The sequence below is a fragment of the Alkalinema pantanalense CENA528 genome, from assembly GCF_050753345.1.
Lineage (GTDB): Bacteria > Cyanobacteriota > Cyanobacteriia > Leptolyngbyales > Leptolyngbyaceae > Alkalinema > Alkalinema pantanalense.
Genome location: NZ_JBLZFX010000038.1, coordinates 1 through 54,113, shown reverse-complemented (window position 1 = coordinate 54,113; position 54,113 = coordinate 1). Strand labels below are relative to the sequence as shown.

Here is a 54,113-nt window from a genome sequence, read left to right as displayed (position 1 = left end):
GACAAAAACCCCGCCCCCAACCCAATGCCCGCCACCTGCGGCAACCGAAATCGGCCATCCGGCCCCCGATCGGCCACCTCCCCAGTCCCCTCAGCCACCGCCTGTTCCCGTGCCTTTAATTTCTGCTTCAAATCCATCAAATAAACAATCACCCCCATCAGCCCCGCAAAACTAAACGAGATCGCCGCATTGGGCAAAACCCGACCCACCCACGCCCCCAGCGCCGCTGTCACCATCCCAAACAGCGCCAACACGATCGACGATCGGCCATCCCACTGACCCTTACGCCAATTCTGCACCGTCCCCGACACCGCACTCAGCCACACCCCCACCAAACTCGTCGCCGTCGCCTGAACCAACGGAATCGACCACAAACTCAGCACCGGAACAATCAACAACCCCCCACCAATCCCCAAAATTCCCGCCACCGCCCCCGTCACAATCCCCAGCCCAAACAACCCCAACAAACTTTCCGGCATCGCGATCGTCGCCGCATCCAACAACCCTAACAGCACCCCTAATACCCCCCTAACTTGCCACGACGCTTCGTTTCCCGCTCCGCCCAACCAAACAGCAACAGTCCGATCGTCAAATACACCCCACCATTCAGCAGCGCGATCGTCAACGCCGTCCCATCCAACCCTGTATCCCGCGCCATCAAATTCCGCAACAGCCCCGCCCCCGGACTCATCGGCAAAAAGTAACCCACAACGTGCCCAACCCCCGTCCATTCCTCCGTCGGAGCCGTCAACAAAAACAACAACGCAAATTGAAAAATTGCCAACACCTGTTGAATTCGTTTAAACAACAGCGAAATACCACCCATGACAAACCCCAATCCATAGGCCCCCATCAATACCGTTGCCAATGGCAAAATTAGCGTAATGGGAAACGATAAATACCGCCCCGTCAACACCATAATGATCGACAAAATAACACCTAGCAAAATCAACTGAATCGCCAAATCCGCGATCGCCCGCACCAAAAACAACGTCCTCGCCCCAAAGCTAGTCAGAAACAACTGTTCCAGCGTGCCCGTTTGCGCCTCACTTTGCAGCGTGCCCGCAATATCCGTAATTACAAAAATCGACAACGACCACAACAAATACCCCACAATCACACTATCCAACTTATCCCCAAACTGAATCGGCCCCGCAATATACTGCGCACTCAAAAACAACCCATAAAACACCGACGTAATAATAAACACGCCCCCGATCGACTCCGCCGGATAGCGCTTAAACTGAATCCAAGCCCGCTTAAACTCCGCCAAAAACAATCGCAAAATATCCAACATCTGCGTCGATCGCGGAACCTTTATGCCCCTAACCTTCATGCCCCTAACCTTCATGCCCCTAACCTTCATGCCCTTAACCTTCGTCACTCGCCTACTCCTGCACCAGTTGTAGAAAAATATCCGTCAAATTCGCCCGATCGCGCTCAATCCGAAGAATCGGTAAAGGTTGCAAAACTGCCAACACTGCGTACAATAAATCCGTATCCGCTAAATGTAACGCCTGCGATGTTGCATCAACCTCCAAACCCAACTGCGCTAATTTAGCTTGTCGATCGACTCCGATCGATTGCTCCAATACAATGCGATAGGCGCTGCTGGAAAATTCCTGAATTAGTTCCGCCGTCTGCTTCTCCGCCACAATCCGACCTTGCCGAATCACCGCCACCCGATCGCTCAACTCCTCCGCAATATCCAACTGGTGGGTCGTCAGCAAAATCCCCCGGCCCTCCGCCGCAATTTCCCGCACCAACCGCTTCACCGTTTGCGTCGCTTCCACATCCAACCCCAGGGTCGGCTCATCCAGCAGCACCAATTGCGGTTCATGAATCAGCGCCACCGCGATCGCCACCTTTTGCTGCATCCCACGGGACAATTGCTGCACCACCGTTTTGCGTTTATGCATTAACTCAAAGCGCTCCAGCAACCGGTGCCCCCGCTGCCGAGCCTCCCGCGCCGACAGCCCCCGCAACACCCCGAAATATTCTAAATTCTCCTCTGGTGTTAACCGCCAATAGAGATTGCGATTGCCCTCCAACACCGCACCCAACGATCGCAGCGCCGAGGGATCCCGATGGGGATTCTGACCCACCACCGCCACCTGCCCCCGATCGGGCATGATCAATCCCGTAATCATTTTGATCGTGGTCGTCTTACCCGCCCCATTCGGCCCCAGAAACGCCAGGACTTCCCCCGCCGCTAAATGCAGCGAAACGTTATCTACTGCGTGGATCCGTTTACCTTGATTCACATAATGCTTTTGTAAATGAGTTACTTGGAGAAGCGTCATAGCCGATCACATGCACCAGACAGGAATGGATCTATCCTACGCACCCCTACCCGAAAATGGCGGTCGATCGGGAAACGATTCCAGTAATTTGGAAGATGATCGGTAGACTTCAGAAAAACTGATCACTGTTTTGGCAAATTTGTCAATAATTTGTAGAAATTGCTACGCCACAGATCTGGATTTATATTAAGAATTATGACCAGCAAGTAATGGTTTCCTAACCGAAATCGTGTCTTCTACTCTCTCAAGGAAGGATGCCTGTGAATTCAACTCTGCAACGCCATGCGGTGAGTGATGATCTCATTGCTCAGTTCTTTAAAAGTTCCGCTGGGCAATGGCGATCGGAACGTCGCTACTTTACACTGCCCGATGGAGAAGTCCAGGAAGTCGAAAGCCTGATCACGGTTCAGTTCCTCGCCCAGGGTTGCGATGAGTTGCGGCACTTGGCCCAGTTACATGATTTGGCAGATATGGATTATATGACCTGTGGTGCCAGCGTCACCTGGGACAGCAAAAATTCCATTCTCGGCAAAAATATGTCTAAAGGATCCACCCTGTTTGGCATTGCCGATGGGTTAATGTACCGCGATCGAGGTTTCGCCACGCCCAAACCGATCGTCGCCAGCTTCTCCATGACCAACCCAGAAACCCTCTGCCTCCGCACCGAGTACCAAGGCTCCGTGTTTGAAGAGGAAGTCAAACTCATCGGGACCAAATACCGCACCCGCCAAACCATTATTTCCCGAGCTGGGGAAGAACAAATGATTGGCCAATACCTAGAAAAACGGGTTGCTTAGTCTCACTCCGGTGCATAACGGCCACCCATTAGATCGGGCCTTGATCCAACAGAAAACCCCTAGACGGATCCCGTCTAGGGGCTAATTTTAGAATCGAGCTAAACAGTCAGATTCCAAGGGAGTTGAACTTACACCATATCGGCAGGCAGAGACGGGAAGCGCTTGTAGGGCACCACATCTTCGCCAAAGAAGCGATTGTACTCAGCGGTATTTAGCAACGCTTCGACTACAGCTGCAAAGCCTTCCGTTTGCAGCAATTGGCTGTACTGGAGTTTTTCCACATCCGTCGCGATCGCCCGACCCAACAGATGGCGCAACAACAGTTCAGCCTGTTTTGCAACGGGGAACTTACCAAACCGCGCAGTGTAAGCGTCCGAAGTCACCACCGCCCGGACAAATTCCCGCACGCTTAGACCTTCCGCCAGTTGAGCTTCCCCAGCAGCTAGACGGAACTCAGCCGGAATTGCATCCACAGCCACATCCATCACTTGGGCGTAAACTGCGTTAGCGACCACTGCCGAACCATCCACCGACAATCGCACAATCTTGGTCGGTGCTTGGCTCACCACTGCCGATGCACTGCCACCGGAAACCCGTGCAGAACCAGCCAACACAGCTTCATTGTTAGCCGCGATCGCGCTGGCGGTGAGCGGTAGGCTTGCTCCATCCACCTTAGAGGTCACCGGATCAAAGCTGGGCACTTCCAAGCGCTTGTTTTGCTTGGTGAGCTTGTTGTACAGCCGTTGGGTATTGGGATAGTTAGCCGCAGGCAGGGTCAGATAGCGGTTGTAAGGTACCGTATCTTCGTTGAAGGCCGTCAGGTACTCAGGGCTGTTCACCATGGAGTGGATAAACGCCTTCAAGCCTTGGCTAGACAGGATGGCATTGTACTTGCGGATTTCAGCCTGATCCAACGGAGCCCGACCGAGGAAGTGCTTGGTACCCAGTTCGATCACCTTGGTGTTCGGGTAGGGCGCATAGAACTCCTTGATGTAGAGCTTGGACGAACCCAGTCCCTCAATGAATTCCTTGACGGTGATTTCGCCGTTGCGCAGGCGGCTTTCCAGGACAGTGAACTCGTTGTCGGTGATGTAGGGGGCAATGTCGCGCTCGAAGATTTGCCGATAGGCCGCGTTGATAACCACTTCCAGGTTGGGCTTGTCGGCCAAGCTGGTGAGCTTGAACACCTTCGTTTGCACCCGCTTCTTGGTAACCCCTTGGTTGGAGCGGAAGGTAATGTCGGGCTGAGTCCGCATCTCGGTGACTTCGCCCAGGGTGACAAAGCGAGGAGTAGGAACTTCCGAGGTAGTCTTAGCCAACAGGCGATCGCCCATGGAGCCGACACGGTTGTTCCGAGCGGAGTAGCCCGCAGCGGTGATGTAGCGCTCGTAGGGAACGGTATCTTCGCTGAAGGTCTGGTAGTACTCTTCGGTGTCCAGAATCGCATCCACGACCGCGTAGAAGCCTTTCTTGGAAGCAAGATCGAAGTATTTATTCGTCTCTTGGCGACCGTAGGTAGGACGACCCAACAGACGACGGTGCAAGAACTCGATCGCCTTCATGACATAGAGCGGCGTCCAGTACAGCTTGCGGTACAGCTCAGACTTAGCCAAGCGACGGACAAACTCCCGTACGCTAATGTCACCGTTTTCCAGTTGGATTTCATCCAAGGTGAGGCGTTGACCCGCGTAGACATCGCGCCCAATCACTTGCAAGTAGCAAGCCCGGATGACTGCCTGAGCAGAGCTTTCCGAGAACTTGGTGCTGATGCCCTTGGTGGAAGGAGATTTGTACGCACCAATGCCACTGCGGGAAATCCCGGTGAAGCTAGGCAGCTGATCCAACTTGAAGACCTTGGGCCCCAAGGTACCGGGGTTGACGCCACGGGCACCAGGGTTGCCCAGCTGGTTGTTGATGCCAGGGCCTCGGGTGATCAGGACGCGACGGGTATCCTTGCCAAAGGGCGCAGGATTGCTGTTGGGGTTGCGGGTTTCCTTCGGGAAGATCGCTCCAAACTGGTTTTCGATCGGGTCGTGACCGCGACCGTAAACGTGCTGTTCCGGCAGGGGTTGGTCGTAGGCCGCAAAGGTCGTGATGAACTGCGGTACCTTGCGGAAAGGTGCACTGTAATTGAACAAGTCTTGCTGGGGGCCCCAGTTGCGGCATTCCTGGGCTTCTTGACCCAAGCCCCGCAGGTAGGGAACGGTTTCTTCCCCGAAGTAGTCCGCGTACTCCGTGGAGTCCACCAACGCATCCACCAGGGCGGACAGGCCACCGGAGGAAACGATCGAGAAATATTTTTGAACTTCCTCACGGGAAGAAGGACCCCGACCTAGGATATGCCGGAAGGCCAACTCCAGTGCACGGCTGTTGATGTAGGGTTCAAAGAAGTTCTTGCGGTAGAGCGGAGACTTGCAGAGGCGACGAACAAACTCCTTCATGGAGATTTCGTTGTTCTTCACCTTGGATTCCAAGTCAGAGATGGCCAAGGAGTAAGCACGGGTGATATCGCGCTCAAAGACTTGGCGATAGGCAGCCCGAATTACTTCGTTTTTCTCCGAAGCAGATAAACCAGGCTTCATAACAAACTTCTGACGACGCTCCGCAGCATTGAAGTAGATCTGAGGCAACTTCAAGCCTTGCAGGTCAGAGGAGGGCCGTTGACGCAGCTTATCCGAGGGCGCAGCGGCTTGGAATTCGCTCACCAACACTGTGAAGTACTGGTCAACAATTTCAGCAGCGGCGTCATCGCCTTTAAAGTAAGCTACAGCCGCTGCCCGCATTTCTTGCAGTGCAACAATGGTTGCTGCTGCGGAGCAGACGCCTTCGATGATTTCCCGTAGACCGCGAGTGTTGACTTCGACGATGCTGGGGTCTCCGGCCACGATCGCATAGGTCGTATAGCGCAGGAACCAGCTCAGGTCGCGCAGGGACTTGGCCATATTGGACGGGCCATAGCGGGCCACGTTAATCGGACGGAATCCGGCAGGAATGGGGCCAGTGCTGGAACCGGACACAACCGATCGCAAGCCACCAAAGAAGCCACCGCCACTGCTAGCAGCTTCCGCATAGGTGACGGTTCCCAACTTCATGCTTTCCTGCATGTCCAGAACCGTCCCCGCGATCGTCATCGTCGGGGCATCCGCCGGGGGCTTCTCCAAGAATGCCATCGGCGAACCGCCCGTAAAGATACGGTTAGCAGCGCGGGATACGATCAGTTCAGAGTTCCGAGTCAAAATCTCTGCAATCTCAATCCGCTTCGCACCGGATGCAAAGAACTGGGTCAGTTGTTCCAGTTCGCTGCGCCCCAAGTAGCGATCTTGCTGCTCAGCTTGGGAAATCGCGGATAGGGCGGCGGTTTGATAAAGTTGCGGGCGTGCTAAAGAGCTTCCACCACTTGCCTTAACACTCATCGGATTCTAAAGCTCCCTACGGATCTACGGTGTTAAATCTGACTTTCACCGGAGGCCCCTTGCAATGGAGGCCCTCGGCGTTAGCTCATATCTATTTCAGATTAGAACGATTCATGTCCCCTAACGAGCTTTGTAAACAACTGTGTAGAGCAATGAAAGGTTCATTAGTAGACCATCATAGGGAATTACGGAACCGCTTCTGAGAAGGCGTATACGTTTCGTTACAAAATCTGAGTGGGGACAGAAGGAATCCTTCAATCCCCACGGATCCTTAAATTTACTTGAAGGATTCCTGAACCACCGTGATAAACCAACCAATGAGGACAATGACGGCTAGCGGCGTCAGCAGCGCTTTTATGAGTCCCACCCAAGCCTCGATCGCGGGATTAGCGGCACCAAACCCAGCGGAGAATAACAGGACTAATGATAGTCCTGTTACAAAGAAAAACATCCACTTCAGGCTCAGGAAAGACAACTGCACCGGCGCAGAGTACGGGAGTGAGGCTTTGGCGTGGGAAGAACGGTAGCTGCGAGAGGGAGCGGATTTTTGGCCCGATTGTGTGGTCATGGCGATAGACTGGAGTTGAGTTTCAAGTTGAGTTTCTAAGCGAGTCAGGCGTAGATCGATGTCATCTTGACGAACGTGAAATTGGTCGAGCCGCTTGAACCAATCCGTCACTGCTTGAGAACGCTCTAACGCGGCTTCAGACCGTGGGCCGATCGAGGGTACGCTCTCAGATAAGGTTTCATTTCTGGCAGCTATTGCAGGGGGTTGAGGTACATCGCGAGTCATAGTGTTTCCTCCGTGGTAATCCGTAATCGTCTGATGTCTGATCGTCTTGACTCCTCACTGAAAAAGCCAAACTGAAAAATCAAACTGAAAAATCCAGGTTAAAAGTCCAAGTTATCTGTTAGGAAAACTCAAGTTAAGCGATTGATTCACTAGCTAACGCTTGCCTAACACCTGTCATTGTCGTCAGGTACTACAGATAAGACAATCCGATCCTGTCGGATCTTTCGGATACCCTAGAATCCTTAAATGTTGGGACTTGTCAGATTTTGTCGGATCTTGTTCCCTTTCCTGACAACTGAGGCGATCGTTGTCTGGAAAAAAGAAAATCAAATCGTTAGATTAAGGAGAAGCAATATCTAGCGGGCGATATGGAGTGTGATGAAGCGCTAAGGCTGATGAATGAATTATTTCATCAAGCCACGGGCGAACCCTTGGGTAATTTACACCAAGATATTTTTCGCTGTGCCTGGGAAAATCGAACCTACGAAGAGATGGATTTAGGGTATAGTCCCAGTCACGTTCGTGAAGCAGGCTCCAGATTATTTCGCATTTTGGGACAGGTACTGGGCAAGCCCGTCAATAAGCGGAACTTTCGAGCGGTGTTGAACCACTATGCCCATCACTACTGTGTGGGAAACGGTCATCCTTGTAAAACAGATACGCTCTGGATTCCCCGTGATCCTGAATTTTCCCAACTGGATGCCCTGATCGATCGCGGCACCAAAATTATTCTGATTCACGGAGAGGGGGGATTGGGCAAGACGCGCTTAGTCCGGAAATATTTGGAACGGCGATCGTTTACCAAAACCTTAATCTTCCAAATGGGTAGCGATCCCGAGCATTTAACCAGCGCCAAAAGCTTAGTCAGCGATTGGCTTAGTAAGATTTTCGGGGATAAAGCAGGCCGAGACTTTATGCTGAACTTGATGCAACTGCGAGTTAGGCTAAGCGATCCCCAACAGTTTGTCGGTATTCTGATTGACGATCTAGATACGGCCTTGGATGGCGATTCTCGATTTGTGCCCGACTGTCGAGATTACGTGCAACTCTTGGAAACATTGTCTGATCCAGATATCAAAGCCGTAACATTTTTAGTCAGCCGCACTCGGTTGCATGAAGAACGCTTAGAGTTAGACGCTTTGGCCTTAGAGGGGTTGCCGTTATCCGCTTGGCAGGATTATTTCCAACGATCGCAACTATCGGCCCACACTCCAGCATTGGCAGAAATGTGGCAGACGTGGGCAGGGAACGCCCTGGCAATGAGGATTTTAGCCACCAAGATCCAACAGGACTTGGGGGGAGACGTAGCGGCGGCTTGGCAGGATGGCAATCGCGACTTGCTCCACAGTGGCGAACTTCAGCGTCTAGTAACACGTCATTTTGATGACTTACATCGCATTGCCCCGGAAGCCTATCGCCTACTGTGCCGTTTGGGAGCCTATCGCTATCAGGAAATTTCCCATGTGCCGCGTCAAGGCGTGGAATGTTTACTGTGGGATGTGGCTAACCTCCAGCGCCATCCTGCCATTTTGCAATGTCTACGCGATCGCTCCCTTTTGGAATGTCGAGATAATGGCAAATTTTGGCTGCATCCAATGATGCGGATGGAAGCTCGCAATCGGCTCCGGGACGATCGCCCAAGTTGGGAAATGACCCATCGTAAACTGGCCGAATTTTGGCTCAATTCCATTACCCATGTCGATCGCGTGGAAGAGGCGCTAGAGATTCTCGAAGCCTATTACCACTATTTAGAAATTAGTGATTACGATAAAGCCTGTGATGTATTAATTACCCTGCGTCATAGCCGTTGGGGTGGACAATTACAACTTGGTTGGCTGTTCTATCGCTTCGGTGAAGTTCAAAAGATTAGCGAAGCCATTCATCGCATTGCACCATACCTGTTGAATGATACGCGGTTGGGTCTCTTGCTTAATCTGTGCGGTTACATTCACCGGGTTGCCGGGGATTTAACTAATGCGATCGAAGTTCATCAACGGGCACATTACATTGCCAAACATAACCGTAGTGAAGATTTAAAGCTATCTTCGCTATTGAACTTAGGACTCTGTTTGATGGAGTTATGGCATATTGAAACAGCATTGATGTTATTTCGGCAGACCTACCATTTAGCGGAACAGTTGCAATCAGAGGGATATCGGCTGTATTCAGCCTGTTGCTTAGCCTATCTCTACGCTTGCCAAGATCAACCCGAGGCTGCCCGATTACAACTTGAAGGCATTGATTTCACTGCCCCCGATCGCTCAACCTCAATGATGGGACGGGGTTACAGTCGTCTGTTTTTAGCCCATACCTATCGCCATTTACACGAGTACAATCAAGCATTGCAAGCCTATCAGCAAACCATCTGCTATGCCGAGAATCAAGAATTTCCCCAAATTCGAGCCAAGGGATTCCATGGCCTTGCCCAAATTTATCGCATGCAAGGCAACCTAACGTTAGCTCGGGAATACCATTTAAAAGCGATTAGTTTACTAACAGCGATCGGTGCGAAATGTGACCTTGCCAAAGCCTATGCCCAATTGGCCCTCACCTGCCAGCAAATGCAGGATTGGGAAGAGGCGGAGCGCTATTATCAACAGGCCCGACAAATGTTTAGTGATATTCCAGCCCCTCGGCGGGTCAGTTGGGTCGATCAATTACTGGATCGATCTCCAAGCTCTTCCATTGCATGGGAAGGAGGTCATAGGGTGAATTCTGCAAATTCTGAGGAAACAGTAGACTGTGGGCCTGACTTTAAGGACTTTGGATCAATTTGAGCCTGGGCTGGGGACTTGAGGGCGGGGTGGGTAGACGCAGATTGAAAAAGCTGACTCACCGAGAGGGTTGGATTCTGGTGCAGCACGTTTAACACACCAATCACATCTCGCACGAGTTCCCCCGGTGTCAGCAACGCCTCTGCCCCCAGACGATCGGTCAAGGTTTGCAAAATTTGCTGTAAATCTTTGGTTGCAACGGGTTTGGCATAGTCGTAGTGCGATCGATGGATCTCCGCTAAGCGTTGCAACAGCTGTAACAATTGCTCAGGGGTCAACGGTTCCAGCCGCACCACTGGCGCGATCGCATCCGTCAAGCCTGACTGGCTGAGCAAGCGATTCTGACTAGTGCGCCGCTGCCAAGCCGGATCGCTATACAGCCCCCGCCGTGGATCTTCAAGAAACTGCGGCGTGCCCCCAACAATAATCCCCAGATAGCTAACCCGCCCCTGCATCGTGTCATTAAACATGGCCAGCAACTTATCGTAGTTATTCTGGCGCGTCACTGTAGTTGTAATTTTCGTTAAATGGATGGCCTCATCGATCAGGACAATTAAGCCCTTATAGCCAATGTCAGCCACAAACTTGGCTAACAGTTTAACGTAGTCATACCACGTCTCATCATCCACAATCACCCGCACTCCCAAGGCCGATTTTGCCTCAGTTTTCGTAGCAAATTCCCCCCGTAACCAGCGCAACGCCGATTCTTTCAGCACTTCATTATCGCTGCGATAACCCGTCCAATAGGCAATAATGACGTTGGCAAACTCAAACCCATTCACCAAATCCACCACATCCTGGGTGACCTCTCGGATTTTGGCCTCCACTTCGCCGTCAAAGCCGTCATCATTGGGCCGCTTGCCCGTATCCTGCGCCACTTGAGTTTGAATCGCCGCAATCCACCGTTCCAGGATAGTTTGCAGCGCACCGCCATCCGGACGACTTTTGGTAGATAGGTGATGCAACAATTCACGATAGGTAGCCACGCTTGCCCCCCCAGCCCCGGCCAACCGCCGCTCAGGGGTGATATCTGCATCCGCAACCACAAAACCTTGCTCTAGGGCCTGAGATCGCAGCAATTGCAACAAAAAGCTTTTACCCGCACCGTAGCGTCCAATCACAAAGCGAAAGCTGGCACCACCTGCGGCAATGTTGCTTAAGTCATGGCTGAGGGTGGCCAGTTCCCGATCGCGACCTACTGCAATGTGCTCGACCCCCAGACGGGGCACTACACCGGATCCCAAAGCATTGACCAAGGCTGTCGAAATGCGTTTTGGGAGTTTGGTTTGCGTCATTGCACACCTCAATCTAGGGGGAGTTAGGCATCAGAGAGGTTCAGTCTACACAAATTTTTTCCTTTCAGCATGACTTCTCATCCAGATTTTCTAGAAAAATCTAGAAGGAATGTGACCAAATCGCACCGGAACCGTCACAAGATCCTCTGTATTCACTAGAGAACAGGTTATCTTGAGTCCCTAAATGGTGAAGAAAAACAACAGTTCTGCAGTCAAGCAGAGGAGTATTTCAAATTTCTACCTGATCGGAGGATAAATGATGCACGGGTCAAACTTCTAGGAAGTTGTGGACAAGACGATCGCCTTAACTTGCTTAACTAAGTTAGGAGAATTGGGGCTAAGTTGGGCAGGACAGGAATACCGATGCCCGCTGTAACGATTAAAATAAGTGAATATCTGTAATACGACGTATACAGATTACGATGGTGAATCAGGCCAGTGAGCCAGCGAAGGGCATGGAGCGTTTGACTAACGGTTGAACTGAACGTTTGACTGACAAAGTTGGACTGAACCATTGCCTTTGTTAGAGTTCAGTTTTCAGATTGCATCCCCCTGTTGATTATTCGTTCTGTCTACCCTGTCATGACAGGGTGCTAGTCAGAATCATCTACTTTCAATCCTTTCAACTATTGCAGAAGGGATTGTTCATTCACGCATCTACACCCTCAAAATTATTTAAGCGCTGTAGTACAACATTATTGCGCTGAACATTATTGCGCTGATTCGGACTGAGTCGATCGATGACAGCGTTGAGCATCTTCCAGACAGCATAGTTTCAGACAGCATAGGGAGCTAGGGATAAACTCTTGCTGCTTGCTTACACGATGCCTTTGCTAGTTTTTCACCCAGAGCCACTAGGGCCTAGGCACAAGCCACTTCCCACCTGAGGGATAGGCAAAGATTAGTGCCCTTACTAGGAGTACCGCTATTACGAATGTCTAGGTCAACCCGTCAGGGAATCCTTTTGAAATTTCCCAGGGATCAGGTCTGGGAGCCAGTGCTTAGACCCAACTGAGCTTCAAAAGCAATTAATTGAAGATTTTTTGAAACAGTAGGGCACCTATAAGACTAGAGCATTGGGAAGCAGTTGCAAATCTATCCAATGTCAGATGTTGACCTGGCATAAAAGTTGACCTCGAAAGATTGAAGAAAACAGGAACAAGGTTTTGCAGTGGTTTGAGGAAAGAGAGATGGCAAAGTGGTTCAACTTATCTTCACTGGTATTTCAACAACTCGCCGCGATCGTGATGCTAGGCAGTGCAATGGCATCCAGCAGTCAAGCGGCGGTCACTTATAAGCTCGATGATATTGGCGGAGATACGGTACCAGAGGATCTCTATCCCCTCGGTCTTGTACCAATAGATGCATATAAGGGCAATATTGTCGGGGATTTGATGTGGATGAACTCCTACCAGGTGGAGGAAGGCGGCGATCTTCTCAAATCGATTTCCCTGACTTGGGGTGCGCCAGGACTTTGGGCGGGTTACACCGGCTTGTCTGACTGGCAAACGCGGCCCTATCCCATTAGCCTGTTCCTCTACAGTGATCCGAATAATGATGGGCGACCCGATGATGCCCAGATTTTAGCCCAGGCAGAAACGACGATTACCAATCCCGACAGCCTGACCTTCACCACCGTCGATATCAAACCCACTCAGCTAGAGGTTGGTCGTCATTTCTTTGTCGGAGCCTTGTTCCGCAATCACCTGCGGGGGCAGCTTCCCGCTACGGTTGATTCATTCAACTCAGTGGATAATCGTTCCTGGTACGTGATTGCTAACCATGGGGATGACCAACCCAGTAATTTTGATGCCGTAAACCTCAACAACAACTTTCGCAAACCCACTCCGCTGGAGCCTGGAGCTGGTAACTGGGTTTTGCGAGTCAATGGGGTCGCGACCCAACCCCCTAGGAAAGTTCCTGAATCGGGAGCAGGACTGGCATTGCTAGGTGTGGGAGCTTGGCTGCTTGGGCGTACCGTGTCCCATCGTGCTCGCTAATCTAGCAACAATCTATCGATCATTTCAGGGTGCAGAACGACTAGGATAGCTAAGCCGTTTTCTGGCTTGCTTCGTAGGCTTGCACTACTTTCGCGATCGTGCTGCGATACTCCTGGGCAATAATCGGCGTGTTTGTCTCTGAGGTGGTTTCCAGAATCAGATCACCGATCGCTTCAAGGGCCTGTTCATTAATTGCATCAATCAGCAGTTCTGGCATCGTCAAGTTGGATTCGGCAATTTGCTTGAGGGTGCTAGCAGGGTTAGTGGCCTGAGCGATCGCACATAGGGCTTGTAATTCGTAGTGGGGCAACTGGTGCACGAATGTAATCCAGTCGGGACTCAGGGCGGCTTGGCTCAGATCGAGGTCGATCGGGGCTGCTGGATCAGTGGAGGTAGCGTGACTCCCTGGATGGCCATTTTGGGCGACCGCCCCCTGCCAGGCGGTGGCAAAGGACGAATGAGTTGAGGTGGAATTGACGGGTTGGGGGGGCGTAGCGGAGATAGATAACTGCTGTTGCTGTTGGCGCAGGCTGGTTAATTCCCGATCGAGATCTTCCTTTTGCGTCCGGCGCTCTAAAATTTGGTCTTCTAACTGGCCAAGTTCACCATGGAGGGAGCGGATTTGCTGCTGAAGTTGGTCGATCGCCCCCTGGAGGGACTGTGCCCCCGCTTCCACCTGTTGGCGCGTGGGTTCCGCCGCAGAAACGAGGCGATCGAGTTCCGTCCGGTACTGTTCTAGCGTAGTGACTTGTTCTTGTAACTGGCTTAACTCATGCTCCAATTTCTGTTTAGTCGCTTGTAATTGTTGAATATCCTGTTGCAGCCGTGTTTGGTGTTTTTGTTGTTCTGCAACCTTTTGTTGGACTTGTTTTAATTCGGCTTGCGTTGTAGTCAGGCTCAGTTCAGCTCGTTGTTTAGCGGCGAGGGTAATCGTCAAGGATTCATTCACCGCCGCCTCTTCCTGCTCTAGTTCTTTGATCTTGCTATCCAAATCTTGAATTTCTGCGGTGGTACGACGCTGGGTCGGCACCGAGAGATCCCAACTAGGGAACGGTTGGGTCGATCGATGACTGACCGCATTTTGCGCCTTCATCTGCTTGGTTTGGGATTGCAGGGAATTAATGTTCGCAATAATGCGATCGTGTTCTTCAATCACATCCAGTAGATCGATGTAAGCCTCCGATCGCTTCCGCTGAAGTGCGCGAATATGGCCTTTGAGTTCATCAATCCGCCAGGTCAGTGCATCTTCCGCTTGACGAGAGGCAACGATCGCCCCAACTTGGCTACCCACAAAAGCCAAACACCCGGTGCCGAAAGCTTTACCCCAATCTCCCTTGCTAAAAACCAAGCTGACACCAAAACTGATGCCAAAGGCCACGGAAGATAGCAGAAAGCGGTTTCCAGACATAAGTCGTCAAGGTTACGTAGATACAGTGAGTAGTGAAATACAAGCGTTAATCTAGGCGTTAATAATTGCGGCAAACGATTCAGAACAGGCGTTTTTATTTTATCCAGGATTGATAGGTTGAACTGCCATTAATGACCATATCGTCCACAGGAGCCAACCTACATAGGCTCAAAGTTGACGGATAGCACCTCCCTGCTGACACCCAACCATCCTGGCCAGCACCAACAAAGACCAACCAACAAAGACCGTAGACTGATGGCGACCTGAACGGGCTGCCAGTTCCCAGACAGCCCTGAGTTTGGCAGACCTTGGACTAGCGGTGACTGTAATGTAGCCTAAACCCCCGAATCCCGATCGATCCCCAAGGGCAATTCCGTATTTCTACGAATAGGTTAAATGTACTACATTAACAACGACGAGTAACTTTATCCAAGGATTCTAAAATAATCGTCGGGAACGACCCAGAATTGGGGTATCCTCTCTTAGATTCAAACCGCTTAAGGTGCCGAAATTATATTCAATTTGAGTAATTCAATGAAATCAGCAACCTCCGCCCTCTCAGCCCCCTTTATTCTCAAAGTTGCCGGGTCAGTGATTCTGTTATCTGCACTGGTAGATTATCTTTCACTCTTGATTCCCTTTCAGGCTTCTAGTAAGGAATGGGTCATCACCACCGTTAGCCAGTCGATCGATCGGGGATTTGTCCCCTTGGTTGGCTTGGTTCTCCTGTATGTGGCTTACTTTCTAGAAAGCGGAACCTTGGCGGCCCCAGGCAAATCGCCCTTTGTCACCGGACGGTTTTGGGCGATCGTCCTGTCCTGCCTGTTTGGGCTTGGCTTTCTCTTTTCCAGCCCCGCTTACTTCCTCAACAGTGGGGATTTAGTGACCAATCGCCTCAAGGACATTTCTGAAAACCGCGATCGAGTGGTCGCCCAAACAACCCAGGAAGAACAGACATTAGAGTTGCAAGTTCAGCAACGCCTAGGTCAGTTGCAAGATCAGGTTAAGGACAAAGCCAAGTTGGATCAGGAACTTAAAGCGTTGACCGAAGCAGTCAATAGTGGACAACTCAAAGGTGACCAACTGGAACAGGCCAAAAAAGCTCAACAGGATCTCGAAAAACTGAAATCGGATCCAAATCATCTTAATAATATGGCCAAAGAATTTAAAGAAAAAGAATTGATGCGGATTCGAGAAAATCGCAAAAAGGTGGAAGATCAGGCCAAAAAGCTGACGGATCAAACCAACACAGATGTGACTAAAACCCGCATTCGGATGGCTTTAAATAGCCTGCTGTTTGCGATCGCCTACACCATCATTGGCTGGGTTGGCTTGGCTGAAATGGGCATTTTCAGTAAGCCTCAGCGGTAATTTGGGCGAATACAATCGGTCTTGATGACACTGCTTTGAGCCAGTTAGTACTGTCTGGAATTCGGGCAATCTGAAATGAGAATTGAGCATCCCAGAGGCAGACAATAGCCGCGATCGCTCAGTTCTCATTTTTTATCTTTTTAACTGCGGATCCATATAACAACGAGTAGTGACACTAGGGCAGCTATGTTTTCCATCTACATCCTCACCTACAACGAAGAACTGGACATTGCCGCTTGCCTAGACTCTGCGCTGCTCTCCGACGATGTGATTGTCGTGGACTCCTTTAGCAGCGATCGCACGGTTGAAATTGCCCAACGCTACGCGCAGAATCATCCGGTTCGCGTTGTACAGCACGCCTTTGAAAGCCACGGCAAACAGCGCACCTGGATGCTGCGATCGATCCCCACTAAATACGAGTGGGTCTACATCCTGGAAGCCGACGAACTCATGACGCCGGAACTGTTCCAAGAATGCCTGCGTACCATTCAGCAGCCGGAACACATCGGCTACTACGTGGCAGAACGGGTCATGTTTATGGGCCAGTGGATCAAGCACAGTACCCAATACCCGCGCTACCAAATGCGACTGTTCCGCAAAGATAAAGTCTGGTTTTCGGACTATGGCCATACGGAGCGGGAAGTCTGCGAGGGTTCCACCGGATTTCTCAAGGAGACCTATCCCCACTACACCCAAGGCAAAGGTTTTGAACGCTGGTTTGACAAACACAATACCTATTCCAGCAACGAAGCCAAGGAAACCGTCCGCCAACTGGAACAGGGGCAAGTGAACTGGCGGAACTTATTTTTTGGCAAAACAGAAGTTGACCGACGCCACGCCCTGAAGGATCTCTCGCAACGGATTCCTTGTCGGCCCTTAGTTCGCTGGATCTATATGTATTTCTTCCTAGGGGGAATTCTGGATGGTCGAGCGGGGTTTGCCTGGTGCACCCTCCAAGCTTTTTACGAATACATGATTTTGCTGAAGGTCTGGGAGTTGCGCCACATGCCCGTGCCGTCTTTACCTGACCTGCCTGTGCCGGAAACTGCCGCCCCCCAGGGCTTGAAGCGAGGTAATTCCGCCATGAGTGATCCCGCTACGATCGTAGAAAATGTTAATTAAGCTACAATAGGTTTACAAAATTAATCAGTTTACGATCGAAATATTCAAGATCTCTAAATAGATCCCCATAAGCCTCAAAATTAGGATTTAGGCTAACTCAGACTTGCAACATTTCTTTACTAGTTTTACAACTAAATGTAGAGATCGAGTTTTAGTCAATTCTTAAGTCCATTCAGGTAAGTCCATTCAGCTTATTAGCCCATTTACCGACTGTGCTTTTACCTATGTGCTTTGTCGCGATCGGGATCGCTGTTGCAAACTTGCGCTGACAATTTGCGGGGAGAGGCCACTACCGAAATGCTAAACCGCCTAAAACAAGATCTGAAAAATGACCTGATTGCAGGTCTGTTAGTGGTGATTCCCCTGGCAACCACGATCTGGTTGACCTATACCATTTCCACATGGGTCATTGAATTTCTGACCCGCATCCCCAAGCAACTCAATCCCTTTGATGGCTTGAATCCCCTCTTGGTCAATCTGCTGGATTTTTTAGTAGGGTTGACCGTTCCTCTAGTGTCCATCTTGGCGATCGGGCTCATGGCCCGCAACATTGCTGGGCGGTGGCTTCTGGAAGTCGGAGAAAGTGTCCTGCAAGCCATTCCCCTGGCTGGCCAGGTCTACAAAACCCTGAAGCAATTATTGCAAACCGTCCTCAAGGATTCAGCGGGCAAGTTTCGTCGAGTGGTACTGGTGGAATACCCCCGCGAAGGGGTCTGGTCCCTGGGATTTGTCACAGGAACCATCAGCGCCGAAATTCAATCCCACTTCAGCGGTACCATGCTAAGTGTTTTTGTGCCAACGACGCCGAACCCCACCACAGGCTGGTATGCAGTGGTTCCGGAAACGGCGGTGATTAACCTCGCAATGCCGATCGAAGATGCCTTCAAAGTCATTGTCTCCGGCGGTATCGTTAGTCCCGATGCCTTAACTACGGTGCCCCCAGGCAGTGCGATCGTGGGCTCAGACACCCTGCCCCTCAACCAACTTTTGGAGCGGGATTTTCAACCCGTGACGATCGAAGACCCTTCTAATGTAAGATAAGCAAGCCAATCCGAACCTCGTCAATTTTTATCACGCCATGCAAGCTCGTCGTATTGCCCGTGAACTCGCCCTTTTGAGTCTGAGCCAAATGCCCAGCAAGCCAGAACGGCTAAATGCTCAGTCTCTACAAGACATTGTGGTCGCTGCAGTACGGACTTTGGCCTCGGAAGCAAGGGACACCTTGGAAACGGCATCTGCGGAATTGCAACGCAGTAATAGTCAACTATTGGATAGCGAAACCCGCGCCAGCACTCCTGACGCTGCAAAAGAAATGCTGAAGGAGTCCATTCGATTGACCCAGGAAGCAATTAATCGCCTCGGCCATACGTTAGAGATTCCTGAATTTTTGCAATTGTCTAATCAAAAGGATGTACGGAATTACGCCCTTGAGATTTTGGGACGGTTCCAAACCGATCGCGCCACGGTGGATGCTCTCTTGAATCAATCCTTGGTGGATTGGCAGTTGAACCGTCTGGCAGGGATCGATCGCGACCTGCTGCGGATTGCGGTTATAGAAATGATGTTTTTAGGCACCGCACCGGAAGTCGCCATTAACGAAGCAGTCGAATTGGCAAAACGCTACAGCGAAGAAGATGGCCATCGCTTCATCAATGGAGTCCTCCGCCGTGCCTATGAGCAAATCAAAGGCGGTCTCCAGGCAGGAGCTTCCCAGTCTTCGTGAGCCAGGATGGCTTCGGAAAACCTCACTTAGGCCAGTAGAACGCGACAGCAGTTCATCTTGTAGGATTTAGAGTGGTTCCTTCGCAGTTGTTTGGGTAAGGTCAATGACGTTTAACTGGTTCAATCGAAAGCTCAACGAGCAGCCGGAAGCTGACAAAGCCGCTGAGCCCAATGAGCCCACCTCAAACGCCAGTGAGACGGCATCTCAACCTTCCCAGGAAGAGTATCTCAACTTTGCGAAGCTAGCCTACGAGAATCTCAAGAAAAAGCAAGCCGCTCAAGCGGAAGAGTCTTCGGTCACAGACTCCGTTGAAGACTCTGCTGGAGTTGCAGCAGCAGAGCCAGAGGTTGCGCCAGAAGCCACTGAGCCAGAAGCCACTGAGCCAGAAGCCACTGAGCCAGAAGCTGATGCATCGGCCACAGATATAGCAGTAGCCACTTCCGAAGCCACTTCCGAAGCAGTCCCTTCTGAGCCAGAAACAACCCCGACGATCGCAGCCCCCCTCACCACTGAGACTGAGACCACTCCTGTCCTGGCTGCGGAAGTCACCAGTGGCTCCCGTGAAGACGAAAGCTCATCTCCTCAACCCATCTGGCTGCGAGCCGAAGCCGATCGGGAAGCACGCTTAGAACGGTTGCGGGAAACAGCGATCGAAGAGCCAGAACCGATCGTGGCTCAAACCCCAGCGGCCCAAGGGTCTATGCCCCAACCCATCTATGAACCGATCGATCTCGATGACGGTTTTATCTGGTCTGCGGAAGTTCTTGCAGCGCAGGGTCGGCGACTTGAAGACATCACCATTGAAGAAATCACTTGGTTGAAACGGCTACGGCAGGGCCTAGATAAAACCCGACGTGGCTTGATTAATCAACTGAAGGCGATCGTGGGTCAGGGGCCGCTGAATGAAGACGCGGTGATGGAAATTGAATCCCTGCTGCTCCAAGCCGATGTGGGGGTTGCCGCCACAGATGCAATTATTGAAGGCTTGCAGAGTAAGTTACGGGAAGAAGCCCTGCCCCCGGATCAAGCGATCGCCTACCTCAAACAACTCCTGCGGGACATGTTGGAACAGCCCGTGCGGGAAGGCGGCTTCAAACGCGGCTTTGGGCCAGAAAAAGATAAGTTGAATATTTGGCTAATGACCGGGGTTAATGGTGCAGGCAAAACCACAACGATCGGTAAAATTGCCCATGTGGCTAGCAAGTCGGGATATCAGTGTTTAATTGCAGCGGCGGATACCTTCCGGGCAGCAGCTGTAGAGCAGGTTAAAGTCTGGGGACAACGCAGCGATGTGGAAGTCATTGCCAACCCTGGCCAAAATACCGACCCAGCGGCAGTGGTGTTTGATGCCATTACCTCAGCCCAGTCGCGGGGTACGGAATTACTGTTAGTGGATACCGCAGGCCGCTTACAGAATAAGAAAAACTTGATGGATGAATTGGCCAAAGTCCGCCGCATCATTGACAAAAAAGCGGAAGGTGCTAACGTCGAAGCCTTGCTAGTCCTGGATTCCACCCTAGGACAGAACGGCCTCCAGCAAGCCAAGGTCTTTGCGGAAGCCGCCCAGTTAAGCGGCGTTGTCCTCACCAAACTCGATGGAACCGCCAAAGGTGGCGTGGCCTTAGCAGTGGTACAACAGCTTGGCTTACCGATTCGCTTTATTGGTGCTGGAGAAGGGATTGAAGACCTCCGACCATTCTCCAGTTACGAGTTTGTCGAAGCATTAATCAGCGGTTAATCCTGATCGGGCTGCCCCCTCGATGCAGCGAACATTCGACTTGCCTTCGGGGGGGTGCGACTTCAATGTTCAGCATTCACTGGTTACATCTGTGGTTGAAAGTAGCCAGTCCGCTCGCTAGGCTGCGAGGTGAGGACTGTGGGATAGAACCACCGTGATCGGGCATTCCGCCAGTAGGGCCGCACTTTCGGGGGTTAACGTTTCTCGGAGGTTGCGCACCTGTTGCAGGATAGCCAGTTCCTTAGCGTAGTCTGGGTTCGCCGCGATCGCTGCCCAATCATAGTTCTCTTGCTGCAATAGGTGAATGACAACATTCAAATTTGACAAAGGATTGCGGAGTTCTTGATAAAAGTAATTCAACAACCCGTCATTACGATTGTTGCGGTCTTCTCCCCCATTAGCACCAGCATTGAACTGTTGAGTTAATGCAGCATATTTATTCAATCGAGCTGAAATTGCTGCGAATAACTCCTCCGGTGTGAAGGGTTTAAACAGATAATCATCTGCCCCCAGCTCCATCCCTCGGCGCAAGTCCGCTTTTGTGGTGCGAGCGGTCAGAAAAATAAACGGAAGCGCCGAGGTTTCAGGATTCTGGCGCATTTGATGCAGGACGGTAAAGCCATCAATCTCCGGCATGTGCACATCACACAGCACCATATCCGGTTGCTGCTGCTGAGCAAGCTGTAGTCCCGTTGGCCCATCACAGGCGGAGATCGTTTGAAATCCTTCGACTTCAAGCAAATCAATCAAGCATTCCCGGACGTTTTTATCGTCCTCAATCACCAAAATTGTCTTCATAGTTCTAGATGCACCTAAAGGGGACCGACTGCCAGTAGTACCTGTATTAAGCAACCACTGAAGACGGCTGGTTTAGTAAGGTCTGCGCCAACGGTAGAGTTACCGTAAACGTCGTTCCTCGACCTACCTCACTTTGAAATTCCACACGACCTCCATGGCGGTCAACACATTGTTTGACGATCGCCAGTCCCAAGCCCGTACCGGGAATGGTACGAACATTGCTGGCACGGTGGAATTCATGGAAGAGCTTACCCTGATCCGCGATCGGGATACCAATACCCTGATCTTGGATCCGAAAGACTACGTCCTCTGTTCTACACACTAAGTCAAAGGCAATACTTTGGCCTTGGGGAGAATACTTAATTGCATTGGATAGCAAATTCCCTAAAATGTGACGTATAAGACGCTCATCTAAGCAATATTGGGCATTTCGGCCATGGAGCGAGTCAGGCGAGTACGTAAAAACCACAGGATGGGTAGATCCCTCAGGTGGTTGAAGATCGTGGAGCACCTCGTGGCAGACCTGGAGCAAATTGAGCGGTTGAGGTTGGTATGATAATTTGCCAGCTTCGGCTTCCCCAATCGTCAGGACGTCATCTAGCAATTGATGCATTCGTCGAATCGATCCGTGGATTCGCTGAAAGTAGGCATCTCGCTTACCGTCATCCAGTTGTGCCCCATAGCGATTTAATAACTCCGTAGAAAATAAAATCGAATTAAGGGGGTTCCGAAACTCATGGGCCACCATCGAGACGAAACGAGCTTGCACCTCACAGAGTTCTTGCTGTTGCTGGAGGGATGCCCGCAGCGCAGTTTCGGATTGGTGCCGTGCGATCGCAACTTCGATCGTCGCAATTAATTCGCAGTCGGCACAGGAGGAGAGGAGATAACCATAGGGTTGCGTTGTTTTGGCCCGTTCAAAGGTTTGGGGAGAAAAATCTTGGGTGAAGTAAACCACTGGGCAATGGAGAGTGTGCTGAATTTGCTCAGCCGTAGCAATGCCGTCAAGCTCCCCCTGAAGTTGAATCCCCATCAGCACAAGATCAGGTAATTGTTGCTGCACGTGGACGATCGCAGCCACACCTTCAGCCACCTGGCCCACCACCTCATACCCTGCCTGACATAACCGGGTTTTCATCGATCGGGCAAGAATATCATTTGCTTCAACAATTAGGATTTGGAGCTTGGGCATAGGCTAACCCATGGGTACAGGGTGATTGGCAGTGGAAGAGGACAAACTGGTGAATGGGGCAGGTAGATGTGCTGTTCCAACTGTATGGAAAATTTTAGGAATAGGAGAAGATAGAACTTGTAAGCACCCTATTTACCCTATTTACTCGTAAGCACCCTGTTTAAACAGGTGAACGCCAGTATTAACTTACTTGAACTGCCAGTATTCACTGCCAGTATTCATGCGCGGTATTAATGAACCGGGGTAAATTAACGGGGACTTGCTAGACGGGGACTTGCTAGACAGGGACTTACTAACCAGTGCGAAGATGAATGTCCGCAGAAAAATTACGGTGAGATAGTTTTAGCTTGCCCACGGAAACAGGTGGATGTACCAGGAAAACGGTAAATTAATGGATGGCGATCTTAGACATAGATCAAGTGATCTAAAGATTGGAGCGGTGCAAAACGCGATCGTGGAAAAGTTAACAGCAACGTGGGACGCGGAGCAAATGCAGCTTTGGGAAGATCTGTCCCCAGAGCATCAAGCAACCTTGCATCAAGCCATGGCTCCCCAGCGAACGATAGTCGGTGTCATGACACCGCATACCCTGGAAGAACTGAGTGCCATGGTGGTGCAGGCTCAGGACTTGGGTTGTGCAGTGGTTCCGATGGGGCAGGGTAGCAAGTTGGGCTGGGGCGGATTGGTTCATCCTGCTGGCCCGATCGTTTATCTCAGCACCGCCCGCTTAAATCGCATCATTGACCACGCCATCGGGGACTTAACCATCACGGTGGAAGCGGGATTGACCTTTGCAGAATTGCAACGATCGTTGGCTGCCGTGGGCCAATTTTTAGCGATCGACCCTAGTTATCCCGATCGGGCGACGATCGGGGGCATTATCGCCACTGGGGATTCGGGAGCCCTGCGCCATCGCTACAACAGCGTGCGGGATATGGTGCTGGGGGTGACCTTTGTGAGATCGGACGGGCAACTTGTCAAAGCGGGCGGGCGCGTGGTGAAAAACGTAGCGGGCTATGACCTGATGAAATTATTAACCGGTTCCTATGGCACCTTGGGCGTGATCACTCAAGTGACGCTGCGGGTTTATCCCCTGCCGGAAACGGTGCAAACAGTGGTGCTCTCCGGTGCCCCCGATTTGATCAAGCAAGCTGCGCAAACGGTATTGAATTCCGCCCTGACTCCGATCGCCTTGGATGTTATTTCGGCCCCCATCAGTTCCCACCTCCAGCTAGGCAAGGCCATGGCGCTCTTGGTGCGGTTCCAGAGCATTCGCGAAAGTGTGGAGGAACAGAGCCAGCGTTGCGTTGATCTAGCCACCACCTTAGGATTAACCGCTACGATCGTTCCCTCGGAAACAGAAGGCGATCTATGGCGACACTTAGGAGAATGTATGGCTCCAACGGATCAGGCCGATCTGATAACCTGCAAAATAGGAATGAAGTCCTCCCAGGCGATCGCGCAATTGGTTGAATGGGAAACGCAGTTACCGGGAATAGGCGCAAGACTCCATCTGGGCAGTGGTTTGGGGCAGATTGTTTTGCCCGCTACGGTGCGATCAACCCAATTGCTGGCCGCCCGATCGACCTGTCAAGCGGCAGGAGGATTTTTGACGGTGCAACAAGCGCCGATCGCCCTGAAACAGCAAATGGAGGTTTGGGGCGAGGGTGGAGCGGCCTTAGCCATGATGCAAGCCATCAAACAACAATTTGATCCAAAACGACTCTTCAGTCCCGGTCGGTTTATCGGTGGAATTTAAGGAAACGGAGCCGCATAATGCAATTACCAGATACTTCGACCGATCATTCCCCAGCCAATTCCCCGGTTCAGACTAATCAACTAACCCCGGTGGATCGATCGAACAACCCAGCAGCAGCTACCCCCATCAGTGATGCGTTGGCCACCTTACGAGGCTTCGATCAGCAGGGTTTCGATCCACAAAATCCCCCCGATCCAAAACTGATTGATGCCTGTGTCCATTGCGGTTTCTGCCTGTCCACCTGTCCCAGTTACCGGGTTCTAGGTAAGGAGATGGATTCGCCGCGCGGGCGCATTTACCTGATGGATGGGGTAAACGAAGGTCAAATTCCGCTTTCTCCCGCAACGGTACAGCATTTTGATTCCTGCTTGGGCTGTTTGGCCTGCGTGACTACCTGTCCTTCCGGTGTGCAATACAACAAGCTGATTGAAGCCACCCGATCGCAGGTAGCCCGTAACCATCCGAGATCGCTAGCCGAAAAATTGCTACGCACCCTGATTTTTCAAACCTTTCCCTATCCCGATCGTCTGCGCAATCTGCTGCGCCCCCTAGTGCTGTACCAAAAATCCGGATTACAAAAGTGGGTGCGATCGCTCAAGCTTTTACCGCAACTGTCTCCTCAGTTAGCCGCAATGGAAGGCATGATGCCGGACATTCCCCCCCAGGCGTTCCAAGACAGCTTACCAGAGCGGATTCCAGCAGCGGGGAAACAACGATATCGCGTCGGGCTGATTTTGGGCTGTGTGCAGCGTTTGTTTAATCCCGAGGTGAACGACGCAACGGTGCGCGTGTTAACCACCAATGGTTGCGAAGTCGTGATTCCTAAAAGCCAAGGCTGCTGCGGTGCCCTGTCCCACCACCAAGGTGAAGACACCCAGGCTCAAACGTTGGCCAAGCAAATGATTGACACCTTTGAGCAGTCCGGAGTGGACTATGTGTTGATTAATGCTTCCGGCTGTGGCCATACGCTGAAGGAATACCACCACATTCTGAAAGATGATCCGCAATACGCCGATCGAGCCAAAGCCTTTGTCGATCTGGTTAAGGATGTGCAGGAATTTCTAGCAGATGTGGGCTTAACGGTTCCGCTGCAACCGCTGCAAACCGCCCCGTTAACGCTGGTGTATCAAGATGCTTGCCACATGATTCACGGCCAAAAGATCAGCGTTCAGCCCCGACAATTGTTGCGCCAAATTCCCGGCGTGCAACTGCGGGAACCGATCGATGCAGCCCTATGCTGCGGCAGCGCGGGAATTTACAACATTCTGCAGCCGGAGGTCGCTGAAGAACTAGGACAACAAAAGGCAACCAATCTGACCAATACGGGAGCTCAAGTCATTGCTTCGGCCAACATTGGCTGCTTTGTGCAAATTTCCAAGCATTTAGCCCTCCAAGGGAAAGCGGTGCCGGTCCTCCATCCCATGCAATTGCTGGACTATTCGATTCGGGGCATTGCCTTAGACCTTGACCCTTAAACCTCCCAACACGGACCGATCGACGCATCACCTGTAATTTCAAGCTGGTATCTTAGAAAATAACTGAAACATTAGGCGAAAAACGCTGGTGGAAATTCTCAGAACGTTGCGGAATGTGTTGTTGCGCTGGTGGTCGGACTTTACCCTCCAGACGAAGTTGATGGCGGTAGCGACGCTGGTCGTTTCCTTAATCATGAGCGGCTTGACGTTCTGGGCAGTCAACACCATTCAATACGACGCACGACTCAACGATACTCGCTTTGGTAGCGACCTAGGGTTGCTGCTAGCCGTCAATGCAGCCCCTTTGTTGGCGGAAGACAATAAATCCGAACTGGCTCGCTTTTCCCATCGTTTCTATAGCAGTACCGCCAGTATTCGCTATATGCTCTACGCGGATCCGGATGGCAATATCTTTTTTGGCATTCCCTTTTCCGATTCCGAGGTGCAAAATTCCTTAACTATCAAACGGCGAATTCAGTTGCCGGACGATTTTTCGGAACGATCGGATTTGCCCATGGTGCGCCAGCACCTCACCCCCGACGGCGAAGTAACCGATGTGTTTGTACCGCTCGTCTACGAAGGACAATATTTGGGGGTTTTGGCGATCGGAACAAATCCCAATCCCACCGCCGTTGCCTCGTCTCACTTGACACGGGATGTTACCACAGCCGTCTTTGTGTCGATTTGGGTCATGGTGATCCTGGGTGCGGTGTTTAATGCGCTGACTATTACCAAGCCGATTAGGGAATTACTGGTTGGGGTGCAGAATATCGCCAAGGGTAACTTTAAGCAGCGGGTGGATTTGCCTCTGGGAGGTGAATTTTTAGCTCTGATGTCCAGCTTTAATGAAATGGCAGAAAAGCTGGAGCGCTACGAAGAGCAAAATATTGAAGAACTCACCGCTGAAAAGGCCAAACTGGATACGCTAGTCTCGACGATCGCCGATGGAGCAATTTTGTTAGACACGGATTTTCAAGTCGTCTTGGCCAATCGCACAGCTCGCCGCATTTTTGGCTGGGAAAATCAAGCTGTGGAAGGCGAAAATGTGCTCTATGCCTTTCCAGCAGCGGTACAGGCAGAACTGACACGCCCGCTCTATCAACTGGTACGAGGAGAACTGAGGGAAGAAGCCGAATTTACAATTACACTCAAAGAACCAGCGCAGCGGACTGTTCGTATCCTGCTAAATAACGTATTGGATAGTACCCGGGAGAATGTCAAGGGAATTGCCTTGACGGTACAAGATATCACCCGTGAAGCAGAACTGAATGAAGCCAAGAGTCAATTCATCAGTAATGTGTCCCACGAATTACGCACACCATTGTTTAACATCAAGTCATTTATTGAAACGCTGTATGAATATGGCGATGCCTTAGAACCGGAACAACAGCGCGACTTTTTGGAGACAGCCAACCGAGAAACCGATCGCCTAACACGACTGGTCAATGACGTGTTGGACTTGTCACGTTTGGAGTCTTCGCGAACTTATACCTTGGATGCGGTAGATTTGACTCAAACGATCGAGCAAACCCTCCGCACCTATCAGTTGAACGCCAAAGATAAGGGCATCGCCCTGATTCAAGATGTTCCAGGCAATTTACCGCCCGTCTTAGGCCATTACGATTTGCTGGTGCAGGTGTTTGCCAACCTGGTCGGGAATGCAATGAAATTTACAAGTTCCGGTGGGCAGGTGGCAATTCGGGCCTCTTTGCTGGATGAATGCGATGTGGATCAGCAGTCCCAGCGAGTCCGCGTTGAAGTTAGTGATACTGGAATCGGCATTGATCCAGAAGATCAAGAAGCGGTGTTTGAGCGCTTTTTCCGGGTGGAAAATCGTGTGCATACCCTGGAAGGGACGGGGCTGGGGCTGTCGATCGTTCGCAACATCATCCACGATAAACATCACAGCCAAGTTCACGTCATCAGTGAAGTGGGGGTAGGAACAACCTTCTGGTTCGATTTAGTCGTATTTCAGGATAAGACCGACTTGCTGATTGAGTCTGAGAACATGGTCCCCATGGACACAGCGATCGTAAGTTAGATCCTTCAGTTCTTCAACTGGCAACGGATCAAGTCAGCCATCCTCGTCCTGTTCAGCCCTGACCCATTCGATCCTGTCAAATTAAGGACGCACGAAGTTGTAAATGACCTGAGATTGCAGATGATTTAACGTTTCTTCGAGATCACTCATCAAATGGATTTTGCGCTCCAATTGCACCTGTAAACCCGTCAAGGGGTCAGAGCCGCTGGACGCAAGGAGAGAAACTTGACCAATATTCATCCAATGGGGCAATTGTCGCAATAGGCCAATGACAGCCTCACTGTCAGGATGGTTAGGATCTTCATACCAGTTAGGATTGCTGCCTTCGGCATCTTCAGTCCCTAGATTGACGATCAACGAAGCCTGGGGCATCAGTGCCGCAGCCACGGGGCGAACCTCTTCTTGCAGCATCAGGCCATAGCCCCGAGCAAGGAATCTTAATTTTTCTAGCCGTTCATAGCGCTCTGCCAACGATCGCGGCTCATCGACCCAAGCAATCGAAAGGGTCGCCAAGTAATTCCGCAGAAACATATGGCCCAATTTTTCGGCCTTCGTTGCTAGATAATTCGCGTTATGGTTGGTGGCTTCGATCAACAGAGGAAGGCGATCGACCAGCTCCAAGCCATACCCTTTTAAGCCAGCAATTTTGCGCGGATTATTGGTAATCAGGCGAATTTGCTTCACCCCTAAATCATTCAAAATTTGCGCACCTACTCCATAATCCCGCAGATCCGCTGGAAATCCGAGGCGCTCATTGGCTTCCACAGTATCCAGCCCAATATCTTGCAAAGAGTAGGCTTTAAGCTTATTGACTAAGCCAATGCCCCGACCTTCCTGACGCAGATAGACAACAATGCCTCGGCCCGCCTGCTCAATCATTTTCATGGCCGCCTGCAACTGCATTCGACAGTCACACCGCAACGATCCTAAAGCATCGCCTGTGAGGCATTCTGAGTGAACCCGTACCATCACAGGCTGCTCTGCAAAGGATTTCGGATTGCCTTTGACGATCGCAATATGTTCCGATCCATCCAAAATGTTGCGGTAAGCATAAACTTGAAACTCACCAAATTGCGTCGGCAAGTTAGCCACGGTTTCCCGTTGAACAAAGCGTTCATGCTTGAGCCGATAGCTAATCAAATCCGCAATGCTAATGATTTTGAGCCCATGCATCTTGGCGTACTGGATCAATTCCGGAAGCCGCGCCATCGAACCATCGGGATTCTGAATTTCACAGATCACACCCGCCGGATACAGTCCCGCCAATTCCGCCAAATCGACAGCAGCTTCCGTATGACCTGCACGCTTTAGAACACCGCCATCTCGAGATCGTAGGGGAAAAATATGTCCGGGGCGGCGCAGGTCACTCGGCTTGGTTTTAGGGTCGAGGGTGGCTTGAATGGTACGGGCACGATCCTCTGCTGAAATTCCCGTAGAGACCCCAAGGGTCGGAGAAGCATCAATACTAACGGTGAAAGCGGTTTGGTTAGTGTCTGTATTTTCCCTGACCATGAGGGGCAAATCGAGTTCATCGAGTCGATCGCCCGTCATGGCTAAACAAATCAGGCCGCGTGCCTCAACTGCCATGAAATTAATCATGTCTGGTGTGGCAAACTGGGCTGCACAAATGACATCCCCTTCGTTTTCTCGATTTTCATCGTCCACAACCACGACTGCCTTTCCGATCCTGAGGTCAGCAAGGGCGGACTCGATCGAATCAAAGGCAAAAGTCTGCATCAAACCAGTTTGGAGTTGGCGGATTGAGAAGTTCAAGGTGAAACACCATTAAATTTTATGAAGCTTACTATACCGATTGTAATTTGTTTCAATCAGTGAGGTTGACTATAAGGATGAACTGATTTCCCCCTCTAGGTCAAGTGACAAGAACAACCTTATCTGCATTTTCACGGAATACCCAGGATTTCCGGAAGATTTTGCGCATTAACAAGTTACTTTTCGAGATAGGCTTCTGCACAGGTCTAACCTGCCTGATTGGCAGAATTTCTAACCACTGCATGGCCTAGAAATCTCCGTGGGTAGGATGTGGTGACATCATGGATGTCGTTCAACAACACGCTTGAGGGGTGAAACCCCCTGTATCTATCCTGAGATAAGAGGGAAAAAAAGTCTATCTTTTGGGGACTAGACACCCGATCGTTGATGCATATCTTCTGCCACTCGTTTTAAGCGGCGCAATTGTGTTTTCATATCCTCTGCAGTCCAGCGCGAGGCGAACCAATGGAACCCAAGACGCACCAAAGGATTGGGAATCTCAAACTCAAAGCGGTTCAGCAACAGGGTTCCTTGCTGGGTAGGCTGACATTCCCAACGATCTCGGCCCCGAAAAAATCCCTCAAATTCCCACACGACCAGCCCAGGCTGTCGTTCAACCACTCGATTGCGCAGGGTGGGATTCAGTAAAGGAACTTTGACAATAAATAGACTTTCGCTGCCCAACGCAGTGCTCCAGGAGCCAAGGGGCTGGCATCTTAGTGCAGGATTGAGCCAACGATGCATTAACTCAAGGTTGGTAAAGCATTGTTCAACAACAGCAGCACTGGCGTTGATTTGGATGGATTGCTCAAAAATTTGCCGATCGGGCATTGGGAAATCGCACTGGAAACACCAGTGAAGACACAACTTTAGACAGTGAAATAGCCCCTAGAGCACCATTAAAGTGAGGCCAAAAAAACTTAAGATGTCTCCAGGAAACTTAACTGGAAAAACAGTTAAGTCTACAAATGAACAATACAAATTTTTCGATAGTTTAGCGCTCAGTAAATCGTTTTAAATCAACTGAATCACTGATTTTAATCACATCTCTCATGATGCATAACGTGCATATAAGCCTTTCCAATCTAGCAACAAGACGAAAGAGCACATCATCATAGGCAAATTATCTCCGACGAAAAATTATAAATCTGTTTTTCTTAACACACTTTGCTTTGTGGACTCCTCAATAAAAACCCCTTGAAGGTTTATTAAAACTTCCTATCCAGGATCAGGACATGACTAGGGATATAGCTGCGTAGGAGTGAATCACCAACCCAATCCCACAACACACCTGATCTGGCAAGGCAAGTTGAAGAAAAAAGAACCAAAATGTTGATCATTTTTTCTTAAGCACATCAACAAATCACTGAGATTATATTGCTTAGTATTAATAATATCTTTCACAGACTAGGCTAAGCCAGTAACCTATTAGCAACGACCCTTCTATCATTCTCAAGCACTCTATTATTCTCAAGCACTGACTTTCTGACTTGAGTTTCCCGCTGATGACTGCAACACCCGTCCTTCGTCCCCACAACACAGCGCAAGCTTGTGCAGTCCGTCATAGTTAGAAGTTTTAATTATGGATATTGTTTTGCAATGGGCAACTCCCAGCAGTGTCACCTTTCTGGGGGCGCTCGAATTCTTGAATTTTGATGGCAACTACTGGCTCAACATCTTGAGCAACATTTTCATTGCCGTCGCAATTCTCTTTCTGGGCTGGTTGGTCGCCCTTTGGGTGTCCAGCATCGTTAAAGGAGTCCTCAAACAGACGAATCTCGATAATCGTTTGGCAGATTGGGTCGCGGGATCACCTCAGTCCAGTCTCAACATTGAGGCGATCGCTGGCGGAATCACCTTCTGGATCATTATGATTCTGGCCTTGGTGGCGGTCCTTAACTTTTTTGGCCTCAACACCGTTTCCCAGCCACTCAACAATTTTCTGTCGATCATTTTTGAATACCTACCCAAGCTAGGTGGAGCAGCGCTACTCATGACGCTGGCTTGGGTGATTGCCACTGTGGTTAAAGGCTTAACCATCCAAGCGGCTCGATCCTTTGAGTTAGATAGTCGTCTTAATAGTGCTTCTAGCGAAAACCCGATCGTCCTGAGTGAGACCCTGGGCAATGCCCTGTATTGGTTCGTGTTCCTCTTCTTTCTACCGATCGTGCTGGATGTCTTGGGACTGCAAGGCCCCTTGGCTCCGGTTCAGAATTTACTGAATGAAGTCTTAGCTGCGCTACCCAAAATTCTGAAGGCGAGCATCATCGCTGGCGTGGGCTGGTTTGTTGCACAAATTGTTCGAGGCATTGTGTCAAACCTGGCAGCAGCCACTGGGATCGATCAATTGGGCACACGGGTGGGTCTCAGCCGATCGACTACGGGTCAATCGCTTTCTTCGCTCTTGGGCCTACTAGTTTACGTTCTCATCCTGATTCCCACGGCAACCGCAGCCTTGGCAGCACTGGAAATTCCGGCGATCGCCGATCCTGCTACCAACATGCTGAATCAGGTGCTAAACGCGATCCCGCAAATTTTCATGGCGGGGTTAATCATCGCCGTAGCCTATGGGATTGGGAAGTTCATCGCAGATTTGGTCACAAGTCTGCTGCAAGGGTTTGGCTTCGACAATATCCTGACGATTTTAGGTATTCAAACGGAACCCCGTCCCATCACTCCCACCTATCCTGAATCTGAAGGTGAAGTGATCCATACCACCCAAACGCCATCGGAGATCGCGGGGATAGTTGTGCTGGTGGGTATCATCCTATTTGCCACGATCGCCGCTGTAGATGTCCTGCAATTGCCTGCGCTGAAGACAGTATTGCTCTCTGTGCTAGCTGTTGCGGGTCAAGTACTAGTTGGCATTTTAATCTTTGCGGTGGGGATGTACTTTGCCAACTTATCCGCACGACTGATTCGCAGTTCCGGGGTGCCGCAGTCGGGAACATTGGCAAATACAGCGCGGATTATCATTTTGGCGTTTACGGGCGCGATGGCATTGGAGCGAGCCGGAGTTTCCACCAATATTGTCAACCTCGCCTTCGGGTTACTTCTGGGCGCGGTGGCAGTGGCGATCGCCATTGCCTTCGGTCTAGGTGGCCGGGAAGTTGCTGCGGAACAGTTACGCGACTGGGTCAAGCCTTTTAAAAAGTAAGGTCAACCCGTCAGGTCAATTCATAGGTTGCTCCGAACCGATCCCTCGGTTTGACTAGCAATTTTGACGATTAATTTTGATCCTGCCCAAATGAATGCCCTGATTGAACCTGATTCAAGTCGTTCAATCGGGGCAATTTCGATCGGAGCAATAATTATGGCCGTAGCTTAGGGATTTGCAAAGAAATAATATCCCCTCTTCATTCCCCTACCCTCCTACCCTTTTACTCTCCTACCCCTACCCAATTGGGATTTTATTTAGGCGCTGTTCCCTTAGGGCTTAGCGGGTTCTCGGTAAAAGGCTATGGAAGAATTGAGGGCTTGAATTTGGGTACCTGGGAAATAGAAGCCAAGAATGCGATCGTAACCGTAGCCCTGTTTACCCAAATGATACGACCCGTATTGGCTGAGTCCAACCGCATGGCCGAGACCACCTCCCACAAAGGTATAGCCCTTTAACTTGCGCGGTTTTTCGAAAATAGGATCGAAATAAAACAACATGCTATTGGGGGATTCAAAGGCCAAAAGCACATCATCTTTTTCTAGAACCACAAAGCCTAGATCCGTCTGCACCGCCATTTTCATAACGCGACCCACCCGCGATCGCTCCACCACTTGCATATCTTTAATCGTCTTGAAGCCAGCGAGGGGATGGCGAATACTTTTGAGGTACTTCTGTAAATCTTGGGTCACTTTTTCCAGGGACGCTTCCACCTTCCAACGGAAGTAGCCAGACTCCTCCGACTCGTTAAAGCCTTTGGTCAGTTTGAGGAACTCCCGCAAATTATTTTCATCGGCCAACGGGCGTTCCATTAAGTTCCATACCCCATTGACCGAATCCACTTTGCCAACTAGATAAGGCCGCTCAGTCCCCCGCCACACTTCATGGAACGGAGCCGTCACCCCACCCGAAGTGGAGGAATACAGCGCATCCACCAACTCATTTTTATAGGTCAAGACCAAGCCTCGAGTTGCCGCGATTGCTTGATCTGTGGCTGTCGTGACTCCATTCAGCCCAAAGTAGACTTGGCACTGGGTCGTGGCACAGAGTTGATAATTATCGATTCCAAAGCGTCGCAGATTCCGCAACACATAGGTACGGGCGAGAATTGCTTGAGCCTCCATCGCGGCCTTGGGCGCACCCGTACCAATTTCGTAGGGCACTACGCCGCGCAGGTAGGTTTCTAGATTAACCAAATTGACCAAGCTGTAGGTGCCATAGGCATTGGGTTGCAGCTTAAGACTGCCCGCAAAGGTACGGTTGGGAGCATCGTCTTTGTCCCGATCGACCTGAATCATGCCCTTACCCGAAGAAATTTCGATGCGATCGCGGGTATATTTGAGTCCTCCTAGCACAAAGGTGGCACGAGGAACTTCTTGAAGCGTTTGGGTTTCAATCTGCGCAGTTTGAATGCCCTGGGCTTGCAGGTTTTGTAGCAGCATCCGCCGCACCGTAGGGGTTTTGTATACGCTACGTTTGGCCCAGACTTGCCAGCGATCGGGCTGGGCAATCTCCACATCAATGCCCCGCCTACGCCATTCCAATGCCTGTTCTTCTGCCGTTTCAAAACTCCGATGGGTGCTAAAAATTACCTTTTCTTCCACCCGAGGCTTGGGCAACGGCTGGAGGGCAATTTCTAGGGTTAACGTATTAGCCGTTAGGGTTTGCACCTTCCCCTCGTTGGCAGGCACTTTGATGGTGAGTTGATCGCCGGGTAAGGCTTGTAACGTCAGCTTGTCCTTAGATCCTTTATCACCAAATCGTTGAATAATACCAATTTGCAACTCAAGATCTTGGGGTGCTTGGGCTAGGGTGATCGGAACTGTGCCCCCGATCGTCAAGGAACCCAATAGTACAAAACAGGAAGCCGGACGCAGCACACGGATCACCATTCGAGCCACACACCAAAAATTACGCCTTTGATTGTAGTGCCAACGTCGGAACATGGTCTAACTCTTAAGCAGACGGTTTTTGCCGACCTCTGACAATTAAGCTAGGTGACGCAGCAAAACCGATCGAGGTGCCCGCCGAATCCGACAAAGAATCGTTTCATGCCCCAATCTTGTGCAAGCTTCATAGCGGTGGCATCCAGAAAATCCGTAATATTCTCCCTCCACTTCCAAGACATCGATCGGTTCCTGCAAGCCAATTTCCGCGATCGAGGCCATGAGCCTTTGCACCTTATCAGGATCATTGCTCCGGGGCAAAGGACGGCGAATTTGGGCTAGGGGCAACGCTTCAACCCGTACCATGGGGAAGAACTCCTGTATTTAGATAAACTCATAATGACTTCACCTTAACAAAGATTCCCCCAAACCGCTAATCTAGAAAGATAAAAATTGCAATCACAGGATTCACAGCGCGCAACTATGACTGCTCTTCAGGCCCAGCCCGACCTTCTCACCTTGGCGCAACAAACCCGTGCCGCTGCCCGATCGCTAGCCGTGCAATCAACCGAGGCGAAAAATCAAGCCCTCCACGCGATCGCCGATGCCCTAGCCGCCCTAGCCCCCGCGATTTTGGCTGCCAACCAGGCGGATTGCGAAGCGGCTCAACAGGATGGGATCTCCTCGGCGCTGTATGCACGGCTCAAGTTGGATGAGGCAAAGTTGCAAAGCGCGATCGTGGGGGTGCGGGATGTGGCTAAACTGCCGGATCCCATAGGACAATTACAAATCCATCGGGAGTTAGACGCAGGACTAGTGATGAAACGGGTGTCCTGTCCCCTCGGCGTTTTAGGGGTGATCTTTGAAGCGCGTCCGGATGCAGTGATGCAAATTTCCAGTCTTGCGGTCAAGTCGGGGAACGGTGTCATTCTCAAGGGTGGTAAAGAAGCCGTCCATTCCTGCGAAGCACTGGTTCAGGCTATCCACCAAGGGTTACAGGCAGCGGGCTTGGATCCTAACAGTGTGCAATTGCTGACGACCCGTGAGGAAACCCTTGCGTTGTTAAAGCTAGATCAATATGTCGATCTGATTATTCCCCGAGGTTCCAATTCCTTTGTGCGGTTTGTGCAAGAAAACACCCGCATTCCGGTACTAGGCCATGCCGATGGCATTTGCCATCTCTATGTGGATGCAGCAGCGGATTTGGCCCAGGCAGTGACGATCGCCGTGGACGCCAAAACCCAATATCCCGCCGCCTGCAACGCGATCGAGACCTTGCTCATCCATCGATCGATCGCAGAAACGTTCCTTCCCCAAGTCGCCCAGGCATTACAGGCCAAACAGGTAGAACTGCGGGGCGATCGCACGACGCAAGCCATTTTGCCAGGAATTGCGCCCGCAACGGAAACGGACTGGGCCACGGAATACAGTGATTTAATTTTGGCCATTCGGATCGTGGATTCCCTGGCCGATGCGATCGACCACATCAATACCTATGGTTCGCGCCACACTGAGGCGATCGTGACGGAAGATGCCACCGCTGCCACAACCTTTATGAACCAAGTCGATGCAGCGGGGGTGTATCAAAACTGTTCCACCCGGTTTGCCGATGGCTTCCGCTATGGGTTTGGGGCGGAAGTGGGCATTAGCACCCAAAAAATGCCACCCCGTGGCCCGGTGGGTTTGGAAGGTCTGGTGACCTACCAATACCAAATGGTTGGCGCAGGGCATATTGCCGCCACCTACGCAGGTCAAGCAGCTAAACCCTTTACCCATCGAGATTTGTTAAGCTAGGGCTGAAGCTGTTCTGAATCGCATTTTTGTTTTGAAGGGACGCTCAGGTAGGAATTTTCAAGATTGACCTGCACCAAACCTTACTTGGCCGCTGGTGCAGGTTTCCGCCGTTCACCCACTGCAACGGGCCGATCGATACTTTGGGCAATGTATTGATCGGCTTTGTATTGATCTAAATGTTGAAAAAGCGCGATCGAAGGTGTCAAGCGACAGGTAAAAAACTCCACCACTGCTCGCCCATCGGGCAGAACCTTGACCTTAGGAGATAAATCTTTAATTGGCTCATTGCGCCATTGCCACTGCAATTGCTGGGGTACTGCACTAATCAACTGATGCTTGCTCCAGAGGGCAGCTTTGCCAACGGTTCCCAGTTCATTAAACTCCCGTCGCAACAGCGAGGCAATTAAGAACGATACGGGACTGCGATCGCCTTGAACTGCCATCATCCAGTGCTCTAATGCTCCTTGGGGATGGGGGGGGGCATCCGCCTTGTGGGTTGGGAGAAGGGCTTGTTCTAATTGGGCCGTCGAACTGAGGTGCTCTGGAACCGCCCAGAGTTTACCGCAGCCCTCTTCTCCTAACCGATAGAGATAGGTCACTAAGCGAAATCCCGGCTGCAGCGATAGCCCCGGCAGCTTCATAAACACAACACCTGGATCAATAATGCTAATGAACCAGCGGCCTTGGGCATTGGGCATGGGCACTCCCTCTTCAAGCGTGGCACCCACTCGAAACAAATCGCCCAATCCTGCTAGGGAGTCAGGCTCGGGAGTAACAAAGCTGGAATTTGCTGTGTCCACCTTCGGAAGCCTGCAAGGATAATTTTCAGATTCCGGCAGAATAACAACAGATTTAATGTACTGCCGAATTTTCTGCAAGGCGTCAAGGGGAAGTTTCTGAGTAGACATGCAGATACATGGAAGCCCTGGGAAATGTTCCTCTATAGTGCCCGTATTTAAATTTGGCTATACATTTTGCAATCTGGAACTACCATGCTATTTGTCAGCCATGCTGCTGTTAGCGATCTGTTAGATTTACTGCTCAATTGGGCGGCTTAATTTAGCTGTTTGATTTAAATTTAAGCCGCAGTTTGGTTTGCATACAAATCTTGTAAGCGATCGAACTCGATATCTGATAGGTAGTCCACTGCCCAGTTAGCATGCCGTTGCATCATGTGGAAGGGATAGGTATTTGCCACTCCTACCACGGGCATTTGGGCATTTTTAGCAGCTTGAATCCCAGCGAAGGTGTCTTCAATAACTAAGCAGTCTGAAGCCCGTAAATGGAGATCCGGAAATTCCTGATTCAAGCGATCGACGGCCAAAAGATATCCAGTGGGGTCAGGTTTACTGGTGGTAATGTCATCCCCCGCAACAATCACCGAGAAACCAGTTTGAAGATTGCTGCGTTGAAGAATCCAGTCAATTTCCGATCGTAACGCCCCACTGACGATCGCTAATTTGAAATTGGCAGCTCGCACTTTGAAAATAAAATCTTCTAAGCCTGGGTAGATCGGCAATTTTTCCAGTTCAGCTAACTGTTTGAAATAGGCATCTGCTTTACGTTGAATCAGAGAGGCTAGCAACGACTCACTTAGAATTCGACCCCGTAGATTAAACAAATCGGTAAAGCAGGCGCGATCGCTACGCCCCAATCCATACTGCTTAAACTCACCGGGCTTCAAAATCAGGTTTTCCTCCAGCAGAATTTGTTCAACCAGTTTGGCATGGAGTGGTTCATCGTTGATGATGACGCCATTAAAGTCAAATAAAACTGCTTTTAAAGTCATACCAATATCTTTCAATGCCCTCTTAGCTTTCAACACACTTGCCCAATTGTCTCACCCCACAGCCCATTCCAAATCTTCTAGTGCTTCTAGATCTGCAAACAGCGGTTCCTCTGGATTGGGATGGTGAACCCCTTTCACCCCTCGGCTAATTTGATGCACTAACCAGTGATCTTGAGTGCGCACAAGACCAAACTGGGCAGATCCTAGCCAGGCATCCAAACTTTCAGCCGCATAGTCCCGCAGCAAGGGTTCTTCAAAAATATTGGCGAGAAAAGGCGTCTGCCGCAGGGCTTTTTGATTGCAATCTAGAATGATGACTTCGCCACCCGATCGCAATAATCGATGGGCTTCTTGCAATACCGCTTGCGCGATCGCGGGAGGTAACTCATGGAGTAACAACGACGCCGTCACCACATCAAAGGAATTGTCTGGAAAGTCAGTTTGTTCAGCCTTGCCCTGCCGCCAGTGGATGTTCAAGTCAGCTTCCAAGGCTTTCTGTTCGGCCATCACTAGCATGTAGGGCGACAAGTCCAATCCAACTACTTCAGTATTCGGAAAGGCTTCTTTAAGCCGACAGGTTGTAGACCCGGTGCCACAGCCCAAATCGAGAATGCGGGTGGGGTAGCCTTGAATGGCATCAATCACCCCCTGCCTAACCCAGTCTTCGTTGGGGGGTAAGGCATACTGTGTAATGGCATCATAGGCGACCGCAGCCTCAGGGCAAAGATATCCCTCCACAAACCCATGGCAGGAAAATTCGCGGTAGTAACGGGGATAGCTCACTTGGGGATTGGTTAAGTGACGCAATGCGCTCTCCCAATCAATGCTGTCCTGATGAGCTTGAAGGGCATCCCGATCGAGTAAGAAATGCTGTAATACGGGGGCGACCCATCGCTCAAAAAGGGTTCCGTTGTCGTCCCTCATACCTGATGCCTCACTGCGTCACTCGTCTTTGAGTGTAGCGCGGCCTTCTCCAATTGCGGGCAAGCAAGCCAGAACGAACAACCTCCACAGATAACAGACCTAGAAATTCCAGACCCAGAAATTCCAGATAAACAAAAGCGAGAAAAGCTTGGGGACACTTTCCTCGCTGTATTGTCCGTTTCTCAATTGAAAGATGGGATTGATCCACAGATAAATTGGTGTAGGGATTACCCTAGTCAACTATCTGAACTTTCTCCCTATCAATTTAGCTAGCGCAGCCTTTAACTAGCTAGCGCAGCCCTCAACGGGGTAAACACTGACTTTTTTCTTGCTCTTACCCAAACGTTCAAAGGTGACAACGCCAGGAACGAGAGCAAACAAGGTGTCATCGCTACCGCGACCAACATTGTTACCGGGGTGAATTTTTGTACCGCGTTGACGGACGATGATATTGCCCGCTTTGACTACTTCACCACCATAGCGCTTCACACCGAGGCGTTTAGCGTTAGAGTCGCGACCGTTTCTTGTACTACCTGTACCTTTCTTATGAGCCATGGTTTCCTCTCAAATCTGCTGAAAAACTTCAAAGCCTTCCGTCTGGACTAGGTTTCAAACAAGTCTTGGTTTTGACAGGTCTTTGTTGTGAACAAATCTGTTTTGAACAAATCTTCGCTTAAAACACATGTTCTAACGGTCTAGGTTTGGAGCGACCTCTGCGCAGAATGTTACGCAGAAATAGTTTGACCGCCGACGGTGATCGACTCGATCAGCAGACGGGTTTGCTCTTGGCGGTGACCCCGCTTTTTGCGGGTCTTTTTCTTTGGCTGCATTTTGTAGACCAGAACCTTTTTGGCTCGGAACTGTTTCAAAATTTTGCCTTGAACCGTTGCACCAGAAACGGTGGGCTGACCGACTGTAATTTCACCGTCGTTGCTGACAAACAGAACTTTGTCGATCGTGATTGCGGTCTCTGCGTCGCCAACCAAGCGCTCTACATCGTAGAAGCGACCGGGTTCAACCCGCATCTGCTTACCGCCAGTCTCAATGATTGCGTATGCCATTTTCTTTGTCCTTAACTGCCGTACAGGTAGCCCCTCGAATGCGGATGAGGCATTTCGGTCAAGACCTGATCCGAGCAAATAAACGCCAGTTAACCAGTATGCCCTACATTGTTTAAACAAGTCAACTCAGGAACGCAAGCTTCTTCTGCCTTGGACTGGAAAAGTAGCGAACGGGAAGATAGACTGAGGGGCTGCAAATTGTAGGCTTTTACACTACAAGCAGCCACGCGAGTTTCTCCCAGGGGCAAGAATGCATGGTTATCGATCTCCGTAGGGGTGCTGAAGGACTCGAAGTAACGGCGGACGGACTCAGGAAAATGGGGAAACTGAAACACGGCGTCCCCCTGGGCCACCGCAGGCCAAAAATGGTGCAAATCACTAACGAGCGCTTCCGCCTCGGCTTGGGGCAGGTTCAATGGCGGTTGCATGAGCAATTGCAACATATAAGATGCACTGCGATCGCTCATGAGGCGGTGGGTGTCCTGCGCTAATGTTTGCCATTCAGGAATGGCTTCGACCCGGCCTGAGTCCATGTGGAGCCAGTGGCGGCCTTGGCGATCGGTTTGAAATTGAAAAACGCGATAGGGATGGGGATAGCTCACTAACGATCCGGTGGTAATGTCATAAACGCCATCCTCGTAGGCCACATCTTGAATGTGTAAATGACCCGTAAAAACCAAGTTGACGTTATAGGCCCGCAGAAGCTGTCGTAACTCAGCCGCATTTTCCAAAATGTAGCGCTTGCCCAACGGTTGCTCAGATTGCTGGGGCATATGTTCACAAACATTGTGGTGGATCATGACGATGACAAATTCGTGGGTCGCTTGAGCAAGCACCTCTTGCAGCCAACCCAGTTGTTCATCGGTCAATCGTCCCACCTGTTTGCCTTGGGCATCAAAGGTATTGGAGTTCAACCCAATTAACCGCACCCCCGGCAAAATGACTTGACTGTAGTCATGGCGGTTGGGATCTTCATAGCCAAACGATCGATAAAAGTGAGGAAATTCTGCGTAGGCGATCGACTGGTGATTAGCTTCCATCACCGGAATATCATGGTTACCAGGAATTACATAGACGGGATAGGGTAATCGCGCCAACCGTTGCGCCATCCATTGGTGATTGTCCGGTTCGCCGTGTTGGGTTAAATCCCCAGGAATCAATAAAAAATCTAAGTCAAGATCCCTTAACCGCTCTAACACAACTTCTAGAGCTGGAATTCCCACTTCAACCAAGTGCATACGACTGGGATGCTGCCAAATGGTATGAGGGAGCGCAGCATGGATGTCACTGATAACTGCAAAGCGAAAATTCAAGCTCATAGAACTTTACTGACCAATTTCAAGAACAGGGAAATTTCAAGAACAGGAAAAGGTGTCAGCACGGAAGAAATCCACTGCCTCTAAGTTAAGGGGTTCCCAAATTTTCTAGCAACGGTCTCAAGTGGTAACTTAGGAATTTGGAATGTCGCAGTCCTCTATCCGAAGTCCTACGTATACAACCTCAAGACTATGTCCCTGATTCGGGTTCGTGAACATGTCAATCCGTTGGCCTTAAAGTACCAACAACCCACTGAAATTCCCCACTGGGAGTCAGTTTATGCCGACTTATCCCGTCCACTCCACCTCGATATCGGCTGCGCCAAGGGGCGTTTTTTACAAAAAATGGCTCAATCGGATCCAACTTGGAACTACCTGGGACTGGAAATTCGATCGCCCCTTGTGGAGCATGCCAACGAGTGGCGGGATGAACAGGGATTGAAAAATTTACATTTCTTAGCCTGCAACGCCAACAAAACCCTGCGACCGCTTTTACAATCTTTGCCCCCTGGGCAATTGCAACGGGTCACCATTCAGTTTCCCGATCCTTGGTTTAAAAAGAAACACCATAAGCGACGGGTGGTTCAGCCCCCCTTGGTACAGGACTTAGCCGAGTTGATGACGCCTGGAACTGAAGTATTTATCCAATCCGACGTTCTGGAAGTCGCCGAGGAAATGCGCGATCGCTTTGGTAATCACCCGGCTTTTGAGTTGAGTTCGATCGACTGGCTAGAAACCAATCCCATGCCCATCCCAACGGAGCGAGAACTAGCCACGCTGCGAGATGGCGATCCCGTCTATCGACTGCTATTAAAGCATCGATAGTTGTCAGCCCCGATCGGCCCAATCTAGACATTCCTCGAATCGATCAATCCAATCTATTCAACGTTCAAGGTTGCAACCGTTGGGTAGCTGCTGCTGGGGTGGGCGAGGTTTTGACAGGGTGGCCTTGAATCCAGAGGTCAAACCACATCCGGAGCCGATAGTCCTGTTGAGATAGGGGCAAGCCTGAGTAAATAGGCATCCACCAAATAAATCCAACGATCGAGAGACTAATGACCCCCTTGGCAATCTTCGGCAAGCGAGGCTGAGGGTTCTGCAGCGCTAGGTCAACCCACAGCGCCAAGGCAATCAGGGCGAAAACTAAGGCTCCCATGTAGTGATAAATAAATGCACAACGACTAATTTTCATCCAAGGAAGAAGATTGGCAGCGTAATTCACCACAAGATAGAGCAAAATCCAAAATCGGTTGGAAAGCAAAATTGATTGCTGTTGAGATGATAGACGGTTGACCGTGGAGATACCTTTACCTAAATGAGAGAGGAAAGTAACGATCGTGAAAACAATGGCGATCGTAGACATCCACCATAGAAAGGGATTCCCCATCGCATGAACCGCATAAATGGGAGTCGCTGCTCCAGTGGACGGTGCATTGGGCTGCAAAAATTCATAGGGACTTACCCCCGTTCGGTAAAAATAGGCCACGGGGACACTCATCATCAGCCAGCTAATCCAGTTTGAGCAGTAGGGATGCACCTGACCAATCACATTTTTGCCTCGGTGGTAATTCCAAATTTGTTGTTGCATCTCCCACAGGTCAGGGGTGGGATTTTGTTGCAAATGGGGCAACCAAAGAATCAAATAGGTTCCGATCGGTAGAACAACCAATCCTAAGATCAGCGCGAGGGGAGGCAGTTGGACGATCGCTTGCGGTAGAGAAAAGAAGTGAGGGGGAGAGGACGTTGGAACCTCGATCGAGAAAGATTCGGAGGGTAATGAAACCAACGATGGGGATGGAAGGTTACGGTAATTGGCAGCGGTGAAATCTGGGGCGGCTGGATTCGTTGGATTAATCGACACAGGTGACTTTATGAAGTGAAAGAATCCTTTGAGCAACCAAGCTGCCAATACAAAGCCATATATTCCTAGTAAAAAGGAAAGACCATTCCATTTAATGGATGCAGCACAACCCCATAGCACCCCCGCTATGCTGAGCCAGAGATATTTTTTAAAGGATGCATCAACACGAACAGCAATCAGAAAACAAACATGGCCTAGTAATCCAAACAATACAAGATAAACATTATTGAGTGCGTAACGAGATTCAACAAGAAGTAAGCCATCTAAGGCGGCTAGTAGTGCTGAAAGCAAGGCAAATCGCCGTCGATCGCTAAGTTGATACACCAATCCCGCAATCACAAGGGGAATCATAGAACCCGTTAAAGCATTGAGCCAACGATAGCTCCACGTTTTAATCACTGAGCCCGTTAAGGAATTTGTGACACCCTCTCCAAACGGTAGTTTTTCACCAATCCAAATTCCGATCGCGATTAGATACTGACTTAAAGGGGGATGGGCATTAAAAAAGGGGGTATGGGTTAAATAATTATTCGCGAACTTCGCGTAATAAACCTCATCAAACACGAAAGTATTTAACCGCTCTAGTCCCCAAAATCGTAGACCGAGGGAAATGATGAAAATTCCGAGCAACCCCCAGTAATAGGTTGACTTAGAGAGGTCAGACGATCGAGCAGCACCTTGCATACACAACTTCCTGGACAATGAGGGTCTCCCGTGAATCCCCACCTGGCCCCAAGGGTTACACAAATGGCGACACAGGAATCTTGTCCGTTGTACCAGATTCTTTAATCGCTGCCTAGCCACACAGAATGACAGGGAGGAGTTTCCGCTAAGATTTTGCCCCGGGAAATCACCGTCTGAACCGTTGCCCGCCGCCGCAAAGCATCATAACGATCGCGGGCATCTAGCACTAGAAGATTGGCTGGCCGGCCGATCGCAATGCCATACTGATCCGCCACGCCCAAAGTTTTAGCCCCATTCCACGTCACCATGTTGTAGCAGGCATCCATTTCCGCCGTACCTGTCATCTGGCAAACATGAACCGCCATCATCGCAACGTCTAGCATATTGCCAGTTCCCAGCGAATACCAGGGGTCTTGGACACAATCATGACCCAGGCTGACATTCAAACCCGCCTGCCATAGCTCTTTTACCCGTGTGACCCCCCGTCGTTTGGGGTAGCTGTCTGTACGGCCTTGTAGGGTAATGTTAATCAACGGATTAGCGATGAAATGAATCTGCGATCGTTGTAAGAAGCCCAGCAGTTTCAAGGCATAGGCATTGTTATAGGAACCAAAGGCGGTTGTGTGACTCGCTGCAACACGATCGCCCATCTGCCGCCGCAAAGCACAGGCGGACACCACCTCTAGAAAGCGAGATTGGTCATCGTCAATTTCATCACAATGAATGTCAATCCAGCGATCGTACTGCTCTGCTAACTCAAAAATTCGATGGATCGATCGCACCCCATCTTCCCTTGTTAACTCATAGTGGGGAATGCCCCCCACGCCATCGGCCCCTTGCCTAAGCGCCTCCTCCAGCAACGCTTCATTCTGAGAGCTGCCATAAACGCCGTCTTGGGGAAAAGCCACGACTTGCAAAGTCATCCAATCTTGGACTGCCTCGCGAACTTCTAGGAGAGCTTGGAGCGCAGTTAAACTCGGTTCACTGACATCAGCATGGCTCCGTACAAAGAGGACCCCTTGCATGGCCTGTTGCTTGAGGGTGGCAATCGCCCGTTGTTTGACATCCTCTAGGGAGAGATTTTTTTTGCGATCGCGCCAAATCTCAATGCCTTCAAATAGCGTGCCACTTTGGTTCCATCTGGGTTCTCCTGCCGTTAAAGCCGAATCGAGATGAATATGGGACTCTACAAACGGGGGGCTAATCAACTTACCCGTCACATCTAGGATTTGCTGGGCTGTTATTAAGCCTTCAGCGCCTTCAGAACCTTCCGCAATTGCAACAATTTGTCCATGAGAAATTGCAATATCAGCCTCGATAGAACGATCGGGCGTTACCAAAACTTGCCCACCCCGCAGAAGAAGATCACAATTCATGTTGATGAGGTTCCCCTAGATACACCAAAGGGCTAGAGACAATCGCTCTAACCCTTTAACACCTGACAAATTCAAATTTTACGACTCCTCCAGTTCCTGCATACCCCAAAGAATTAACTCAATCTGGTCATTAATCTAATGTGACCGGGATTGTTGAGGTACTGTGCAAATCAACTGCTGGGCCTAGAAACTAACTTCAGCACTTTCAAGCACTTCTGAGCACTGAATCCTATGCTGCACAAGGTGCATACTGATTAACTAGAGGCTCCAGATTATCGTTCTGCCACTACAACCGGAGTTCAAATGCTGTAAAAATTCTCTCGCACGCTAGGCTGTTCAAGAAGCCTTCATTAGCTGATCAAACCAAGGTTGAAACTGATCACGTCGAAAGACTTGGGCTCTACGGCGATAGTCAAACCGAACAAGACTAGGCAGGCCATGCTTATGGATGCAGTCTTTCAACCAAGTCGCGACCCCCTGTCCAATTTCCGGAACCAACTCTGCTTGGAACGGGCCATACATCAAAACGAGATGATTGTGATTCCCTAAGGGCGCATCTTGTTCAATGAGCTGAGTCAAACTTGTCCTCGGGGCATAATTGGCTCCCCGTTGTGAGGCGGCCCAATTTTTATCAGGACGGGGCTCTCGATGGGCAAAGGTTCGATTGGATTCTTGACTATCTTGGTGAGACCGACGGTAGGAATGTCTCTGAGGCATATATCTCCTTAATGAGGAAGGACAATAGTCACCAGTAACCCAGATTGGATCAGCCCAGATTGTGCTGCCCCGACACATTGGAGGGCGAGCTAGGATTCAGGACTAATGTGGACGACTTGGTGCGTTCAATTGATAACTGAAGAGAATTGTCAATCTTTATAACTTCATAATATTGCCTTTTACAAAAAACGGCAAATCTTTTTATCATTTTTTGATTTTTGAGCCGCTCATGCTGGACTAAGTGTGATATGCGATCGCGAAGTTGCCTGCAAAAGGAACAGCCTTGATATCAATCCACGCCCGTAGCATTAATCTACGCTAGCCATACCAAAGCCATGTCAAGGCCATCTCAAGATAACGTTAAGGCAATGCGAATCTGAGGCAATCTGAGACAATCTGCAACAGGGATATGCTTTTGGTCAACATTTGAGCGATTTGGGCAATTGTTGACATTTCCCAATCCCAGGGAAATCCAGGCAACTCTTTCTCCCAGACTCTTCCCCCATCCTCCGGTAAAATCTGATAATTTAACTGCATATAGTTGAAATGTTGCAGTAAGACGGTGTCCCCATGACAGTTTGCGAATACCGCGCTGGTTTAGAAGGCGTTCCCGCAACCCAATCCAGTATTAGTTTTGTGGATGGACAGAAGGGGATTCTGGAGTATCGGGGCATCCCTATTCAGGAACTTGCTGAGAAAAGTACCTTTTTAGAGACAGCCTACCTCTTAATTTGGAATGAGTTACCCAGTGCAGAGGATCTTGGGACATTTGAAACCGAAATTCGGTACCATCGACGGTTGAAATACCGAATCCGGGACATGATGAAATGTTTCCCAGAAAGTGGCCACCCCATGGATGCATTGCAGGCTTGTGCCGCAGCTTTGGGGCTCTTCTACTCGCGTCGGGCCTTAGATGATCCGGCCTATATTCGGGCAGCCGTGGTACGACTACTGGCCAAGGTTCCCACCATGGTAGCGGCGTTTCAACTCATGCGAAAGGGCAACGATCCAGTCCAACCCCGAGATGATTTGGGCTATGCCGCCAATTTTCTCTACATGTTGAATGAACAAGAGCCAGATCCTTTAGCTGCCCATATTTTTGATGTCTGCTTAACCTTGCATGCAGAGCATACAATTAATGCCTCTACCTTCTCCGCAATGGTGACCGCATCTACCTTGACGGATCCCTATGCTGTGATTGCCTCGGCAGTGGGCACCTTGGCGGGGCCTCTCCATGGAGGGGCAGCAGAGGAAGTGATTCTCATGCTGGAAGAGATTGGCTCTGTTGACAATGTTCGCCCTTACCTAGAACATTGCATGGAGAACAAGAAAAAGATTATGGGGTTTGGTCACCGAGTTTATAAGGTGAAGGATCCACGGGCGATTATCCTACAGCAATTGGCTGAGCAGTTGTTTGCCAAGTTTGGGCAGGACAAGTACTACGATATTGCGGTGGAAGTGGAGCAGGTGATCGCAGAAAAATTGGGGCACCGTGGGATCTATCCCAACGTAGACTTCTACTCAGGCTTGGTTTATCGCAAGCTAGGAATTCCCACGGACTTATTTACACCGGTCTTTGCCATTTCCCGGACGGCGGGGTGGCTAGCCCATTGGAAGGAGCAACTGGCCGAAAACCGAATTTTCCGACCGACTCAGATCTATACAGGTCTTCACAGTGCTCCTTACATTCCGATCGAACAACGATAGTTCAGCTTTTTCACCTAGAAATTCTCACCTGAGCCGTACTTTGCAAACTCTAAGGTTTTCAGCCCTTAGGGGTTCTATTGGATTTCCCATCTTCGTTGATGGGTCTCGCCCCCCTTCACGAACCAAGGAAAACTTGTCAGGATGAAAGCGTGACGATTTTCAGGAACTCCAGCCCTCAGACGCAATCTGGGGGTTTATTTTTTTCAACCTTCAGTGGATGGGGAACCACCAGAAATGTGGGCCCCTTGGGAACCAAAGTATTTTCCCAATCCTCACCTGGGGACAAATCCTTTGCATGGGTCGCAGTTCAGACCACGATAGGAAGATATACTGGTCAGTGGAGTTTATCAAGCTAGCTTAAGCGATCGCCCTTGACCAATTGAGTGAACTAGATAAACCCATGGTACGGACTGATGATGATGCCAGTGGGGAGCAATGAACCCAGGAATTGATCTTCAAGGAACGTTTATTGAATCGCTTCGGGGTTTGGGAATTCCGGCAGGTGCTGCCAAGGCACTGTGGATGCCCCTACCTATGTTAATTATGCTGGTTGCTTCAACGGTGGCCGTATTGGTTGCCGTTTGGCTGGAACGTAAAATTTCAGCGGCAGCCCAGCAGCGGATTGGCCCAGAATTTATCGGGCCTTTGGGGATTCTTGCGCCCCTTGCGGATGGCCTGAAGCTAATTTTTAAGGAAGATGTCATTCCGGCCAAATCTGATCGCTTGCTATTTACCTTGGGACCGATGATTGTCGTCATCCCAGTGTTTTTATCCTATTTAATTGTTCCCTTCGGACAGAACTTGGTGATTACCAATGTGACGATGGGGGTGTTTCTTTGGATTGCCTTTTCCAGCATTGTACCGATCGGTCTGCTGATGTCGGGGTATGCCTCGAACAATAAATATTCACTTCTCGGGGGATTGCGGGCCGCAGCACAGTCACTGGCCTACGAAATTCCGTTAGCATTATCGGTGCTAGCGATCGTGATGATGTCTAACTCTCTCAGTACGATCGACATTGTGCAGCAGCAGTCGGGCTATGGCCTGTTGGGATGGAACATCTGGCGACAACCCGTCGGCTTCATCATCTTCTGGATTGCCGCTTTGGCAGAATGTGAACGGACTCCCTTTGACCTGCCGGAAGCAGAGGAAGAATTGGTTGCTGGGTATCAAACGGAATATTCCGGGATGAAGTTTGCCCTCTTCTACCTGGGTTCCTATGTCAATCTCACCCTCTCAGCCTTACTGGTCGCAATTCTTTATCTGGGTGGATGGGAATCACCGATTCCCGTCAGTTGGTTAGCCAATCTGATTGGTGTTAGCGAAACTACACCCTGGTTACAGGTGATTACGGCTTCCCTGGGGATCGTGATGACCTTGGTGAAAGCCTACGCACTCGTTTTCCTAGCGGTTCTCATGCGCTGGACAGTCCCTCGTGTGCGGATTGACCAGCTTCTGGATCTGGGATGGAAATTCCTGTTGCCTGTCTCTTTAGTTAATCTTTTGGTCACAGCGGGTTTGAAACTCGCGTTCCCCATAGCCTTTGGCGGCTAGAGGGCTGTAATTATTCCGTATTCCGTTTCCCTTGCAAGGTGAATGATAGAAGGTGAACCATGCTGAAGTTTCTTAAGCAAGTCAGCGACTACACCAAAGAAGCCGTCCAAGCCGCAAAGTATATCGGCCAAGGATTGTCGGTTACCTTTGACCACATGCAACGGCGACCCGTAACCGTACAATATCCCTACGAGAAGCTTATTCCTTCAGAACGGTTTCGAGGGCGGATTCACTACGAGTTTGATAAGTGTATCGCCTGTGAAGTCTGCGTTCGGGTTTGTCCGATTAATTTGCCAATTGTAGATTGGGAGTTCAACAAAGAAACGAAGAAGAAAGAACTACGCCATTACAGCATTGACTTCGGAGTTTGTATTTTCTGCGGTAACTGCGTGGAGTACTGCCCAACCAATTGCTTATCCATGACGGAAGAGTATGAATTGGCTGCCTACGATCGCCACGAGTTGAACTATGACAACGTTGCATTGGGTCGTTTACCCTACAAGGTAACTAATGATCCAATGGTGACACCGCTGCGGGAATTCGCTTACCTCCCGAAGGGTGTTGTAGATCCCCATGGATTACCAGCGGGTTCCCAACGGGTAGGTCAGCGGCCTGAAGAGATTGCGGCCACATTGACAAAATCCTCGGCGGATGAGTCCAAATAGGACAAAGTCTTGACCTAATTTTCAGGGATACTCAATTTTCAGTAAAATCTAGCTGGATCTGGGTTTCTTAACTGTTTTAAGACTGGTTTGAGAGGGAGCAAAATTGTGAATCTAGCAGAAGGCGTTCAAATCGTCTCGTTTGGCCTCCTAGCAGCAATGATGCTAGGATCCGCGTTCGGGGTGGTTTTATTAGGCAATGTGGTCTACTCAGCATTTTTGTTGGGAGGCGTTTTCATCAGCATGTCAGGGCTATATTTGTTGCTTAATGCTGATTTTGTAGCAGCAGCACAAATTCTGATCTATGTCGGCGCAATTAACGTCTTGATTCTTTTTGCCATCATGCTTGTGAACAAGCGCGAAGACTTCCAGCCAGTCAAAGGATTACTTGTGCGCCAAGGGGCCACTGCCTTAATTTGCATTGGGCTTTTTGCGCTGTTGGGAACCATGATCGTTTCAACCCCCTGGGCGATTTCTTCGGCGGTTCCAGTGGGTGATGGCGGAATTGTGACGATCGGCTTGCATTTCTTCAGTGATTATCTGCTGCCCTTTGAATTGGTTTCAGTACTCCTGCTCATGGCCCTCGTTGGCGCTATCGTGTTGGCCCGTCGGGAATTTATTCCCGAAATTCGGTCTTCGAAGGGTGAGGATGAAGCGCTCATGTTGCCCGAGCGTCCCCGAGAGTTGGTGGCAGCGGGGAAATCTGAGCCTAAGTAGCTGACATCCCGATGATTATAGTTTCACCTTTATCCCTCTCGACTTTTCCTTGGAATTGAAGCGTAAGGAATTCAACTGATGCAACTCCAGTATTTTCTTTTGATTGCCGCCGCCTTATTCTGCATTGGAGTCTATGGTTTAGTCACCAGTCGGAATGCTGTTCGAGTCTTGATGTCGATCGAACTGATGTTAAATGCTGTCAACTTAAATTTGATGGCATTTTCTAACTATCTCGATCCTAAAGATATCAAAGGCCAAGTCTTTACAACCTTTGTTATTGCGATCGCGGCAGCAGAAGCGGCAGTTGGGTTAGCGATCGTTCTTGCAATCTACCGAAATCGCGACACGGTGGATATGGAACAATTTAACCTACTGAAATGGTAATTCTTTCCTGATACGGTTAACTTGACATTTGACCGCTGGTTCCATCAATTGATTCATCCAAAGCTTTGCGAATACTGCAAGGCTTTTTTATTTGACAATGCTGTAAGGCTGTGAGCCGACTCATACCTCATCCTTGGCAAGGATGAATCGATAGACTCATGACACCACACCACACCACACCACACTGCGATCGTTAGGTCTGTTATGAGTTAGCATAGCCAGCATTCTATACGGGACAATTGCAGAAATAAAATTCGTACTACTAAAACACACACTACTTTAAACACACACTGTGCAGAGCCGCCGTAACTTGAAAGGCCACATAAAAGGGCTCCTAGTAATAGGAGCCCTTCATTTTTTCTAAACTAGACAGGTTAACTAGATTGGAAACTCAAACCAGTTAACTAGTCAAGGTTAGGCATAGCCAATGCTGGCTCATTCTCACGATCGATCCCTTTCTCGAAGCCTGCAACCGCAGCCCGAGCACGACCAGCGTGCCATAGGTGACCAATCAAGAAAAAGAAACCCAGAATGAAGTGGGAAGCTGCCAACCAAGCACGGGGGTTCACGTAGTTAAAGGAGTTAATTTCCGTTGCTACACCACCCACCGAGTTAATGGAACCCAGGGGCGCATGGGTCATGTATTCAGCAGCCCGACGCACTTGCCAAGGCTGAATATCATTTTTGATCTTGCTCAGATCCAAACCATTAGGCCCACGCAGAGGCTCCAACCAAGGACCACGGAAGTCCCAGAAACGCATGGTTTCACCACCAAAGATGATCTCGCCTGTGGGAGAGCGCATCAGGTATTTACCCAGACCCGTAGGGCCTTGAGCAGAACCGACGTTAGCACCCAGCTTTTGGTCACGGATCAAGAAGGTCATTGCTTGCGCTTGGGACGCTTCAGGACCAGTAGGGCCAAAGAACTCACTGGGGTAAGCGGTGTTGTTATACCACACCATGATGGAAGCAATAAAGCCCATCATGGAAAGTGCACCAAGGCTGTAGGAAAGGTAGGCTTCACCTGACCAAATGAACGCACGACGCGCCCAACCAAAAGGCTTGGTGAGGATGTGCCAAACACCACCGAAGATACAAATCAACGCGATCCAAATGTGACCGCCGATGATGTCTTCCATGTTGTCTACACCGATGATCCAGCCTTCACCACCGAAGGGAGCCTTGGTGAGATAGCCAAAGATCACCGCAGGGTTCAGGGTAGGGTTCGTAATCACACGAACGTCACCACCACCGGGTGCCCAAGTGTCATATACACCACCAAAGAACATGGCCTTAGCAACCAAAAGCAAGGCACCGCCACCCAGCATCAGCAGGTGATAACCAATAATATTGGTCATTTGGTTCTTGTCTTTCCAGTCGTAGCCAAAGAAGGTGGAATATTCTTCCAGGGTATCGGGCCCACGAACTGCGTGGTAAATCCCACCCAGACCGAGAACCGCTGAGGAAATCAGGTGCAAAACACCTGCAACAAAGTATGGGAAGGTATCAACCACTTCACCACCGGGGCCTACGCCCCAACCCAGGGTTGCGAGGTGAGGAAGCAGGATTAAACCTTGCTCATACATGGGCTTTTCAGGGATGAAATGCGCGGTTTCGAACAGGGTCATCGCACCCGCCCAGAATACGATGAGACCTGCGTGAGCTACGTGAGCACCGAGCAATTTACCAGAAAGATTAATCAGGCGAGCATTACCCGACCACCAAGCAAATCCCGAGGATTCTTGGTCCCGGTTCCCCGCCACCATGCGATTAGAGAGCGTTACCACGGGGCAGTACCTCTTCGGGGAAAGTAAAGTGTTCGTGAATCTGGTCTTGAGGAGCCATCCATGCACGGATCCCCTCGTTCAACAGAATGTTCTTCGTATAGAAGGTTTCAAATTCTGGATCTTCCGCTGCCCGCAATTCCTGGGACACAAAGTCATAGGCCCGCAGGTTCAACGCAATCCCGACAATCCCAACCGATGCCATCCACAACCCGGTCACAGGCACAAACAGCATGAAGAAGTGCAACCAACGCTTGTTGGAAAACGCAATCCCGAAAATCTGCGACCAGAAGCGGTTCGCCGTCACCATCGAGTATGTTTCTTCCGATTGGGTCGGATTAAATGCACGGAACGTGTTGGAACCATCCCCATCTTCAAATAGGGTGTTCTCTACCGTCGCTCCATGGATGGCGCACAGCAAAGCGCCGCCCAGAATCCCCGCTACTCCCATCATGTGGAACGGGTTGAGCGTGAAGTTGTGGAACCCTTGCACGAACAGGATGAAGCGGAAAATCCCCGCGACCCCAAAGCTCGGTGCAAAGAACCAAGACGATTGACCCAACGGATACATCAGGAAGACGCTCACAAACACAGCGATCGGGCCGGTGAAGGCGATCGCGTTGTAGGGTCGTAGACCGACGAGTCGAGCAATCTCTAACTGACGCAAGCAGAAGCCAATCAGACCAAAGGCTCCGTGCAGTGCCACAAATGCCCACAGTCCGCCGATTTGGCACCAACGGGTGAAGCTTCCTTGCGCTTCGGGACCCCACAGTAACAGGAGGGAGTGGCCCATGCTGTCTGCAGGCGTGGAAACGGCAGCAGTCAAAAAGTTGCAACCTTCCAGGTAGGAAGAGGCCAGTCCATGGGTATACCAGGACGTGACAAAGGTGGTACCGGTCATCCAGCCACCCAGTGCCAAAAATGCACAGGGAAACAACAGCAGACCTGACCAGCCCACGAAGACG

General features: G+C 50.3%; 43 protein-coding genes. 19 read left to right on the top strand and 24 right to left on the bottom strand.

Going from position 1 to position 54,113, the window contains the following annotated elements; genetic code table 11:
• From ACN4EG_RS14110 to ACN4EG_RS14100, 3 genes are all read right to left on the bottom strand, one after another.
• Positions 1-515, bottom strand: a 515-nt coding sequence (locus ACN4EG_RS14110; RefSeq protein WP_431630319.1) for a sulfite exporter TauE/SafE family protein, incomplete at its 3' end; no start/stop codon positions are given.
• 2 nt (positions 516-517) lie between these two features.
• Positions 518-1,384 (bottom strand): ABC transporter permease, encoded by an 867-nt coding sequence (locus tag ACN4EG_RS14105; protein ID WP_431630318.1) that lies wholly within the window; start codon positions 1,382-1,384, stop codon positions 518-520.
• Positions 1,385-1,388: 4 nt separating this feature from the next.
• Positions 1,389-2,303 carry an ABC transporter ATP-binding protein gene (locus tag ACN4EG_RS14100; RefSeq protein ID WP_431630317.1) on the bottom strand — a complete coding sequence of 305 codons (915 nt, stop codon included), beginning with the start codon at positions 2,301-2,303 and terminating at the stop codon, positions 1,389-1,391.
• A 254-nt stretch (positions 2,304-2,557) separates the two neighbouring features.
• On the opposite strand from ACN4EG_RS14100, the gene ACN4EG_RS14095 reads away from it, so the two are divergent.
• Complete coding sequence (locus ACN4EG_RS14095) at positions 2,558-3,100, top strand: phycobiliprotein lyase (protein ID WP_431630315.1); 543 nt, start codon at positions 2,558-2,560, stop codon at positions 3,098-3,100.
• Between the two features lie 128 nt (positions 3,101-3,228).
• Here the strand turns inward: ACN4EG_RS14095 and ACN4EG_RS14090 are convergent, their stop codons facing one another.
• Positions 3,229-6,513 carry a phycobilisome rod-core linker polypeptide gene (locus ACN4EG_RS14090; RefSeq protein ID WP_431630313.1) on the bottom strand — a complete coding sequence of 1,095 codons (3,285 nt, stop codon included), beginning with the start codon at positions 6,511-6,513 and terminating at the stop codon, positions 3,229-3,231.
• A 277-nt stretch (positions 6,514-6,790) separates the two neighbouring features.
• On the bottom strand, positions 6,791-7,306 hold the full coding sequence (locus ACN4EG_RS14085; RefSeq protein ID WP_431630312.1) for a hypothetical protein: 516 nt from the start codon (positions 7,304-7,306) through the stop codon (positions 6,791-6,793).
• A 395-nt stretch (positions 7,307-7,701) separates the two neighbouring features.
• Here ACN4EG_RS14085 and ACN4EG_RS14080 point away from each other — a divergent pair, with 395 nt between their 5' ends.
• Positions 7,702-10,083 carry a tetratricopeptide repeat protein gene (locus ACN4EG_RS14080; RefSeq protein WP_431630311.1) on the top strand — a complete coding sequence of 794 codons (2,382 nt, stop codon included), beginning with the start codon at positions 7,702-7,704 and terminating at the stop codon, positions 10,081-10,083.
• Here ACN4EG_RS14080 and ACN4EG_RS14075 read toward each other — a convergent pair.
• Complete coding sequence (locus tag ACN4EG_RS14075) at positions 10,008-11,375, bottom strand: ATP-binding protein (protein ID WP_431630309.1); 1,368 nt, start codon at positions 11,373-11,375, stop codon at positions 10,008-10,010. The two genes, ACN4EG_RS14080 and ACN4EG_RS14075, sit on opposite strands and share 76 nt — an antisense overlap.
• 1,190 nt (positions 11,376-12,565) lie before the next feature.
• On the opposite strand from ACN4EG_RS14075, the gene ACN4EG_RS14070 reads away from it, so the two are divergent.
• The gene (locus tag ACN4EG_RS14070) at positions 12,566-13,375 is read left to right on the top strand and encodes a hypothetical protein (RefSeq protein WP_431630306.1); all 810 of its coding nucleotides are present in this window, start codon (positions 12,566-12,568) and stop codon (positions 13,373-13,375) included.
• A gap of 49 nt (positions 13,376-13,424) precedes the next feature.
• On the opposite strand, the gene ACN4EG_RS14065 is transcribed toward ACN4EG_RS14070, so the two are convergent.
• On the bottom strand, positions 13,425-14,783 hold the full coding sequence (locus ACN4EG_RS14065) for a tellurite resistance TerB C-terminal domain-containing protein (RefSeq protein WP_431630305.1): 1,359 nt from the start codon (positions 14,781-14,783) through the stop codon (positions 13,425-13,427).
• A gap of 534 nt (positions 14,784-15,317) precedes the next feature.
• On the opposite strand from ACN4EG_RS14065, the gene ACN4EG_RS14060 reads away from it, so the two are divergent.
• The 5 genes from ACN4EG_RS14060 (at position 15,318) to ftsY (ending at position 20,737) form a co-directional block, all read left to right on the top strand.
• The gene (locus ACN4EG_RS14060) at positions 15,318-16,154 is read left to right on the top strand and encodes an HpsJ family protein (RefSeq protein WP_431630302.1); all 837 of its coding nucleotides are present in this window, start codon (positions 15,318-15,320) and stop codon (positions 16,152-16,154) included.
• Positions 16,155-16,340: 186 nt separating this feature from the next.
• A complete protein-coding gene (locus tag ACN4EG_RS14055; protein WP_431630300.1) occupies positions 16,341-17,276 on the top strand; it encodes a glycosyltransferase family 2 protein in 936 nt (311 codons plus the stop codon).
• A 297-nt stretch (positions 17,277-17,573) separates the two neighbouring features.
• A complete protein-coding gene (locus ACN4EG_RS14050) occupies positions 17,574-18,317 on the top strand; it encodes a DUF502 domain-containing protein (protein ID WP_431630298.1) in 744 nt (247 codons plus the stop codon).
• A 37-nt stretch (positions 18,318-18,354) separates the two neighbouring features.
• Positions 18,355-18,999: a transcription antitermination factor NusB gene (gene nusB, locus ACN4EG_RS14045; RefSeq protein ID WP_431630296.1), complete on the top strand. Its 645-nt coding sequence runs from the start codon at positions 18,355-18,357 to the stop codon at positions 18,997-18,999.
• Positions 19,000-19,102: 103 nt separating this feature from the next.
• A complete protein-coding gene (gene ftsY / locus ACN4EG_RS14040) occupies positions 19,103-20,737 on the top strand; it encodes a signal recognition particle-docking protein FtsY (RefSeq protein ID WP_431630294.1) in 1,635 nt (544 codons plus the stop codon).
• 117 nt (positions 20,738-20,854) lie between these two features.
• On the opposite strand, the gene ACN4EG_RS14035 is transcribed toward ftsY, so the two are convergent.
• Positions 20,855-21,535, bottom strand: a complete 681-nt coding sequence (locus ACN4EG_RS14035; RefSeq protein ID WP_431630293.1) for a response regulator transcription factor — start codon at positions 21,533-21,535, stop codon at positions 20,855-20,857.
• Between the two features lie 46 nt (positions 21,536-21,581).
• Positions 21,582-22,727: a hybrid sensor histidine kinase/response regulator gene (locus tag ACN4EG_RS14030; protein ID WP_431630291.1), complete on the bottom strand. Its 1,146-nt coding sequence runs from the start codon at positions 22,725-22,727 to the stop codon at positions 21,582-21,584.
• Between the two features lie 367 nt (positions 22,728-23,094).
• Here ACN4EG_RS14030 and ACN4EG_RS14025 point away from each other — a divergent pair, with 367 nt between their 5' ends.
• From ACN4EG_RS14025 to nblS, 3 genes are all read left to right on the top strand, one after another.
• The gene (locus ACN4EG_RS14025; protein ID WP_431630290.1) at positions 23,095-24,486 is read left to right on the top strand and encodes an FAD-binding oxidoreductase; all 1,392 of its coding nucleotides are present in this window, start codon (positions 23,095-23,097) and stop codon (positions 24,484-24,486) included.
• Positions 24,487-24,503: 17 nt separating this feature from the next.
• Positions 24,504-25,961 carry a (Fe-S)-binding protein gene (locus ACN4EG_RS14020; protein ID WP_431630288.1) on the top strand — a complete coding sequence of 486 codons (1,458 nt, stop codon included), beginning with the start codon at positions 24,504-24,506 and terminating at the stop codon, positions 25,959-25,961.
• An 88-nt stretch (positions 25,962-26,049) separates the two neighbouring features.
• Positions 26,050-28,002, top strand: coding sequence for a two-component system sensor histidine kinase NblS (gene nblS, locus ACN4EG_RS14015; protein WP_431630286.1), 1,953 nt, complete (start codon positions 26,050-26,052; stop codon positions 28,000-28,002).
• Positions 28,003-28,083: 81 nt separating this feature from the next.
• Here nblS and ribBA read toward each other — a convergent pair whose 3' ends face one another.
• Together ribBA and ACN4EG_RS14005 are read right to left on the bottom strand one after the other, a co-directional pair.
• A complete protein-coding gene (gene ribBA / locus ACN4EG_RS14010) occupies positions 28,084-29,775 on the bottom strand; it encodes a bifunctional 3,4-dihydroxy-2-butanone-4-phosphate synthase/GTP cyclohydrolase II (RefSeq protein WP_431630284.1) in 1,692 nt (563 codons plus the stop codon).
• A 369-nt stretch (positions 29,776-30,144) separates the two neighbouring features.
• Positions 30,145-30,606 carry an SRPBCC family protein gene (locus ACN4EG_RS14005; RefSeq protein ID WP_431630282.1) on the bottom strand — a complete coding sequence of 154 codons (462 nt, stop codon included), beginning with the start codon at positions 30,604-30,606 and terminating at the stop codon, positions 30,145-30,147.
• Between the two features lie 751 nt (positions 30,607-31,357).
• Between ACN4EG_RS14005 and ACN4EG_RS14000 the strand changes: the two genes are divergently transcribed.
• Positions 31,358-32,932, top strand: a complete 1,575-nt coding sequence (locus ACN4EG_RS14000; protein ID WP_431630281.1) for a mechanosensitive ion channel — start codon at positions 31,358-31,360, stop codon at positions 32,930-32,932.
• 272 nt (positions 32,933-33,204) lie between these two features.
• Here ACN4EG_RS14000 and ACN4EG_RS13995 read toward each other — a convergent pair whose 3' ends face one another.
• Positions 33,205-34,878 carry a SpoIID/LytB domain-containing protein gene (locus tag ACN4EG_RS13995; RefSeq protein ID WP_431630279.1) on the bottom strand — a complete coding sequence of 558 codons (1,674 nt, stop codon included), beginning with the start codon at positions 34,876-34,878 and terminating at the stop codon, positions 33,205-33,207.
• A gap of 42 nt (positions 34,879-34,920) precedes the next feature.
• Positions 34,921-35,184: a ParB N-terminal domain-containing protein gene (locus ACN4EG_RS13990; protein WP_431630277.1), complete on the bottom strand. Its 264-nt coding sequence runs from the start codon at positions 35,182-35,184 to the stop codon at positions 34,921-34,923.
• 117 nt (positions 35,185-35,301) lie between these two features.
• Here ACN4EG_RS13990 and ACN4EG_RS13985 point away from each other — a divergent pair, with 117 nt between their 5' ends.
• Positions 35,302-36,612 carry a glutamate-5-semialdehyde dehydrogenase gene (locus tag ACN4EG_RS13985; RefSeq protein ID WP_431630275.1) on the top strand — a complete coding sequence of 437 codons (1,311 nt, stop codon included), beginning with the start codon at positions 35,302-35,304 and terminating at the stop codon, positions 36,610-36,612.
• An 80-nt stretch (positions 36,613-36,692) separates the two neighbouring features.
• Here the strand turns inward: ACN4EG_RS13985 and ACN4EG_RS13980 are convergent, their stop codons facing one another.
• The 6 genes from ACN4EG_RS13980 to ACN4EG_RS13955 all read right to left on the bottom strand — a co-directional run bounded on the left by ACN4EG_RS13980 (position 36,693) and on the right by ACN4EG_RS13955 (position 41,705).
• Positions 36,693-37,520: a hypothetical protein gene (locus tag ACN4EG_RS13980; protein ID WP_431630274.1), complete on the bottom strand. Its 828-nt coding sequence runs from the start codon at positions 37,518-37,520 to the stop codon at positions 36,693-36,695.
• A 170-nt stretch (positions 37,521-37,690) separates the two neighbouring features.
• Positions 37,691-38,401: an HAD family hydrolase gene (locus ACN4EG_RS13975; protein ID WP_431630273.1), complete on the bottom strand. Its 711-nt coding sequence runs from the start codon at positions 38,399-38,401 to the stop codon at positions 37,691-37,693.
• A gap of 51 nt (positions 38,402-38,452) precedes the next feature.
• Positions 38,453-39,325 (bottom strand): class I SAM-dependent methyltransferase, encoded by an 873-nt coding sequence (locus ACN4EG_RS13970; protein ID WP_431630271.1) that lies wholly within the window; start codon positions 39,323-39,325, stop codon positions 38,453-38,455.
• A gap of 285 nt (positions 39,326-39,610) precedes the next feature.
• The gene (gene rpmA, locus ACN4EG_RS13965; RefSeq protein ID WP_431630269.1) at positions 39,611-39,880 is read right to left on the bottom strand and encodes a 50S ribosomal protein L27; all 270 of its coding nucleotides are present in this window, start codon (positions 39,878-39,880) and stop codon (positions 39,611-39,613) included.
• A gap of 170 nt (positions 39,881-40,050) precedes the next feature.
• Positions 40,051-40,386 (bottom strand): 50S ribosomal protein L21, encoded by a 336-nt coding sequence (gene rplU, locus ACN4EG_RS13960; RefSeq protein WP_431630268.1) that lies wholly within the window; start codon positions 40,384-40,386, stop codon positions 40,051-40,053.
• 89 nt (positions 40,387-40,475) lie between these two features.
• Complete coding sequence (locus ACN4EG_RS13955) at positions 40,476-41,705, bottom strand: metallophosphoesterase family protein (RefSeq protein WP_431630267.1); 1,230 nt, start codon at positions 41,703-41,705, stop codon at positions 40,476-40,478.
• Between the two features lie 189 nt (positions 41,706-41,894).
• Between ACN4EG_RS13955 and trmB the strand changes: the two genes are divergently transcribed.
• Positions 41,895-42,527 carry a tRNA (guanosine(46)-N7)-methyltransferase TrmB gene (trmB, locus tag ACN4EG_RS13950; RefSeq protein WP_431630265.1) on the top strand — a complete coding sequence of 211 codons (633 nt, stop codon included), beginning with the start codon at positions 41,895-41,897 and terminating at the stop codon, positions 42,525-42,527.
• Positions 42,528-42,591: 64 nt separating this feature from the next.
• On the opposite strand, the gene ACN4EG_RS13945 is transcribed toward trmB, so the two are convergent.
• The 3 genes from ACN4EG_RS13945 to ACN4EG_RS13935 form a co-directional block, all read right to left on the bottom strand.
• Positions 42,592-44,247 carry a dolichyl-phosphate-mannose--protein mannosyltransferase gene (locus ACN4EG_RS13945; protein WP_431630263.1) on the bottom strand — a complete coding sequence of 552 codons (1,656 nt, stop codon included), beginning with the start codon at positions 44,245-44,247 and terminating at the stop codon, positions 42,592-42,594.
• 101 nt (positions 44,248-44,348) lie between these two features.
• Positions 44,349-45,623: a cytosine deaminase gene (gene codA, locus ACN4EG_RS13940; protein ID WP_431630261.1), complete on the bottom strand. Its 1,275-nt coding sequence runs from the start codon at positions 45,621-45,623 to the stop codon at positions 44,349-44,351.
• Between the two features lie 336 nt (positions 45,624-45,959).
• Positions 45,960-46,340 carry a hypothetical protein gene (locus ACN4EG_RS13935; RefSeq protein WP_431630259.1) on the bottom strand — a complete coding sequence of 127 codons (381 nt, stop codon included), beginning with the start codon at positions 46,338-46,340 and terminating at the stop codon, positions 45,960-45,962.
• A gap of 570 nt (positions 46,341-46,910) precedes the next feature.
• On the opposite strand from ACN4EG_RS13935, the gene ACN4EG_RS13930 reads away from it, so the two are divergent.
• The 5 genes from ACN4EG_RS13930 (at position 46,911) to nuoK (ending at position 51,364) form a co-directional block, all read left to right on the top strand.
• Positions 46,911-48,047: a citrate synthase gene (locus tag ACN4EG_RS13930; RefSeq protein ID WP_431630257.1), complete on the top strand. Its 1,137-nt coding sequence runs from the start codon at positions 46,911-46,913 to the stop codon at positions 48,045-48,047.
• Positions 48,048-48,482: 435 nt separating this feature from the next.
• Positions 48,483-49,601, top strand: a complete 1,119-nt coding sequence (gene nuoH / locus ACN4EG_RS13925; protein WP_431630256.1) for an NADH-quinone oxidoreductase subunit NuoH — start codon at positions 48,483-48,485, stop codon at positions 49,599-49,601.
• 62 nt (positions 49,602-49,663) lie between these two features.
• Positions 49,664-50,266: an NAD(P)H-quinone oxidoreductase subunit I gene (gene ndhI / locus ACN4EG_RS13920; RefSeq protein WP_431630320.1), complete on the top strand. Its 603-nt coding sequence runs from the start codon at positions 49,664-49,666 to the stop codon at positions 50,264-50,266.
• Between the two features lie 105 nt (positions 50,267-50,371).
• Positions 50,372-50,980: an NADH-quinone oxidoreductase subunit J gene (locus tag ACN4EG_RS13915; protein ID WP_431630253.1), complete on the top strand. Its 609-nt coding sequence runs from the start codon at positions 50,372-50,374 to the stop codon at positions 50,978-50,980.
• 78 nt (positions 50,981-51,058) lie between these two features.
• A complete protein-coding gene (nuoK, locus tag ACN4EG_RS13910; RefSeq protein ID WP_431630252.1) occupies positions 51,059-51,364 on the top strand; it encodes an NADH-quinone oxidoreductase subunit NuoK in 306 nt (101 codons plus the stop codon).
• Positions 51,365-51,768: 404 nt separating this feature from the next.
• Here nuoK and psbC read toward each other — a convergent pair whose 3' ends face one another.
• Together psbC and psbD are read right to left on the bottom strand one after the other, a co-directional pair.
• Positions 51,769-53,151 carry a photosystem II reaction center protein CP43 gene (psbC, locus tag ACN4EG_RS13905; protein WP_431630249.1) on the bottom strand — a complete coding sequence of 461 codons (1,383 nt, stop codon included), beginning with the start codon at positions 53,149-53,151 and terminating at the stop codon, positions 51,769-51,771.
• The coding region (psbD, locus tag ACN4EG_RS13900) for a photosystem II D2 protein (photosystem q(a) protein) (protein ID WP_431630247.1) at positions 53,135-54,113 on the bottom strand (979 nt) is incomplete at its 5' end. The genes psbD and psbC, both read right to left, overlap by 17 nt.

What these genes read in the sequence shown, in the direction of transcription:
- ACN4EG_RS14000 (WP_431630281.1), top strand. Translation starts at nt 31,358, where the DNA reads ATGGATATTGTTTTGCAATGGGCAACTCCCAGCAGTGTCACCTTTCTG.
- ACN4EG_RS14065 (WP_431630305.1), bottom strand. Translation starts at nt 14,783, where the DNA reads ATGTCTGGAAACCGCTTTCTGCTATCTTCCGTGGCCTTTGGCATCAGT.
- ACN4EG_RS13995 (WP_431630279.1), bottom strand. Translation starts at nt 34,878, where the DNA reads ATGTTCCGACGTTGGCACTACAATCAAAGGCGTAATTTTTGGTGTGTG.
- ACN4EG_RS14075 (WP_431630309.1), bottom strand. Translation starts at nt 11,375, where the DNA reads ATGACGCAAACCAAACTCCCAAAACGCATTTCGACAGCCTTGGTCAAT.
- ACN4EG_RS14070 (WP_431630306.1), top strand. Translation starts at nt 12,566, where the DNA reads ATGGCAAAGTGGTTCAACTTATCTTCACTGGTATTTCAACAACTCGCC.
- nuoH (WP_431630256.1), top strand. Translation starts at nt 48,483, where the DNA reads ATGAACCCAGGAATTGATCTTCAAGGAACGTTTATTGAATCGCTTCGG.
- ACN4EG_RS13980 (WP_431630274.1), bottom strand. Translation starts at nt 37,520, where the DNA reads ATGTCTACTCAGAAACTTCCCCTTGACGCCTTGCAGAAAATTCGGCAG.
- ACN4EG_RS14080 (WP_431630311.1), top strand. Translation starts at nt 7,702, where the DNA reads ATGAATGAATTATTTCATCAAGCCACGGGCGAACCCTTGGGTAATTTA.
- nuoK (WP_431630252.1), top strand. Translation starts at nt 51,059, where the DNA reads ATGCAACTCCAGTATTTTCTTTTGATTGCCGCCGCCTTATTCTGCATT.
- ACN4EG_RS14055 (WP_431630300.1), top strand. Translation starts at nt 16,341, where the DNA reads ATGTTTTCCATCTACATCCTCACCTACAACGAAGAACTGGACATTGCC.
- ACN4EG_RS13975 (WP_431630273.1), bottom strand. Translation starts at nt 38,401, where the DNA reads ATGACTTTAAAAGCAGTTTTATTTGACTTTAATGGCGTCATCATCAAC.
- ftsY (WP_431630294.1), top strand. Translation starts at nt 19,103, where the DNA reads ATGACGTTTAACTGGTTCAATCGAAAGCTCAACGAGCAGCCGGAAGCT.
- ACN4EG_RS14035 (WP_431630293.1), bottom strand. Translation starts at nt 21,535, where the DNA reads ATGAAGACAATTTTGGTGATTGAGGACGATAAAAACGTCCGGGAATGC.
- ACN4EG_RS13970 (WP_431630271.1), bottom strand. Translation starts at nt 39,325, where the DNA reads ATGAGGGACGACAACGGAACCCTTTTTGAGCGATGGGTCGCCCCCGTA.
- ACN4EG_RS14025 (WP_431630290.1), top strand. Translation starts at nt 23,095, where the DNA reads ATGTACCAGGAAAACGGTAAATTAATGGATGGCGATCTTAGACATAGA.
- ACN4EG_RS13945 (WP_431630263.1), bottom strand. Translation starts at nt 44,247, where the DNA reads ATGCAAGGTGCTGCTCGATCGTCTGACCTCTCTAAGTCAACCTATTAC.
- ACN4EG_RS13930 (WP_431630257.1), top strand. Translation starts at nt 46,911, where the DNA reads ATGACAGTTTGCGAATACCGCGCTGGTTTAGAAGGCGTTCCCGCAACC.
- ACN4EG_RS14060 (WP_431630302.1), top strand. Translation starts at nt 15,318, where the DNA reads ATGAAATCAGCAACCTCCGCCCTCTCAGCCCCCTTTATTCTCAAAGTT.
- trmB (WP_431630265.1), top strand. Translation starts at nt 41,895, where the DNA reads ATGTCCCTGATTCGGGTTCGTGAACATGTCAATCCGTTGGCCTTAAAG.
- ACN4EG_RS14005 (WP_431630282.1), bottom strand. Translation starts at nt 30,606, where the DNA reads ATGCCCGATCGGCAAATTTTTGAGCAATCCATCCAAATCAACGCCAGT.
- ACN4EG_RS14100 (WP_431630317.1), bottom strand. Translation starts at nt 2,303, where the DNA reads ATGACGCTTCTCCAAGTAACTCATTTACAAAAGCATTATGTGAATCAA.
- ACN4EG_RS13955 (WP_431630267.1), bottom strand. Translation starts at nt 41,705, where the DNA reads ATGAGCTTGAATTTTCGCTTTGCAGTTATCAGTGACATCCATGCTGCG.
- ACN4EG_RS13990 (WP_431630277.1), bottom strand. Translation starts at nt 35,184, where the DNA reads ATGGTACGGGTTGAAGCGTTGCCCCTAGCCCAAATTCGCCGTCCTTTG.
- rplU (WP_431630268.1), bottom strand. Translation starts at nt 40,386, where the DNA reads ATGGCATACGCAATCATTGAGACTGGCGGTAAGCAGATGCGGGTTGAA.
- rpmA (WP_431630269.1), bottom strand. Translation starts at nt 39,880, where the DNA reads ATGGCTCATAAGAAAGGTACAGGTAGTACAAGAAACGGTCGCGACTCT.
- ACN4EG_RS13935 (WP_431630259.1), bottom strand. Translation starts at nt 46,340, where the DNA reads ATGCCTCAGAGACATTCCTACCGTCGGTCTCACCAAGATAGTCAAGAA.
- ACN4EG_RS14090 (WP_431630313.1), bottom strand. Translation starts at nt 6,513, where the DNA reads ATGAGTGTTAAGGCAAGTGGTGGAAGCTCTTTAGCACGCCCGCAACTT.
- ACN4EG_RS14030 (WP_431630291.1), bottom strand. Translation starts at nt 22,727, where the DNA reads ATGCCCAAGCTCCAAATCCTAATTGTTGAAGCAAATGATATTCTTGCC.
- ACN4EG_RS14050 (WP_431630298.1), top strand. Translation starts at nt 17,574, where the DNA reads ATGCTAAACCGCCTAAAACAAGATCTGAAAAATGACCTGATTGCAGGT.
- ACN4EG_RS14020 (WP_431630288.1), top strand. Translation starts at nt 24,504, where the DNA reads ATGCAATTACCAGATACTTCGACCGATCATTCCCCAGCCAATTCCCCG.
- ACN4EG_RS13985 (WP_431630275.1), top strand. Translation starts at nt 35,302, where the DNA reads ATGACTGCTCTTCAGGCCCAGCCCGACCTTCTCACCTTGGCGCAACAA.
- ACN4EG_RS14085 (WP_431630312.1), bottom strand. Translation starts at nt 7,306, where the DNA reads ATGACTCGCGATGTACCTCAACCCCCTGCAATAGCTGCCAGAAATGAA.
- nusB (WP_431630296.1), top strand. Translation starts at nt 18,355, where the DNA reads ATGCAAGCTCGTCGTATTGCCCGTGAACTCGCCCTTTTGAGTCTGAGC.
- codA (WP_431630261.1), bottom strand. Translation starts at nt 45,623, where the DNA reads ATGAATTGTGATCTTCTTCTGCGGGGTGGGCAAGTTTTGGTAACGCCC.
- ACN4EG_RS14095 (WP_431630315.1), top strand. Translation starts at nt 2,558, where the DNA reads ATGCCTGTGAATTCAACTCTGCAACGCCATGCGGTGAGTGATGATCTC.